The organism is Butyrivibrio proteoclasticus B316, assembly GCF_000145035.1.
GTDB lineage: Bacteria > Bacillota > Clostridia > Lachnospirales > Lachnospiraceae > Butyrivibrio > Butyrivibrio proteoclasticus.
This window is the reverse complement of sequence record NC_014387.1, coordinates 3,443,158-3,500,828: the sequence shown is the minus strand read 5'-3', so window position 1 is coordinate 3,500,828 and position 57,671 is coordinate 3,443,158. Positions and strand designations below refer to the sequence as shown.

The 57,671-nt window shown below is 39.7% G+C and carries 49 protein-coding genes and 2 tRNA genes (2 of these 51 only partly in view); 37 read left to right on the top strand and 14 right to left on the bottom strand.

Going from position 1 to position 57,671, the window contains the following annotated elements:
• On the top strand, positions 1-818 hold the 3' portion of the coding sequence (gene proS / locus BPR_RS14800; RefSeq protein WP_013282296.1) for a proline--tRNA ligase. It extends 616 nt beyond the left edge of the window; only the last 818 of its 1,434 coding nucleotides appear in the window; its start codon lies off the left edge, out of view; the stop codon is at positions 816-818.
• Positions 819-927: 109 nt separating this feature from the next.
• Here the strand turns inward: proS and BPR_RS14795 are convergent, their stop codons facing one another.
• Entirely contained in the window at positions 928-2,610 is a 1,683-nt protein-coding gene (locus BPR_RS14795) for a GGDEF domain-containing protein (RefSeq protein WP_013282295.1), read from the bottom strand.
• Positions 2,603-4,324: a GGDEF domain-containing protein gene (locus BPR_RS14790; RefSeq protein WP_013282294.1), complete on the bottom strand. Its 1,722-nt coding sequence runs from the start codon at positions 4,322-4,324 to the stop codon at positions 2,603-2,605. The genes BPR_RS14795 and BPR_RS14790 overlap by 8 nt, the downstream gene beginning before the upstream one ends.
• 99 nt (positions 4,325-4,423) lie before the next feature.
• Here BPR_RS14790 and BPR_RS14785 point away from each other — a divergent pair, with 99 nt between their 5' ends.
• From BPR_RS14785 to BPR_RS20055, 18 genes are all read left to right on the top strand, one after another.
• A complete protein-coding gene (locus tag BPR_RS14785; protein WP_013282293.1) occupies positions 4,424-5,767 on the top strand; it encodes a CCA tRNA nucleotidyltransferase in 1,344 nt (447 codons plus the stop codon).
• Between the two features lie 11 nt (positions 5,768-5,778).
• The gene (locus tag BPR_RS14780) at positions 5,779-7,494 is read left to right on the top strand and encodes a PEGA domain-containing protein (protein WP_167531175.1); all 1,716 of its coding nucleotides are present in this window, start codon (positions 5,779-5,781) and stop codon (positions 7,492-7,494) included.
• Between the two features lies 1 nt (position 7,495).
• Positions 7,496-7,735: an RNA-binding S4 domain-containing protein gene (locus tag BPR_RS14775; RefSeq protein ID WP_013282291.1), complete on the top strand. Its 240-nt coding sequence runs from the start codon at positions 7,496-7,498 to the stop codon at positions 7,733-7,735.
• A gap of 72 nt (positions 7,736-7,807) precedes the next feature.
• Positions 7,808-8,119: a septum formation initiator family protein gene (locus BPR_RS14770; RefSeq protein ID WP_013282290.1), complete on the top strand. Its 312-nt coding sequence runs from the start codon at positions 7,808-7,810 to the stop codon at positions 8,117-8,119.
• Between the two features lie 69 nt (positions 8,120-8,188).
• Positions 8,189-9,616, top strand: a complete 1,428-nt coding sequence (tilS, locus tag BPR_RS14765; protein WP_013282289.1) for a tRNA lysidine(34) synthetase TilS — start codon at positions 8,189-8,191, stop codon at positions 9,614-9,616.
• Positions 9,609-10,133 (top strand): hypoxanthine phosphoribosyltransferase, encoded by a 525-nt coding sequence (gene hpt / locus BPR_RS14760; RefSeq protein WP_013282288.1) that lies wholly within the window; start codon positions 9,609-9,611, stop codon positions 10,131-10,133. Before tilS ends, hpt begins: the two co-directional genes overlap by 8 nt.
• A gap of 74 nt (positions 10,134-10,207) precedes the next feature.
• On the top strand, positions 10,208-12,025 hold the full coding sequence (gene ftsH, locus BPR_RS14755; protein WP_042258128.1) for an ATP-dependent zinc metalloprotease FtsH: 1,818 nt from the start codon (positions 10,208-10,210) through the stop codon (positions 12,023-12,025).
• 207 nt (positions 12,026-12,232) lie between these two features.
• The gene (locus tag BPR_RS14750; protein ID WP_013282286.1) at positions 12,233-14,323 is read left to right on the top strand and encodes an alpha-glycosidase; all 2,091 of its coding nucleotides are present in this window, start codon (positions 12,233-12,235) and stop codon (positions 14,321-14,323) included.
• A gap of 89 nt (positions 14,324-14,412) precedes the next feature.
• Positions 14,413-15,276: a class II fructose-1,6-bisphosphate aldolase gene (fba, locus tag BPR_RS14745; RefSeq protein ID WP_013282285.1), complete on the top strand. Its 864-nt coding sequence runs from the start codon at positions 14,413-14,415 to the stop codon at positions 15,274-15,276.
• 88 nt (positions 15,277-15,364) lie between these two features.
• Positions 15,365-15,868: a GreA/GreB family elongation factor gene (locus tag BPR_RS14740; protein ID WP_013282284.1), complete on the top strand. Its 504-nt coding sequence runs from the start codon at positions 15,365-15,367 to the stop codon at positions 15,866-15,868.
• Positions 15,869-15,895: 27 nt separating this feature from the next.
• The gene (locus tag BPR_RS14735) at positions 15,896-16,402 is read left to right on the top strand and encodes a flavin reductase (RefSeq protein ID WP_013282283.1); all 507 of its coding nucleotides are present in this window, start codon (positions 15,896-15,898) and stop codon (positions 16,400-16,402) included.
• Positions 16,403-16,433: 31 nt separating this feature from the next.
• Positions 16,434-17,765: an ABC transporter substrate-binding protein gene (locus BPR_RS14730; RefSeq protein ID WP_013282282.1), complete on the top strand. Its 1,332-nt coding sequence runs from the start codon at positions 16,434-16,436 to the stop codon at positions 17,763-17,765.
• Between the two features lie 12 nt (positions 17,766-17,777).
• Positions 17,778-20,873 carry an ATP-binding protein gene (locus BPR_RS14725; RefSeq protein ID WP_013282281.1) on the top strand — a complete coding sequence of 1,032 codons (3,096 nt, stop codon included), beginning with the start codon at positions 17,778-17,780 and terminating at the stop codon, positions 20,871-20,873.
• Positions 20,874-20,928: 55 nt separating this feature from the next.
• Positions 20,929-22,125: an FprA family A-type flavoprotein gene (locus tag BPR_RS14720; protein ID WP_013282280.1), complete on the top strand. Its 1,197-nt coding sequence runs from the start codon at positions 20,929-20,931 to the stop codon at positions 22,123-22,125.
• A 24-nt stretch (positions 22,126-22,149) separates the two neighbouring features.
• Positions 22,150-23,805, top strand: coding sequence for a DUF5722 domain-containing protein (locus tag BPR_RS14715; RefSeq protein ID WP_013282279.1), 1,656 nt, complete (start codon positions 22,150-22,152; stop codon positions 23,803-23,805).
• A complete protein-coding gene (locus BPR_RS14710) occupies positions 23,798-25,000 on the top strand; it encodes an AAA family ATPase (RefSeq protein ID WP_013282278.1) in 1,203 nt (400 codons plus the stop codon). Before BPR_RS14715 ends, BPR_RS14710 begins: the two co-directional genes overlap by 8 nt.
• Positions 25,001-25,086: 86 nt before the next feature.
• Positions 25,087-25,160, top strand: a tRNA-Pro gene (locus tag BPR_RS14705).
• An 89-nt stretch (positions 25,161-25,249) separates the two neighbouring features.
• On the top strand, positions 25,250-25,786 hold the full coding sequence (locus tag BPR_RS20055) for a GNAT family N-acetyltransferase (RefSeq protein WP_052301836.1): 537 nt from the start codon (positions 25,250-25,252) through the stop codon (positions 25,784-25,786).
• 262 nt (positions 25,787-26,048) lie between these two features.
• On the opposite strand, the gene BPR_RS14695 is transcribed toward BPR_RS20055, so the two are convergent.
• Genes BPR_RS14695 through BPR_RS21095 form a run of 4 tightly spaced genes read right to left on the bottom strand, consistent with a single transcriptional unit; the run spans position 26,049 to position 27,881 of the window.
• The gene (locus BPR_RS14695) at positions 26,049-26,294 is read right to left on the bottom strand and encodes a hypothetical protein (protein ID WP_042257193.1); all 246 of its coding nucleotides are present in this window, start codon (positions 26,292-26,294) and stop codon (positions 26,049-26,051) included.
• On the bottom strand, positions 26,294-26,707 hold the full coding sequence (locus BPR_RS14690; RefSeq protein WP_026662485.1) for a DUF6608 family protein: 414 nt from the start codon (positions 26,705-26,707) through the stop codon (positions 26,294-26,296). Before BPR_RS14690 ends, BPR_RS14695 begins: the two co-directional genes overlap by 1 nt.
• Complete coding sequence (locus BPR_RS14685) at positions 26,694-27,158, bottom strand: LytTR family DNA-binding domain-containing protein (RefSeq protein ID WP_013282276.1); 465 nt, start codon at positions 27,156-27,158, stop codon at positions 26,694-26,696. The genes BPR_RS14690 and BPR_RS14685 overlap by 14 nt, the downstream gene beginning before the upstream one ends.
• 9 nt (positions 27,159-27,167) lie before the next feature.
• Positions 27,168-27,881, bottom strand: a complete 714-nt coding sequence (locus BPR_RS21095) for a hypothetical protein (protein WP_013282275.1) — start codon at positions 27,879-27,881, stop codon at positions 27,168-27,170.
• 269 nt (positions 27,882-28,150) lie between these two features.
• Here BPR_RS21095 and BPR_RS14675 point away from each other — a divergent pair, with 269 nt between their 5' ends.
• The 6 genes from BPR_RS14675 to BPR_RS20045 all read left to right on the top strand — a co-directional run bounded on the left by BPR_RS14675 (position 28,151) and on the right by BPR_RS20045 (position 35,741).
• On the top strand, positions 28,151-29,446 hold the full coding sequence (locus BPR_RS14675; RefSeq protein WP_013282274.1) for an erythromycin esterase family protein: 1,296 nt from the start codon (positions 28,151-28,153) through the stop codon (positions 29,444-29,446).
• Positions 29,447-29,543: 97 nt separating this feature from the next.
• A complete protein-coding gene (locus tag BPR_RS14670; protein WP_042258119.1) occupies positions 29,544-30,221 on the top strand; it encodes a response regulator transcription factor in 678 nt (225 codons plus the stop codon).
• On the top strand, positions 30,208-31,155 hold the full coding sequence (locus tag BPR_RS14665; protein ID WP_242662172.1) for a sensor histidine kinase: 948 nt from the start codon (positions 30,208-30,210) through the stop codon (positions 31,153-31,155). Before BPR_RS14670 ends, BPR_RS14665 begins: the two co-directional genes overlap by 14 nt.
• A gap of 201 nt (positions 31,156-31,356) precedes the next feature.
• Positions 31,357-32,127, top strand: coding sequence for an ABC transporter ATP-binding protein (locus BPR_RS14660; RefSeq protein WP_013282271.1), 771 nt, complete (start codon positions 31,357-31,359; stop codon positions 32,125-32,127).
• Positions 32,117-34,129, top strand: a complete 2,013-nt coding sequence (locus BPR_RS14655; RefSeq protein ID WP_013282270.1) for an FtsX-like permease family protein — start codon at positions 32,117-32,119, stop codon at positions 34,127-34,129. Before BPR_RS14660 ends, BPR_RS14655 begins: the two co-directional genes overlap by 11 nt.
• A gap of 82 nt (positions 34,130-34,211) precedes the next feature.
• Entirely contained in the window at positions 34,212-35,741 is a 1,530-nt protein-coding gene (locus BPR_RS20045; RefSeq protein ID WP_013282269.1) for a PP2C family protein-serine/threonine phosphatase, read from the top strand.
• 80 nt (positions 35,742-35,821) lie between these two features.
• Here the strand turns inward: BPR_RS20045 and BPR_RS14645 are convergent, their stop codons facing one another.
• From BPR_RS14645 to BPR_RS20040, 3 genes are read right to left on the bottom strand one after another with little or no spacing between them, the layout of a single operon-like run.
• Positions 35,822-37,369 carry a glycosyltransferase family protein gene (locus BPR_RS14645; RefSeq protein WP_013282268.1) on the bottom strand — a complete coding sequence of 516 codons (1,548 nt, stop codon included), beginning with the start codon at positions 37,367-37,369 and terminating at the stop codon, positions 35,822-35,824.
• Positions 37,366-38,892 (bottom strand): glycosyltransferase family 39 protein, encoded by a 1,527-nt coding sequence (locus tag BPR_RS14640; protein WP_013282267.1) that lies wholly within the window; start codon positions 38,890-38,892, stop codon positions 37,366-37,368. Before BPR_RS14640 ends, BPR_RS14645 begins: the two co-directional genes overlap by 4 nt.
• 2 nt (positions 38,893-38,894) lie before the next feature.
• On the bottom strand, positions 38,895-40,433 hold the full coding sequence (locus tag BPR_RS20040; protein ID WP_052301835.1) for a GGDEF domain-containing protein: 1,539 nt from the start codon (positions 40,431-40,433) through the stop codon (positions 38,895-38,897).
• A gap of 204 nt (positions 40,434-40,637) precedes the next feature.
• Between BPR_RS20040 and BPR_RS14630 the strand changes: the two genes are divergently transcribed.
• Both BPR_RS14630 and BPR_RS14625 read left to right on the top strand, forming a co-directional pair.
• Positions 40,638-42,494, top strand: coding sequence for a glycoside hydrolase family 36 protein (locus BPR_RS14630; RefSeq protein ID WP_013282265.1), 1,857 nt, complete (start codon positions 40,638-40,640; stop codon positions 42,492-42,494).
• Between the two features lie 118 nt (positions 42,495-42,612).
• A tRNA-Gly gene (locus BPR_RS14625) sits at positions 42,613-42,685 on the top strand.
• A 40-nt stretch (positions 42,686-42,725) separates the two neighbouring features.
• Here the strand turns inward: BPR_RS14625 and BPR_RS20035 are convergent.
• A complete protein-coding gene (locus BPR_RS20035; RefSeq protein WP_013282264.1) occupies positions 42,726-43,850 on the bottom strand; it encodes a helix-turn-helix domain-containing protein in 1,125 nt (374 codons plus the stop codon).
• 240 nt (positions 43,851-44,090) lie between these two features.
• On the opposite strand from BPR_RS20035, the gene BPR_RS14615 reads away from it, so the two are divergent.
• Positions 44,091-45,185 carry a helix-turn-helix transcriptional regulator gene (locus BPR_RS14615; protein WP_013282263.1) on the top strand — a complete coding sequence of 365 codons (1,095 nt, stop codon included), beginning with the start codon at positions 44,091-44,093 and terminating at the stop codon, positions 45,183-45,185.
• Between the two features lie 411 nt (positions 45,186-45,596).
• On the opposite strand, the gene BPR_RS14610 is transcribed toward BPR_RS14615, so the two are convergent.
• Both BPR_RS14610 and BPR_RS14605 read right to left on the bottom strand, forming a co-directional pair.
• Entirely contained in the window at positions 45,597-45,887 is a 291-nt protein-coding gene (locus BPR_RS14610) for a transcriptional regulator (protein WP_013282262.1), read from the bottom strand.
• Positions 45,865-46,557, bottom strand: a complete 693-nt coding sequence (locus BPR_RS14605; RefSeq protein WP_013282261.1) for a hypothetical protein — start codon at positions 46,555-46,557, stop codon at positions 45,865-45,867. Before BPR_RS14605 ends, BPR_RS14610 begins: the two co-directional genes overlap by 23 nt.
• Before the next feature lie 139 nt (positions 46,558-46,696).
• On the opposite strand from BPR_RS14605, the gene BPR_RS14600 reads away from it, so the two are divergent.
• Positions 46,697-47,068 carry a GNAT family N-acetyltransferase gene (locus BPR_RS14600; RefSeq protein WP_013282260.1) on the top strand — a complete coding sequence of 124 codons (372 nt, stop codon included), beginning with the start codon at positions 46,697-46,699 and terminating at the stop codon, positions 47,066-47,068.
• Positions 47,069-47,209: 141 nt separating this feature from the next.
• Here BPR_RS14600 and BPR_RS14595 read toward each other — a convergent pair whose 3' ends face one another.
• Positions 47,210-48,163 carry an Abi family protein gene (locus BPR_RS14595; protein WP_013282259.1) on the bottom strand — a complete coding sequence of 318 codons (954 nt, stop codon included), beginning with the start codon at positions 48,161-48,163 and terminating at the stop codon, positions 47,210-47,212.
• Between the two features lie 406 nt (positions 48,164-48,569).
• Here BPR_RS14595 and BPR_RS14590 point away from each other — a divergent pair, with 406 nt between their 5' ends.
• Positions 48,570-49,403 carry a helix-turn-helix domain-containing protein gene (locus BPR_RS14590; RefSeq protein WP_013282258.1) on the top strand — a complete coding sequence of 278 codons (834 nt, stop codon included), beginning with the start codon at positions 48,570-48,572 and terminating at the stop codon, positions 49,401-49,403.
• A gap of 97 nt (positions 49,404-49,500) precedes the next feature.
• Here the strand turns inward: BPR_RS14590 and BPR_RS14585 are convergent, their stop codons facing one another.
• A complete protein-coding gene (locus BPR_RS14585; protein WP_013282257.1) occupies positions 49,501-50,721 on the bottom strand; it encodes a MerR family transcriptional regulator in 1,221 nt (406 codons plus the stop codon).
• Positions 50,722-50,850: 129 nt separating this feature from the next.
• Here BPR_RS14585 and BPR_RS14580 point away from each other — a divergent pair, with 129 nt between their 5' ends.
• From BPR_RS14580 to BPR_RS14550, 7 genes are all read left to right on the top strand, one after another.
• Positions 50,851-51,489, top strand: coding sequence for an HD domain-containing protein (locus tag BPR_RS14580; protein ID WP_013282256.1), 639 nt, complete (start codon positions 50,851-50,853; stop codon positions 51,487-51,489).
• Between the two features lie 84 nt (positions 51,490-51,573).
• Positions 51,574-52,116: an NUDIX hydrolase gene (locus tag BPR_RS14575; RefSeq protein ID WP_013282255.1), complete on the top strand. Its 543-nt coding sequence runs from the start codon at positions 51,574-51,576 to the stop codon at positions 52,114-52,116.
• A gap of 278 nt (positions 52,117-52,394) precedes the next feature.
• Positions 52,395-53,687, top strand: a complete 1,293-nt coding sequence (locus tag BPR_RS14570) for a GNAT family N-acetyltransferase (protein ID WP_042257188.1) — start codon at positions 52,395-52,397, stop codon at positions 53,685-53,687.
• Between the two features lie 150 nt (positions 53,688-53,837).
• Positions 53,838-54,584, top strand: coding sequence for an alpha/beta hydrolase (locus tag BPR_RS14565; RefSeq protein WP_013282252.1), 747 nt, complete (start codon positions 53,838-53,840; stop codon positions 54,582-54,584).
• A gap of 293 nt (positions 54,585-54,877) precedes the next feature.
• Positions 54,878-56,350, top strand: a complete 1,473-nt coding sequence (abc-f, locus tag BPR_RS14560; RefSeq protein WP_013282251.1) for a ribosomal protection-like ABC-F family protein — start codon at positions 54,878-54,880, stop codon at positions 56,348-56,350.
• Between the two features lie 59 nt (positions 56,351-56,409).
• Positions 56,410-57,123 carry a response regulator transcription factor gene (locus BPR_RS14555; protein ID WP_408606968.1) on the top strand — a complete coding sequence of 238 codons (714 nt, stop codon included), beginning with the start codon at positions 56,410-56,412 and terminating at the stop codon, positions 57,121-57,123.
• An 18-nt stretch (positions 57,124-57,141) separates the two neighbouring features.
• A protein-coding gene (locus BPR_RS14550) for a sensor histidine kinase (RefSeq protein ID WP_013282249.1) crosses the window boundary here: on the top strand, positions 57,142-57,671 show its 5' portion. It continues 469 nt past the right edge of the window; only the first 530 of its 999 coding nucleotides appear in the window; the start codon lies at positions 57,142-57,144; its stop codon lies off the right edge, out of view.

Genomic DNA, 57,671 nt, shown 5'->3' with positions numbered 1-57,671 from the left:
AAGAAAAATTTGCTGGAGCAGAAGCTACATATACAGTTGAGGCTCTTATGCATGACGGACGTGCTCTTCAGAGCGCAACCAGCCATAACTTTGGTGATGGTTTTGCTAAGGCATTTGGAATTCAGTATGCAGGCAAGGATAATCAGCTTCACTATGTAAACCAGACTTCATGGGGACTTACAACTCGTACAATCGGTGCTATGATCATGGTACATGGCGATAATTCAGGACTTGTTGTACCTCCTAAGATCGCTCCTATCCAGGTTGTTGTTATTCCTATTCAGCAGAAGAAGGAAGGCGTTCTTGAGGCTGCAAACAAGATCGCTGAGAGCCTTGCAGGTTTCAGAGTTAAGGTGGATTCAACAGACAGAACTCCAGGATTTAAGTTTGCTGAGCAGGAAATGAGAGGAATCCCTGTTCGTGTTGAAATCGGACCTAAGGATCTCGAGGCTGGCAAGTGCGTTCTTTGCCGTCGTGATACAAGAGAAAAGATCGAATGTGCTATTGATGAAGTTCCAGCTAAGATGGCAGAGCTTCTTGATCAGATCCAGAAGGATATGTTTAACAGAGCTAAGGCACATCTCGAGGCACATACATTTGCAGCTCACAACAAGGAAGAGTTTGCTGAGGCATTCAAGGAGACTAAGGGCTTTGTTAAGGCCATGTGGTGCGGATGCCGCGAGTGCGAAGATAAGATCAAGGAAGATTACAATGTTACCAGCCGTTGTATTCCATTTGAGCAGGAACAGCTTTCTGACACATGCGTCGTTTGCGGAAAGCCTGCAACCAAGATGGTTTATTGGGGAAGAGCATATTAATTAATATTGAGCTAATAAAAAAGAGCTGTGAAGAAGTCATGCTATCAATATGACTATTCACAGTTCTTTTTCTATTCGAATATAACAGTATTATACTAATAGCATAATACTATCTTGTCGTCAGATGACTATAATATTTTCTCTTATACTCATACATTCTTTGATCTGCAAGCATATAGACAGTGTGGGTGTCGTGCTCAGGAGCCTCCGAACTGTAGGCATAACCGTAAGAAACGCTGTGATTGGCTTCCGGATCTTCTTCATCAAGCTTTAACAACTTGGCATCAAGCGTCATTAACATTCCGTCGAGAACATCTTTTTCAATACTGGTAAAGAGAACCAGAAACTCATCACCACCGACTCTGAAATATTCTCCGGTTCCTTCAAATACTTCTTTGAGGGCGGCAGAAAAAGATTTAAGAAGTCTGTCACCTGCCGGATGACCGGAGTTGTCATTGACCTCTTTGAGCCCGTTTAGATCAAGACTTAGAATACAGTAATCACTGGTAGTATCAGCGAGTTCCAAAAGCCTTTTGTCGCAGCTTACTCTGTTTGGAATATCTGTAAGGTTGTCAATATAAGCAATTTGAGTAAGTGAAGCATACTCTTTTCTCTGAGCAAACATTCTTGTCATAAAGATGAAATGATTGAGAAGCTGACAAATGACGAAGAAAAGGGCTCCCAGGGAAACTAGCATGCTTAGCACTGAGGCCTGTCTGTAATCAACAAAAAGCTTTAGTGCGCTTGTGATTTCATAAATCAGCAAAGTGGTTACGATAGTACACAACCCAAGCATCAAAATGAAACGGGACAAATTCTTGGATTTGTAATGCAGGTCCTTGTAAACATAAATAATAAGCATAACAAGGCCAATTGCAGACATGAAATAGTAAGGCACCTGAAAATGATGTATATGAACAATGTTAAGCAGATGCAATACTATGAAAAGTATGGCAAAAGCAGAACTACAAGCGCATAGAAACAAAACTACCGAGTTTTTCTGCCGTTTGTGAAGAATATGAAGAAATATATATAAAAGAGGAGCAAGGAGGTACAGGGCGGAAAACTCTACAAAAGTTGCAAAAGAGGGAGAAACATAAAAATCAGCCACATCATAAAAGTTTAGCATCCAGAATCCGAGAATAGTACTTAAAACAGAACATATTACCTGTGTTGATATTCCGGATGATTTTAAGTAGAAGACTAGTGAGATTATCAGGAATACAATACCAAACACTATCAGAAAAATGGAAGTAAATGCAGGAATCAGAGCTGAATGCAGAACTATCCTGTACAGATCATCAAAGTTACCAAGAAGAGGAGTAAGAATATCTGAACGTGTGTTGTTTTCAGTAATATAAAGTTTGATAGATAGTTTTTTTCCTGCAAAATCTAATGGCAGATTAACGAAGTTAAATCCTATTCCCAGAAAATCAATACCGGAAACTTTATCAGTATTATTGTCATGAATTAGCTTATTATCAAGATATATTTCGTAGGCACTAAATTGAGTTTTGAAAACTATTGCAGGAAAAGGGGCATCAATATTTGAAAGGGGGATAACACGGTTCAGAGTTAAGGTGTCGCCCTTTTCCAGAATGGGCCCTATATCTTTGCCTAGCTGTTCGAGATCGGTATTTACATATTGTTCATTTCTATACTGGACTGTCCAACCATCTTCAAGTGGAATCCAGGGATATTCAGGCTTATAAGTGAAAACATAATTAAGACAACCAGCCAGAATTGTGAAAAGGATGATAGAAACAAGCAGGAAGTATGATCTTTTACGCATTTTGTGTCACCTCCTGTCCAGATTCGCGATGCTCCTTTTTCATTTCATACATTCTGCTGTCGGCCAGCATGTAGACTTCACTTGCAGAACCGTTTGGAACTTCGTAGCTATAGGCATAACCATAAGAGGCACTGTATTGGAAGACTTGTTCTTTATGATTCCAATCGCTGATTATGGTGTAAAGTTCATGGATTCGTTTGGTAAGATTGAGAGTGCGATCCTCCAAAAGAATTACTATAAATTCATCTCCACCCATTCTGCCAACAAGGTTCGCATCCCAGAAACAGTCGGACAAAATAGTCGCAAAACCTGTAAGAAGGCGGTCACCTTCGTGATGGCCAAGGGTATCATTCACAAATTTAAGTTTATTAAGATCAAGACTTATAATGGCATACAAACCATGTTCCTCAGATATCATTTGCATCAACTGCTCACATCGCGCCCTGTTGGAGAGACCTGTCAATGAATCGGTGTAGGCAAGGTCAATGATCTTACTCTGCATGGATGCAATATTTGCGCTGAAAATATTGTAATAAAGATAACTGATCATCAGGCAGATAACGAATATGAGTGCACCAATGGTGGCTCCGACAAGTGTTGCATTGGTTTCGCCTCCGCCTGCTCCATATTTGTATAGATTATACCGTAACATATCAACAATTGAGAGAGTCATAAAAGCTAAAAGACCGAATACAAATATATTATCTGTTGAATATATATTTCTGATATTGTTCTTTTTGTTGTTGGTGTAATCTCTAAAGATAAGAATAACGGATATAATAAATTCAATTACGGAAACAGTGTGAAGAACCGCTGTAAAGTCTGAAAATCTTGCATAGTGAGACAGATGCGTGCCTATGGAGATCATGAAAAGAATAATATCCAGCACAAATAAAGAGGCAAAAAGCTTTTTGACTATACCGGTATAAACACACATCAGGTATCCCATGATCAGAGTGGGAATACAATAAAGAGCGGTATATTCCAATATCGTATTAAGAAGGCTGTTATCCAGCAATAGATCAAAAATTCTATAAAAGGCCATTATATATATGCCAAGCATCATAGATATAAGCCCGCTGAAAAAAATTCGTAAATCATTGTTGTGATAGAAAAACAAATACGGGGATAAAATGACTAATAAGATTCCAAAAACAAACAAGAAACCACCGACTATAATTGCAATTGCACCATTATGAAGATCCTGAGTCAGAATATCGTCTCTTGTGCCAATGTATATTTTGGGCAAGCCAGAAAAGGCTCCGTTTCTACTGCTGATAAGTTCTATGGTCAGAAGTTTACCGGCATAGGTATTTCCAAGAGAAATATAGTGATTCTTTTTGGGAACAATTTGCTGGGCATCATAATACTTTTGACCGTAGGAATATATAAGATTGTTATCAAGATAAACATGAACTATGGAGTGGATTGAAGAGAAAGAAAGGCATAGGTTATCAAAGCCAGCATCTTCTAAGACTCTTGTGATGGTGACTTTTTCAAGCTCGTTTATTATACCAATATTAGTTTGTGATACTTGCTCGCTATAAATAAGCTGTCCCTTGCTATCGATTGTCCAGTTATTCTCCAAAACGGTTACAGAATCAAGAGGAAGGACTATTCGCTTTGAAAAGATCCATGACAAAATGGCAAAAAGAACAATAAGCAATAGGGAAAAAACAAGTATTGCCTGCTTTATATATTTTTGATATTTCATACAAATATCCTCATTATTACATATATAAGTATACTTCTTATAGTAGAAAAATCATAGTGGATTATTCACAATATGGGAGCAATAGGCTATTATTTAGATATGAAGATTAAATTACCGGATAATGCAAAAACAATTTTAGACACGATACACGAGGCTGGATTTGAGGCCTACGTGGTCGGAGGATGCGTCAGAGATGCTGTTCTTGGACGAGTCCCCGGAGACTGGGATATTACCACCAATGCTTTGCCACAGGATATTAAAAAGCTTTTTAGAAGAACTATAGATACAGGAATCGAGCATGGTACCGTCACAGTCATGATGGGAAAAGAAGGGTATGAAGTAACGACCTATCGAATTGACGGTAAATACGAGGACAACAGACATCCAAGTGAAGTTACATTTACCAAAAACCTGACAGAAGATATGAAACGCAGGGATTTTACTATAAATGCAATGGCGTATAACGAGGAAGAGGGACTGATAGACAGATTTGGCGGACTTGAGGACATAGAAAAAGGCCTGATCCGATGTGTTGGAGATCCATACGAGAGATTTTCCGAGGACGCCCTCAGGATCATGCGTGCTATCAGATTTTCTGCTCAGCTTGGCTATACAATAGAAGATAAGACCTGTGAAGCAATAAAAGAGCTGTCAGGGACTCTTGAAAAAATCAGTGCGGAGAGAATACAGGTAGAGCTTGTGAAGCTTCTTTTATCTGACCATCCGGATAAAATCAGACAAGCCTATGAGCTTGGTATTACAAGGGTTATCCTTCCTGAATTTGATGCTTGTATGGAAACGGAGCAGAATAATATACATCATGCGTATTCCGTTGGCGAACATATTATACAGACACTGCTAAATATAAGAGCTGACAGGGTTTTGAGGCTTACAATGCTAATGCATGATATGGCAAAACCTGTTACAATGACAGTAGATGAAGAAGGAGTAAGTCATTTCAAGGGCCATGATATCAAGGGCGTTGAAATGGCCAGAAATATATTCCGAAGACTTAAGTTTGACAGAGATACCATGGATAAGGCGTGTAACCTTATCAGGTACCATGATTACAGATTCCCGGCCACTGCGCGCAATGTAAGGCGTGCCATGAACAAGGTGGGAGCTGATGCTTTTCCTCTCTTTTTGGAAGTCAGGTATGCAGATACTATGGCCCAGAGTGAATACAAGAGAGAAGAGAAGCTAAGGCAAATTGAAGAAACACGACTTCTTTATGAAGAAATTAAGGCCAAAAATGAGTGTGTGACACTTGGAAGCCTTGCTGTTAATGGAAGAGATCTGATCAGCCTGGGAGTAGCCCCGGGCAAAAAAATAGGAGAAGTACTGGAGAAGATGCTGATGGATGTCATTGATGATCCTGAGCATAATACCAGAGAATATTTGCTAGAGCCGGAGCGCCTAAGTATTTTTTTGAAGGATCAATGAGGGGTAAGATCGTGAAAAAAACTAATCCGAGTTTGAAGGTACTGTTATCTCTTTTACTGGTAGGGATATTGGCTGTTCTGTCGCCTGTCACGTGCGTGGCAAGTGATGGAAACAGCGGGAAAATAAATATATCCCTGCTTGGAAGGTATGATTCTGCGGATGTGGCGGCAATCAGAGCTGTGGATGTCGATAATAAGGAAATCAGATTCAGAAATCATTCCACGGGCAAGACCTACACTCTTAGCTACGACAATACCAGTATGATGTTTGACATCTACGGAAGAGCCCTTTCACCAAGGCTTTTGGAGGTAGGGCAGATTGTCGAAGTGACTTTTTTAAAGAGTACCAAGCATATAACTACGCTTGATGTGTCCCGTGAGGCCTGGACTATTGCATCTACAAGAGATCATGATCTTGTCAGAAACGATGGTACAGCTGTTGTTAAAGGTGATGTTTACAAGATCGATCCAAGAACGCTTATAATAGCTGAGGATCAGCTTGCACTTGCTGAAGATATCCTGTCTACTGATACTGTGACAGTAAGCGGTATTGGAAAAGATATCTATAGCGTTGTTGTGCAGAGTGGACACGGATACGTTAGTCTTTCATCGGAAACTGTTGAGAACCAGAGCCTTGTAGGGGCCTGGCTGGAACTTGACAATGAAGTAATACACAAAATTTCCCCTAATATGCTGCTCAGTGCACCGGAGGGGGACTATAACCTGCAGATCCTTGGAAATGGAGCTAATTACCAGTCTGAAGTCAGCATAAACAGAAATCAGGAGACTGTAATAGATACCAGCAATGTGACTATTTCAAGACCTAAAGAGGGACTTGTTACCTTTGATATTGATCCGGATACTGCGGACGTTTTTGTGGATGGAACCAGAATGCTGACAGGAGTTCCGCAGACTATACAATACGGCTATCATAACCTTAAGATAATAGCAGATGGTTATGTTACCCAGACCAAATACCTCAAGGTTGGGACACCAAAATCTGTTATCAGCATCACTTTGGAAAAAGAGGAATCGGCTGAAGAGGCAAGTAGTGCGACAGCAAGTATTTCACTTCCCCACAAGGAATCATCAGATGCCAGCTCCAAGGCATCAACCAAGGAAAAAGATAAAAACAAGAGCTCAAGTGCTTCGTCATCAGCATCCAGAGTGATCAGTTCCAATTCATCGGGAAAGAGCACCGTAGATACGGGCAACAAGGTAATAGAAGGCTATAGAATATATATTGATGAGCCAAATGGCGCAGAGCTTTATTTTGATGGTAATTACATCGGACTTATTCCATGCAGTATTGCAAAGATATCAGGAAATCACGAAATAATTATCAAAAAGGCCGGCTATGAGACCAAAAGTTACAGAATAAACATAGACAGACAGGAAACTAATCTGAAATATGAATTCCCGCCTATGATCAAGATAAAGGATGATAAAGCGGCTGAAGACAATTCATCTGATTCTGCATCCAAGGCATCAACGCAGGCACCTTCAGAGAGTTCAACTGAGAGTTCTTCGGCACCTTCAGAGGCTTCGTCTGAGGATTCTACAGGAGCTTCAACTGAAAGTTCATCCCAGGGAGCAAGTGATCAGGATGGAACATCCAAAGATTCCGGCGATTCATCAGGCGGCGCTTCGTCAGATGATCACGGATCAGATAGTAGCTCAGAAGTAAGCGATGCGGCGAGTACCGCGTCGGCATCATCAGGAGATTAAAATGCGATTAGATAAATATTTAAAAGTGACAAGACTTATTAAAAGAAGGACAGTTGCCAATGAGGCCTGCGACGCAGGAAGAGTAACGATAAACGGCCGTCCTGCCAAGGCTTCAGCAGAGGTTAAGGTTGGAGATAAGATTACAATTGGATTTGGAAACAAGGACGTAAGTGTTGAAGTGCTTGATGTTCAGGAAACTATCCACAAAGAAGATGTGTCTCAGCTCTATCGTTATATTTGACATAGGTTTAATCGCTGTATTATTATATTTTTAAGGTAATATCATATTTTTCTTATTTTTGAGGGGTGTAACATGGCAAGCAGAGCACGCTATAAGCGTCGTCGCTTCCAGAATGCGGCAGGCATAATCTGGGCTAGCATCGTTGTGCTTATTCTGGTTTCCGTAGTTTCTATTAAGAGTATCGGACTTATGAAAAAGGCAGATGATTATCAGACCAGAGAGCAGGCACTTGTTGCTCAAATTGAGCAGGAAGAAGAGAGAAGTGCCGAGATAGCCGAATTTGAGAAGTACACGCACACGCGTAAATACATAGAGGATACAGCGAGAGATAAGCTTGGATTAGTATATCCGGGAGAGATTATCTTCAAGAACGATAACAATTAATCGTAAACATAGCGCAGGCAACAATACGAGGATCGTATGGGGTCTGCGCTTTGATTTTTACAGGGTGATATGAATAAATTCGAGAACAAAGTCTACGATTTTATTAGAGCAAATAATATGATAGACCCCGGCAGTACTGTACTGGCGGGTTTTTCAGGAGGCGCGGATTCCACAGCACTCATGCTCACGCTTTGTAGTCTTTCTAAAGTTCTGAATATAAAGCTTGTTGCAGTACATGTTAATCACGGCATCAGGGAAGAAGCCATAGAGGATGAAACCTTTGTAAAAAACTTCTGTGAAGAACATGATATTGAGTGCGTTGTTTATAAAAAAGATATTCCAAAGCTCTCCAAAAAGTGGAAGATGACTGAGGAGGAAGCCGGAAGACGTGCCAGATACGAAGCATTTACTGAGACTGCCAAAAAACATGGAACAAGCATCATTGCAGTAGCACACCATCAGAATGATGTGGCAGAAACTCTTTTGATGAACCTTATTAGAGGAAGTGGATTACATGGAGCCGGTGCTATAAGACCTGTAAGAGGTAATATCATTCGCCCGTTTCTGTGTGTGGACAGGGCTGAGATTGAGAAATATCTCAAAGGAAAGAGACAGCTCTTTTGCCATGATAAGACTAATGATGAAAATATACACACAAGGAATATAATCAGAAACATCCTGATTCCCAAGATGGAGAAGGAGGTAAACAAGAAAGCGGTTGCGCACCTGTGCAGAGCAGCAATCGAGTTTGCCAAGGCTGATGGCTATATTCAGGATGAGGCTGAGAAAGTTTATCACCGTGTAGCAACAGAAAAAGAGGGAAATGTTGTTATAAATCTTACTGATTACAGGCAGGAAGATGACGCCATAAAATCAGGAGTTATCCTAAGGAGTCTCGAGAGCCTCACTCCCAGCAGGAAAGACATTACGTCAGCTCATATAGACTCAATACTTATATTGGCAGAAGGAACTTCCGGAACGCAGACAGTAGATCTTCCATATAATCTGGAAGCGGTAAGATCTTACGACAAGCTTACAATAGGAATAAAGGACACAAAAAATTCATCGTATTCGGAAAAAGAGTTTGAAATACCGTCAAATCTGGATGTGGGAGATGAATTAGAATTCGAAATTCCAAATTTAGGTATAGCACATATCAGAGTATTGCAATATAATGGTGGGAAACTATTTCCGTCGGCTGCGTATACTAAATGGTTCGATTATGATAGAATACAAAGGGCTGTTTTCAGGCGGAGAAAGCCGGAAGACTACATACTTTTGGAGCAGGAACAAACTCTTCATAAGAAGAAAATTGGCAAGCTTATGACAGATGAGAAAGTTCCTATAACAATTCGAGATGAAGTATATCTTTTGACGGATGGTAGTAATGTTTTGTGGGTTCCCGGAGTTAGAATGAGTGGAGCTTACAAGATAAACAATAAAACGGGCAGAATATTAGAAATTAATATTGATAATGGAGGTTTTTTTAATGGCTGAATCAGTACGTGTACTACTCAAGGAAGAGGAAGTAGATAAGAGAATCCAGGAGCTTGGAGAGCAGATTTCAAGAGACTATCAGGGCAAGTCAGTTCATCTTGTATGTGTACTTAAAGGTGGAGTATTTTTCATGTGTGAGCTTGCAAAGCGCATTACAGTTCCTGTAACTATGGACTTTATGTCAGCTTCAAGTTACGGAAGTTCCACTAAATCAAGTGGTGTTGTTAAGATCGTCAAGGATCTTGATGAGCCGCTCAAGGACAGAGATGTTCTTATTGTAGAGGATATCGTTGATTCAGGAAGAACACTTTCATATCTTATTAAGATGCTTGGTGACAGAGGACCAGCCAGCATTAAGCTGTGCACACTCCTTGACAAGCCGGAGAGAAGAGTTACAGATGTTAAGGTTGATTATACAGGATTTGAAATCCCGGACGAGTTCGTTGTAGGATACGGTCTTGACTATGATCAGAGATATCGTAACCTTCCATATATTGGAGTAGTTGAATTTAACTAATTAATAGCTTCATAAAGGGGGCAACGGGGAATTTGAATAAGTCCAGAAATTTTAATTCTATTATTGTCATTGCAATGATACTCCTGGCATTTGTAGTGGTGATCCAGTATAGCAGTAATCTGTTTTCATCAAGTTCAGATGTCTATAATGTGTCTACTCTTCAAAGTGACATGGAACAAGGCAGTATTAATAACGTTGTGATAATGCCTAATGCTGAGACGCCGACTGGTGCTGTCAAAGTTTCTTTTAATAATGGCAAGAATGATGTGGTTTTTTATTCCACAGATGTCACAGTGGTTGAATCACTTGTCAATGACAAGGGTATAAGACTGGAAGTTAAGGATATTCCTTCAGAGAATGTTCTGATAAATGGTATTATTCCTATAATAGTAGGCCTGGTAGTTCTCGTGTTCATGTATTCGATGATGATGGGAATTCAGGCCGGAGGCGGTGGCAACTCCAAGATGCTCAATTTTGGCAAGAGCAGAGCCAAGATGTCTACAGGTGAGGAGAATAACATCAAACTTGATGATGTCGCCGGTCTCAAAGAGGAAAAAGAGCAGCTTGCTGAGATTATAGAATTTTTGAAAGATCCGGGAAAATTTACCAAGGTTGGAGCAAGAATTCCTAAGGGAGTTCTTCTTGAAGGCGCTCCCGGTACAGGTAAGACTCTTCTTGCCAAGGCAGTTGCAGGAGAAGCCGGAGTTCCGTTTTTTATAATTTCAGGTTCGGATTTTGTAGAGATGTTTGTTGGTGTCGGCGCATCAAGAGTTAGAGATCTTTTTGCTGATGCCAAGAAGAATGCTCCATGTATAATCTTTATTGATGAGATTGATGCTGTAGCAAGAAGACGTGGAACCGGTATGGGCGGTGGACATGACGAGAGAGAGCAGACACTCAACCAGATGCTTGTTGAGATGGATGGTTTTGGTACTAATGAAGGAATCATCGTTATGGCAGCAACTAACAGAGTAGATATCCTTGATCCGGCTATCATGAGACCCGGCAGATTTGATCGTAAGATCACTGTTGCCAGACCTGATGTTGGAGGAAGAGAGGAAATCCTCAAGGTTCATGCGCGTAACAAGCCTCTTTCTGAAGATGTTGATCTTAAAAAGGTTGCTCAGACCACAGCCGGGTTTACAGGTGCTGATCTTGAGAACCTTTTAAATGAGTCTGCTATTAACGCAGCTATGGATAACAGACAGTTCATCAAACAGGATGATGTTGAGAAGGCCTTTATTCAGGTTGGTATTGGAACAGAGAAGAGAAGCCGCATCATTTCTGATAAAGAAAAGAAGATCACCGCTTACCACGAGGCAGGACATGCTATATTGTTCCATGTGCTTCCGGAAGTCGGACCGGTCCACACTATTTCTATCATTCCTACAGGTCTTGGGGCAGCTGGTTATACTATGCCTCTTCCTGAAAAAGATGAAATGTTTATCACCAAGAAGAGAATGCTCGAGGATATCATGGTATCTCTTGGTGGCAGAATTGCAGAAGAGATTATTTTCGGTGATATTACAACCGGTGCTTCAAGTGATATCAAGAAGGCAACCCAGGAAGCCAGAAATATGGTTACCAAGTATGGTATGTCAGAGAATCTTGGTGTAATAAATTATGATGAGAATGAGGAAGATGTATTTATTGGATACGATATTTCTCATTCCAAGAAACATAGCGAATTCATGGCCGGGGAAATCGATAAGGAAGTTAAGATGATTATCGATAAATGCTATGCAAAAGCTAAAGAGATCATATTGCAGTACGAGTCTGTCCTTCATAGCAGTGCTAATCTGCTGATTGAAAAAGAGAAGATTGGCAGAGAGGAATTTGAAGCTCTATTTGAAGGTATGGATATCACTACGGATGTGGAAATAGAAATCTGATTGTACAAAGTGCACAAAATCACATAGCTGTTTTTGACAAATTTGTGAAGTATTAGTCTTTACTAGGGTTTGGGTGGATGTTAGTATAATATGCGTAACCCCCCAATACATTATATAGTTTTTTGCTATACCCCATAAGAAAGAAATACCTTCTCTAAAAAGACAGCTTTTGAGCTGTCTTTTTTGCATGTAATAATAGGAAAGAGTATGAATACAAAAGCTTTATTTCATGACATGACGCTGGACTACTTACGACCAGCAGAACCTGATAAGAATAGAAAAACACAGGTGAGATTCAGAAGCTCCAAGAGTGACAATGTAGAAGTTACTCTTGTTTGGGGAAATGAGAGATTCATCATGCGACGCACGGAGTCCGATGGTGAGTTTGACTTCTATGATGTTGGAGTTAAGACAGGAAACGGAGTAGTTCCTTATTATTTCGAAATAAAATCTGAGGACGGAAGCCTTTTTTACTATGATAAAAGAGGCTGCGGACAGACAGTTCTGGATAGTATGAAGTTCAGGATCTTTCCGGGATTTTCTACTCCGGACTGGGCCAAAGGCGCAGTAATGTACCAGATTTTTGTGGATAGATTCTGTAACGGTGACAGATCTAATGATGTTCAGACCGGTGAATACTATTATAACGGACATAAGAGCGTGAAGGTTGATGACTGGAATCAGTATCCGGATGTTAACTGGGATTTTGGAGAATTCTATGGAGGAGACCTTCAGGGAGTTCTGAACAAGCTCGATTATCTTAAGGAGCTTGGAATAGACGCAATTTACTTTAATCCAATATTCGTATCTCCTTCATCTCACAAGTATGATACACAGGATTATGATCATATTGATCCTCATTTTGGAGTTATATTAGAGGATGGCGGTGATCTTAATCAGGATGGACAGGATAATTCCAGATCAACCAAGTATATCAGACGTGTAACCAATAAGAAGAACTTAGAAGCCAGTGATGCTCTGTTTGCCAAGGTGGTTGAGGAAGCGCATAAGAGAGGAATCAGAGTTATTCTCGATGGTGTATTTAATCACTGCGGTTCATTTAACAAATGGCTTGATAAAGAGCGAATTTATGAAGGCGAGAGTGATTATGAGAAGGGTGCTTATGTTTCAGAGACAAGTCCTTATCACAATTTCTTCTCCTTTAATGGAGGAAACTGGCCTTACAATTCAAATTACGACGGCTGGTGGGGATATGATACTCTGCCCAAGCTGAACTATGAAGGCTCCAAGGAGCTTGAGGAGTATATTCTCAGCATTGGACGCAAGTGGGTATCTGCTCCTTATAATGCAGACGGCTGGAGACTTGATGTGGCTGCTGATCTTGGCCATTCCAGGGATTATAATCATTATTTCTGGAAGAGATTTAGAACTGAAGTTAAGAAAGCTAATCCGGATGCGATCATTCTGGCAGAACATTATGGGCCTGCTGGAGAATGGCTACAGGGAGAAGAGTGGGATACGGTCATGAATTATGATGCTTTCATGGAACCACTTTCCTGGTTCCTGACCGGTATGGAGAAACACTCAGATGAATTCCAGCCATCAAGAGTCGGAAATGCCAGGGAATTCTTTGATACCATGGCTTATTGTGGCGGAGAGAATTTCAGTATGTCTTCTCTATACACAGCGATGAATGAGCTTTCTAATCATGACCATTCAAGATTCCTTACAAGAACTTCACAGAAGGTTGGAAGGAGTAGCAATCTTATGCCCCAGTCAGCAGATACAGGCATTAACAAGGGTGTCATGAGAGAAGCTGTCATGATCCAGATGACATGGCCCGGAGCTCCTACAATCTACTATGGAGATGAAGCCGGAGTTTGCGGATTTACAGATCCTGATAATAGAAGAACCTATCCTTGGGGACATGAAGATCACGAGATGATCAATTTCCACAAGGATATGATAGCAATACACAAGTCCTGTCCTGAAATAGTAAGTGGTTCTATTAGAGAACTTCTGGCAGAGCATAATTTCATTGCGTATGGAAGATTTAACAGGACAGCAGCTGTAATAGTTGCTATTAACAATAATGATTTTGAAGTAACCAAGGAAATCGAGATATGGCCTACAGGTATTCCTCGCGATGCCAATCTGAAAGCACTTATTACTTCAGATAATACCGGTTATAATACAGGCAGCTCAACAGTCAGGGCCAAGAACGGAGTAATAACACTTACTCTTTCACGCAGGTCAGGAACAGTACTCAGGTACAACAGTTTCGAACCAGTATCTGACGACGAGTTCTGGGCAGATAACTACTTTGACTTTGGCTGATGCTTGTGAAATGATTAACTTTATTTTTTCCGACAAGAAGTATATAATGGATTTAACCATCAATACTACATAAACAAGGGAGAAAAACAATGTTAGTATCCGCAAGAGACATGCTTGTAAAAGCAAAAGAAGGCCACTATGCAGTAGGCCAGTTCAACATTAACAACCTGGAGTGGACTAAGTCAGTACTTCTTACAGCACAGGAACTTCAGTCCCCAGTTATCCTCGGTGTTTCTGAGGGCGCTGGTAAATATATGACAGGTTTCACAACAGTAGCAGCTATGGTAAAGGCTATGGACGAGAGCCTTGGAATCACTGTTCCTGTTGCACTTCACCTTGACCACGGTACATACGAAGGATGCTACAAGTGCATCAAGGCTGGTTTCACATCTATCATGTTCGATGGATCACACTACAACATCGAAGAGAACGTTGCTAAGACATCAGAGCTTGTAAACGTTTCTCATCAGCTTGGTCTTTCAATCGAGGCTGAGGTTGGTTCAATCGGCGGCGAGGAAGACGGCGTTGTTGGTATGGGTGAGTGTGCTGATCCTGAAGAGTGCAAGAGAATCGCTGATCTCGGCGTAGATATGCTTGCAGCAGGTATTGGTAACATCCATGGTAAGTATCCAGAGGGATGGCCAGGACTTAGATTCGACGTTCTTGACGCTATCCAGCAGAAGACAGGAACTATGCCTCTCGTACTTCACGGCGGCACAGGAATTCCTGCAGATATGATCAAGAAGGCAATCACACTTGGTGTATCCAAGATTAACGTTAATACAGAGTGCCAGCTTTCATTTGCTGATGCAACACGTAAGTATGTTGAGGCTGGTAAGGATCTTGAAGGTAAGGGATTTGACCCTCGTAAGCTTCTTGCTCCTGGTGCTGAGGCAATCAAGGCAACTGTTAAAGAGAAGATGGAACTCTTTGGATCAGTTGGCAAGGCTTGATGCAATTGATTTTAGAATTACGATGGGGCGAGGCCGTAAGGCTTCGCCCTTTGCTGTTATAAAATAATAATTACCATGGGGGACTTAAATGAACAACGAACTAACCAGAAAAGATATTGAGGACATGGAGGCAGAGATAGAACACCGCAAGGTTGTAGTCAGAAAAGAGCTTCTTGAGCATGTTAAAGAGGCTCGTGCACAGGGTGATCTGTCCGAGAATTTTGAGTATTATGCTGCCAAAAAGGCGAAGAATCAAAATGAGAGCAGGATCAGGTTCCTGGAGAGAATGATCAAAACTGCTAAGGTTATCGACGATAACACTACAGAAGATCAGGTTGGAATGAATAAATCAGTAACTGTACGTATCGAGGAAGATGGCAGTGAGGAGACCTATAAAATAGTTACAACAATGAGACAGAACTCATTAAAAGGCCTTATCAGTGTTGAATCTCCACTGGGTAAACAATTACTTGGACATAGAGTAGGTGACCGTGTTAATATAAAAGTAAGCGATAATTATAGTTATGAAATAACGATAACCAAAATTGAAAACACAGGTCTCACAGAGGACGATAAGATTAGAGACTTCTGATGTTTTCCAATTATTTCGGAGGTAAACATGAGAGTATTTCAACCTGTAGATATCGAAGATGTTGAAAATGGTTCCTATGTTTTTGACGGTCGTAAATTTCTGGTAACTGCCGGAGATGGAACCAAAGTCAATACAACAGCTGCATCAAACGGCGGTGTCGGTCAGATGTGGGGACGACATGTGACATTCGTCTGTGTCAGAGAGAATCGATACACCAAGGATCTGATTGATGCATCAGGAGAATACTCAATTAGTTTTCTTGATAATACGGAATTTCGCGGTGCGATCAAGTATCTGCAGGCTGTATCCGGTAAAGATGAGGATAAGCTCAAGGGAGCACGCCTTAATGTGTGCTATCATGAGGGAGTTCCGTTTATAGAAGAATCCAGTAATGTGCTGATCTGTAAGGTCTTGTACAGAAAAGTAATTGGAACAGATGGCTTTGTGGATAAAGACCTTCCGGAGGAGTTCTATAAAGATCAGAATAGTCATGTAATATACGTTGGGGAGATAACTAAGGTATTGGTAAGGTAGTGTTTCTTAAAAATGTGCTTATGAGGGGCATATGAAAACAAGAATTAGGAATATCTTTTCCTGCGTATTGAGCTCGATTTTATTGTCAGTAGGCGTGTTATCTGGCTGCGGAGAGTCAGTTCCACGCTCTGATGAGTTTGCGCAAATTTTAGAGGACTATGATAATAGTGGCTCTGAAGAATGGGATTTTTATGATCCTATGACAACAATCCAGATTTCAGGCTGGCTTGACGAATCCTGCGTCAAGAATCTAATGGCATTTCTTGCCAATGAATATCCTAATTACAATTTTAAATACAGATATATTTCCAAGGATAGCTATGAGTACATAATAGATTCCGAGTTATCTTCTAAAACTGCGACCGATGTAGTTATGATGACGCCAAGTATGGCAAAAAAACATGCAAAAAACAGGTATATTGAGGATGTTTCTGCCTACTGCGATAACTTTACTGATAAGGGAAAAGAAGCATTTATGTATGGAAACAGAGAGTACGCAGTTCCAAGTACAAGTGATTTCCAATGCATTTTTTATAATAAAGAAATTATGCAGAAAAGTAACCAAAAGCTTCCGCTTTCTTTTGATGGATTCCTTGATCTGTGTGATCATTTGCAAAATGAAATGGGTATTAAGCCGCTGTCTGCCGGGTTAAAAGACTCAGATAAGGTAGCGGATACAGCGCTTGCTCTCTTGGCATCAGGGTACCTTGCTACTGACGAAGGGAAGAAATTTGGGAGTAAAATCGCCTACGGACAAACGACTTTTCTCATGGAAATCAGACCTTATATGTATAAATGGCAGAATATGTGCATTCATAAAGTATATACAAGAAGTATGTGTATTATGGATGACACAGCTGCAATAGAAGAGTTTGCCTCAGGAAAGAGCTTTATGTATATGGGAGGTCTGTCAGATTATAACAGGATAAAAGAAGCAAATCCGGATATTAAGCTTGGAACTATGGCACTTTCAAGTGAAACAATTGGAAGAGCTGTGCTTATAGGCGGCTGTAACTGCGGCTTTGCAGTCAACTCTTTTACCCCAAATAAGCAAATGGCAATGGATGTTGTCGGTAAAATAGCGACGGTTGACGGACAACGCGCGTTATGGTCAGACAGACAGGGAAGTCAGACATATCTTAAAAATGTGGTCTTTGATAATCCTGAAGAATTTGATGAAATCAGGTCTCTTACAAGTACTGACAGAGTGGTAATGCCTTGGAATGAGTGGGGAAGTCATAGTAGTCAGATATACGAAGTATTTGGACGGGAATTACAGAAGGTTGTACTGGGAGAGCAATCGGTAGAAGTTGCATTTTGGGTTATTGATGACGAAGTTAAGCAGATCCTGCGAGAGGATTAAGAGGGCTAATTTATGGGCGCTAAGACAAAAGGGCAGTGGAGACACAGCATTAAAACTCAGCTCAGAGTAATACTGGCAGTACTGATCGTAGTGCCTATCGTTATTCTGGGAATATATATGTATGTTGTAGCCAGGAGAAATCTGATCCAGCAGACGCAAATTGCAATGCAGGGAAATACCGAAGTTATAGCAAACGGACTTGAGAGTAACTGTAAAAGAACTACAGATATTATTAAGTTTTTTACTTATGAGGAGGATTTGCGTAAAGCGCTGGAACGTGCAGAAAACGACCCTTATACACTTTCCGCAGAACTTAGCAAAAACATTGAGCCCATTATCTGGTATTACATGAGCAGTGATACCAATATTGAATCGATAAACATATATTCTGACCTGATTCCGGAGGATCATATTGGTGATTTCATGCACAAGCCTGAAACTGAGGATGAGATGACAAGATATGACCTGTGCAGAAATGAGTATAGCACCATGTGGGTAACGGATGGAAAGGGAGGAGTCTATGTGATCAAGGCTCTTCTGGATCTTGGAACTTCATCTAAACTTGTGGGAACAGTGGAATTAAAGGTCAGAAACAGCTCTTTTTTCTCGGCAATAAACAATTCGGGCTATCTTGATAATGGAATACTTGTTGTTGATGGAAAAGGAAACATAGTTATCCACAAAGGTATTGAGGATAGGAAGCTTGATACAGATATATGTAAGGTTGCCATAGACTATGGTGTCGATTTCATGGACAATGGATTTGTTGAAGGAAAAGAGTATTTTCTGTCTTCTTCAAATAAATTTGAAAATTCATGGAAGCTCTTTTATTACGTTGACAGGTCTGAGATCACGGCTGATGTTGTATCTATACTGATATCAGATATAGTTATCGCGCTGATTCTGTTTGCCCTGGCCTTTGTTGTTGCTTCTGTTTATGCAGAGAGATTTAGCCGCAGGATTAACGTGCTGAACGATATGGCGGGCGAAGTAAGAAATGGAAATTTCAACATTCAGGATGAAGATAAATCCAGAGACGAAATCGGACAGTTGTCGACAGCTATGGCTGGAATGGCAGGGCAGCTCCGAGAGATGGTGGATGAGATAAATGAGCGTAATGTAAAGGACCTCCAATCCAAGGACAACGATATTCACTACAGAGAATGGCTGTTTGACTTCGTGGTTGAACGTAATAATGATATTTTGGCGGTTGTGGATGGCGACAGCTATATTCCGAGCTTTGTGACGTCTAATGTAGAAGATGTGCTGGGAATTCCGCTCACAGATATTCAGGAAGATATAAGAAACCTTGATAAGGCACATGACCAGGAGAAAACTGACGGAATAAATATAGAAGCAGTATTTAACAAATGTAAAGAGACCGGTGAGGCATTTATACAGGATGAAATTAAACTTGAGAACATCAAAACCGGTGAGCATCTGTATTATAGAGGCATCACGGTCACAACTTTTGATGATGGCGGACAGAGAACTGCGATAGCTCTCTATGACAGAACTCAGGAGATCAGGAGAAATCATCAGCTTCAGGAAGCCCTTAATGCAGCTGAGACTGCCAATAAGGCCAAGACTAGTTTTTTGGCAAATATGTCTCATGACTTCAGGACTCCTATGAATGCGATCACCGGCTTTAATCTTCTGATCGACAAGCATGCAGAAGAGCCTGATAAGGTAAAAGAGTATACGCACAAGATAAGTCTTGCATCTCAAAATCTTTTGTCCATGCTAAATGACGTTCTGGATATGAGTAAGATTGAGAGTGGTAAGACTACGCTCGATATTAAGGAAGTGCCGATAGGTCTTTTGCTGGAGGAAATAAATTCTGTTATCAGTTTCCAGGCTAAGAATAAGAATCAGGAATATATTGTTAAGATTGAAGACATGCAGCATGACATATTTATGGGTGATAAGCAGAGAATCAATGAAATCCTCATGAATATTCTGGGCAATGCGATCAAATATACACCTGAGGGTGGTAGAATTGAGTTTACTATAAATGAGTCACCATCTTCATCTGAGGGCTTTCAGAATGTTACCTTTACTATCAAGGATAATGGTATAGGTATGAAGCCCGAGTACAAGGACAAGATATTTGATGCATTTTCCAGAGAAGAAAAGGGAGCAACCAAGACTATTCAGGGTACTGGCCTTGGAATGGCGATCACAAAGAGCCTTGTAGAACTCATGGGCGGAACTATCAGAGTTGATTCAGAAGAAGGAAAGGGAAGTACCTTTATTGTTAATCTGAGGCTCAAGGCTGTAGAAGCTGATGTTGGATTCTGGAAGGCCAATGGAATAACAACTATGCTTGTTGTTAATAGCGATATGGAAGCTGATGAGAAACACAGAAAAGCTTATGAAAAAGACAATATTGATACAACCTGTGCATATAGCGGCACAGAGGCTCTTAAGTGTATTGACAAGCTGGCGACTGAGAATAAGCATTTTGATTTTATCCTGATTGATGAGACAATTGAAGATACCACAGTTGAAGAGCTTGTTAAGAATATAAGGGCAAGAGATAGTAAGAACAACAGCCTTATATTTGCCGTTACAGATAATTATGAAATGAATGCAGATGCTCTTAGGGCAGCAGGATGTAATGATATCCTCCAAAAGCCGGTATTTGTAACTACTCTCAAGAAGGCAATTGAAGATATCACCAAGAGAAAAGTGGAAAAAGAGCAGGAGCAGACCAATCCACTTGAAGGAATGCATTTCCTTGCTGCGGAAGACAATGATATAAATGCTGATATTCTGATAGAACTCATGGATATGTTCGGAGCAACTGTAACAAGAGGCTGTAACGGACAGGAAGTAGTAGAAATGTTCAAAAACGCCAAGGAAGGCGATTATGATATGATACTTATGGACGTTCAAATGCCGGTGATGAACGGATATGAAGCGGCAGCAGCTATCAGAAGTATCCCGACTGAATGGGCTCAGAGAATACCTATTATTGCAATGACGGCAAATGCCTATGCAGATGACGTTCAGCTTGCTTTTGATGCAGGAATGAATGCGCATGTGACTAAGCCTATAGATATCAAGGTTGTTGAGAAGACAATACTACAGTTTAAGAACAAATAAAGATTTATTTTATTCTTAGAATATGAGAAAATAGGTTATTAATGGAGGGTAAAACGTGAACGGTGTAAAAAAAGTAACAGATGGAATATTTTGGATTGGTGGAAGCGACAGAAGACTTGAGCGCTTTGAAAATATTTTCCCAATCCCGGAAGGCGTTTCTTATAACAGCTATTTTATAGATGATGATAAAACAGCCGTATTCGATACAGCAGATATAACAATATCTGACCAGTATCTTGAGAATCTCAAGGATTGTCTTGACGGAAGAAAACTTGATTATCTGGTGGTATTACACATGGAGCCTGATCACTGCTCGCTTATTAGTACTGTGACAGGTCTTTTCCCTGAGGTTACAGTGGTTGGTAATGCCAAGACATTCCAGATCATGGAGCAGTTCTTCCCGGAGGCAGCAGGTTTTAATAAGCTTGAAGTCAAGGAAGGGGACAGTCTGTCTACTGGAAACCACAACTTTAAGTTTGTGACAGCTCCTATGGTGCACTGGCCTGAGGTTTTGTTTGCTTATGATGATACTTCCAAGGCGCTTTTGTGTGCTGATGCTTTTGGCACCTTTGGAGCACTTGATGGCGGCCTTTTTGCAGATGAATATGATTTTGAGAAAGTGTTCCTTAATTCTGCAAGACGCTATTATGCAAATATCGTAGGTAAGTATGGAATGCAGGTTCAGGCAGTTCTTAAAAAGGCACAGGGACTTGATATCCAGATGCTGTTACCACTTCATGGACCGGTATGGAGAAAAGATATAGCCTGGTTTATCGACAAGTATCAGAAGTGGAGTACTTACGAACCTGAGACAGAGGATATTGTTGTTATCTACGGAAGTTTGTATGGTCACACCGCAAGTGCAGCTGAAGCTGTGGCTGCGAGCATCAGAAATAAGACTAAAGCCGGTGTTAAGGTTTATGATGTATCAGGCACTGACGTGTCATATCTAATAGGGGAGGTATGGCGCTGCAAGAATATAGTGATCATGTGCCCGACATATAACAATGGTATTTATCCGCCAATGGAAAGCTTTATTGCAGATATGGCTGCCCTTGGAGTACAGAACAGGTCTTTTGCGCTAGCACAGAATGGCACATGGGCCCCTGTAACAGTCAAACTCATGACTGAAAAACTTCAGACACTTAAAAACGTGACAATTCTCGAAGAGAGTCTTACAATAAAAAGTGCACTTCATAAAAAAGATACTGACAGCCTTGAGGCATTTACAGATGCTATAGTCAAGGCATAAAAAGATGATTTTTGGAGGTTAAGTGTGAAAAAGAGTGTAAATATGTTCAAAAAGCTTGTTGCTGTAGTTGCTATGGCAGCAACAGTTTCATGTGGTGTTATGGCATCTCATGTTGTAACTGATAATGCAGGTGTTGTTGCAGAGGCAGCAGGAAGACCTGTGAGCATTAATTCCTGTGTGATACAGGGAGGAACAGTTGTAGCTAATGTTTCCTGCAAGTCAGTTCCGGCATCTGATGATGGCAAATTCTATCTATACGCTGATGAAGTATATCAGGATGGTACAACAGGAAAAATAGTTGCTACTACAGAGAGAGGAACAAGTGCCACATTTTCTTTTCCTCTTGGATATAATTCAGGTGAATCTAATCTTTCCAAGAAATTTCTGGTTGCAGTAAAGAGTGGCGGATCAATGATCCAGGTAAGTGATGAGCACTATATCACAAACCCTGAGGGAAATGCCTACAAGACAGTAGCCAGAAATGATCACGGCATCAAGGGAATTCTTCCTACAAATGCAGATGCAGCTACATTCAAGGATTTAGGTGTTGCCCAGATGGTTTACAACCTCTACATGGGAGACATTGTTTGTGACGCATCAGTTCCGGGAGCTATCCTCTTTAATTACAATGGAACCGATTATTATTTCAATCCGGCTACACTTGGTCAGTATGATGCTTTTGTTCGCTGGTGTCATGTAAGTGGATTCCAGCTCACAATGACAATTCTCAACAATAAGACAGAAGCCGGAGCAGACCTTATCCACCCTCTTTCAAGAGATTCACACGTTTGTCCAGGTTATGCCATGAATACCAAGGAAGATGGCGGTACACAGCACCTCAAGGCAATCGCAGCTTTCCTTGCAAACAGATATTCAGGCGGCGCTTACGGAACAATTGATAACTGGGTAATTGGTAACGAAGTAAATGCCAGAACAGAGTGGTATTACATGAGTTCAACAAATCTTGAACTCAATGTAAGCGAATATGTTAAGGCATTCCGAATTTTCTACAATGAGATCAAGGCTGTTAATGCCAACGCCAAGATTTATAATTCAATCGATCAGGAATGGCAGAGAAAATCAAATCCCGGATGTTCACTTGCCAAGGACTTCCTCGACAGATTCAACTACTACATGGCAAGAGAAGGTAATGTTGATTGGGGACTTTCAGTTCACCCATACAATGCACCTTTGTTCGACCCATATGCTTGGAAACAGCAGGCTCAGTACGTTAGCAACAATGTAACAAGTAAGTATATTACAATAGAGAACCTTTATGTTCTGACAGATTATATGTGTCAGTCTTCATTCCTTGCTCCATCAGGCAAGGTTCGTGATATAGCACTTTCAGAGATTGGCTATACATCTGAATTTGGTGAAGAATATCAGGCAGCATCTATAGCTTACGCTTACACAATGGCTGCTACTAATCCATATATCAAGTCATTCATCCTCTTTAGAGAGACTGATGATGCACATGAGATGGAGAGCCACATAGCTCAGGGCCTCAAGAATCTTGATGGATCTCACAAAATGTCTTACGATTTCTATAAGGCAATGGGAACCGCTCAGCAGGAGACTTACAAAGCTAAGGCATCAGCAGTGATCGGTGCAGATATCAATTCACTGGTTGCTAACAGAACATTCCTTACTAGAAACGGCTGGTTTTTAAATGACTAACTTAGATAAAGAATTAGAAACACTTAATAAGATTACAAATATGCAGAAGAACCTTCTTGGAAGCATCTATGGAGATTTCTTCTCGACAGGAAACAGCGGATCATCTGTAGGGACAAATGGTAGCAGCGCTTCAGGTTCAAATGGTAATGCATCAGGAAATACCAATACAACCAAGGATCCTGAGAAAATAGAACAGGAAAAGAAAATAGGAGAAGCTGCAGACTCCCTTGGAAATGCAATCGACAATGCAAATGCAGCTCTTGGAGAAGCCAAGAATCTCCTTGCTTCCGGCCCTGATATCAAGACTGCTACAGAAACAGAAGAAAAGCCTGAGGAGCCTGAAGAGGATCCAATGGAGTCTCTTGATAAGCTCATTGGACTTGCAGGTATCAAGGATGACGTCAAAGAGCTTGCAGCCTTCGTCAAGGTACAGAAAGCCAGACAGGATCAGGGACTTAAGTCAGTTCCGGTATCACTTCACCTTGTATTTACAGGTAATCCGGGAACAGGTAAGACAACAGTTGCCAGAATTATTGCCAGAATATACAAGCAGATAGGAGTATTGTCTAAAGGTCAGCTCGTTGAAGTGGACAGATCCGGCCTTGTAGCAGGATATGTAGGACAGACAGCTATTAAGACTTCCGAGCAGATCAAGAAAGCTAAGGGCGGAGTTCTCTTTATTGATGAGGCATATGCTCTTTCCCAGAAGGATGATGCATTCGGCCAGGAAGCCATCGATACTATCCTCAAGGCAATGGAAGATAACAGAGATGACTTTGTTGTTATCGTAGCAGGCTACACAGAGCCTATGAAGAAATTCATCGAGTCTAATCCTGGACTTAAGTCAAGGTTCAACAAGTACATTGAGTTCCCGGACTATAATATCGACGAACTCGAAGAAATCTTCTATATGAACTGCGACAAGTATGATTACAAGGTTGATGAGGATGTTAAGCACCAGATCAGAGCCCTTATCACAGCCAAGAAGATTGAGAATATTGATAACTTTGCAAATGCAAGAGAAGTCAGAAACCTCTTCGAAGAGATCATCACCAATCAGGCAAGGAGGATTTCTACTATCGAGAATCCTACAGGCAATGATATGATGACAATCCTTCGTGAGGATCTCGAAGACCTGTCTATCATTGCAGATAACAAGAATAGTGATAGTGATGATGCTCCATCGCAAGCTTGAGCTTGTAAAGTTACAAAAATACTGATATAATCGATAATGCTTGCGGAACATCAGCAAGCATTATCATTTTCATTATTGTTTACTATCGAGGCGTGGCTCAGTTTGGTAGAGCGCTGCGTTCGGGACGCAGAGGTCGCAAGTTCGAATCTTGTCGCCTCGACTTAGTAATAAAGCGGGTTTGAGGATTTCTCAGACCCGCTTTATTACTAAATACAAGGGGAGGATAAGGATGAGGAGGAATTGTACGAATTGGTAAGTAATAAGATAGATATTAAATTAGCAGATATTGATTTCATTAGACCTTCCATTGAATATGCAAAAGAGATTGGCGATTACAGACAGGAATTTCTTGATAACGGAGATCATATGGATGGATGCGGTCCGCTTAGAAAACATGAGAATCCAGAGGAATACATAGAAATCTGTGAGCAAAAGAGAAATCCTGATACCGCAGAGGTTGCAGGAGGACGAGCGGAGCAGTTTTTACTTGTGAGAAGATCAGATAACAGGCTGGTTGCAATGGCGCAGTACAGATTTGGCGTTGATCCAAAATTTTGCATAGGATACTCAGTACGCCCTTCTGAGAGAGGAAAGGGTTATGCAAAGATGGCATTACAGAATCTGCTCGTGTGGCTTAAGGATAAAGGCCAGGTGAGCACCTCAATTGCTTGCGAACCATCCAATGAGGCAAGTAAAAAGGTTATCCTTAGTTGCGGTGGAAGGCTGATAGATACATGTACCTATAAAGGGATTGATCTGATGGTTTTTGAGATACCAATTGAATGAGGTAAGACTTTGATAAAACGTGTTACAGAATTAAACGAATACAATGTCTTTCTTGCCGTAGCAGAAGAACCAAAATTTTTATAATGCTTGAAAAAGCCTGGGCTAATTGAGATGTCTCAACTAACCCGGGCTTTATAATATTCACTTGATATATATTGGCGATTTATAATGTGATTAAGCGTTATAAATCGCCAGATTATATTATTGATATAATGTTTTGGCGATTTATACGACAAAAGAGAGATATTAAGACTATTGGAATTCACGGACTGATACATGTCATGAATTTATGACGATCTAGGAACTGTTCAGCCTTACTTATCAAGGTATCTTTACGTCTTGGAAAGTCTCCGGTAGAAACTACAGTAACTTCAATGCCATCATTTTCTTTTATAAACAGAGTAAGACTTTCTGAATAATCAGAACTTGAAGTAAAGAAACAGTCATATTTGTAAAAACTTAAGACTGCGGCATTATCGGCAAAGAATGAGTGTAGCACAATGATCATCAGCTCAATTTCTGGAATACTTCATTTGCCTTTTTAATTTCCAAAAAGAAGCTTATGTAATAAACTACAGCGCCAATAACATAGGGAATAGTTACAGAGACAAACATGTCATGGTAAGCGGAAGGAGAAGTCTCTGTAAAACGCCCCAATATCCATATGCCCAAAAAGACGAAGCCAATAAGCACCAGGTACTGTCCGATAACCACAGGAATAAAAGGAAAACGCTGCAGATAATAATGGAGGGATAAAATAAAAGTCGCAAGAATAGATATTCCAAGGCATATAAAAATGTTTTCTGTGTAGTTTTTATCTAAATAGCCTGTAACCTTTTCCAGGATGAGTTTTCCACACACTATGAGTGTGAAGGTTACACAGACAATGGATATAAAATTGTTTTTGTTAATTAGCTTCATTTTTTTTCTCCTGAATGTGCTTAAGTGCCTGATAGAATTCTGCTCTGTAGCCTCTGTTCATAACGATGCACTCGTCGTTTTTGAGATATATAAGAGTCCTCATGTTTAGGTCGCCCTGAAGGCGCTTTATTTTGTACAGATTGACGATGCAGGACTTGCTGATACGCACAAAGCCAGCTTCTTTATGGTCATCAATGATATTTTGAAGTGTCTCTTTTACCTCAAGACAGGTGTTACTGGTGTAGCCAAAGGTCTTGCGGTCTACAGTTTCAAAATAAAAAATGGAAGAAAGAGGAACTGTCACCCTCTTCCCATCAGAGATTCCTTCTATGTATTTAAGTGCAGGCCGCAGTCTTTCGAGTACTGCGGCCGTTTCACCATCTATCTCATCGTAATGTAATTCCAGATAATTTTCTTCCAGATTTTCCTCTTTGGTCTTAAGAAACTTCATTTTAACCCCTTATAAAATAAACATAATGCAGAGGAATAAGTAGGAAAGTTTAATATTTCTGTTTGTAAGCAGATACGCGCCACCGAATACAAAACCGCCGATAGCAGTAGAGATTCCATCTACCATATTTCCTTTTGTGAGCCAGTGGCCAAGTCCCCAGGTAAGTGCTACTACAATTCCTCCATAGGGAATCTTATCATTTTTGAACCACTTTTCAAATGCATACTGACCAAAAACAATGACAAGAAGTACTAGGAAAACTTCGAAAAGATAGTAAATATACTGGAATGTGAAAAGAACTGTACCCTTATGTGCAAACTCTTTAAGAACCTTGCTTCCGCCCCAGTCAATCCATGTAGAAATCAGTACAAGTACTGTTCCTGTGATTAGAAGGATCCACTGGAAAAGAGACATCTCTTTTGCACCCTGTAAAAGACTTTTTTGTTTAAAATTCTTGATAAGGTCGATATCTGATTTGCGAGCACAGTCTTTGACAATATACATTCCGCCAAGTCCCCATACGATGCAGGTCAGTGTCCAGTGAAGAATATTCTGCCATGGTGCATAACTCTTCCAATCACTGTATCCGTATATGTTGTATTCAATTACATAAGTAAGTAAAAGCTCAAAGCCGATAACTCCAAAAGCCCCTAAGGAGTAGCTAAGGAAATCAAGTCCCTGGAAAAATCTGTTTCTTTTCTTTGTAAGTGTCTGTGTATTCATGGTAAAAGCTCCTTTTTGTAGTGGTTTCTCTTGATGTATATACCTTACTAAGTTCGGAGCCTTGCTACAATATTTTAGATGCTAAGTTGCAATCAGCAGTGCTTAAGTTGCAATCCCTTACAAAAATGTAAGGTAACAAGAAGGAAATGTAAGCCAAATAAAAGGCAGGGCATTTCCTTTTTTGTTACCATTTCATTGTCGGAAAAAGTTAAGTCAACATAATACGTGCGGAAATAAATTCCTGATGACACGATGAAAAGGAGTATGAAATGAAAGTGTTAAAAAAGATTGGAAAAGTATTATTGATTATTGTATTAGTGATCAGCACATTGCTGGTTGTAGGACTAAATTATAAGACAGTCCTTGCAATGCACAAAAATAAAACGGTAGTTGAAAACGCAGTAGCTGTATCGGAAATTGACATACCTGACAGCGTGCAGATTGTAGGTCTTGGCGAGGCAACCCACGGAAGTGCGGAATTTCAGGAGTCCAAGCTTGATGTATTCAAAATGCTAGTGGAAAAAGAGGGATATAGTGCGTTCTGCCTTGAAGCAGACTTCGGGGATTGCCTTAGAGCCAATGAATTTGTTCAGGGCGGCGAAGGTGATGCCAGAGAAGTTGCTAATAATTTGAGTTTTAATCTTTACCACACCCAGCAGATGGCAGATCTTCTTGATTGGATGAGAGAGTATAACGCTTCTGTTTCAGAAGATAAGAAGATAAGATTTTACGGCTTTGACATGCAGAATCCGGAAAAGAGCGTAGAGTACCTATATGACTACATGAAGAAAAACAACATTACAGTCAAAGAGACTTCAGAAATTGAATACTTTATTGATGAGAACAGAACTGAGTCTATGACTGAAGATGGTGTTAAAAAGGTTAAAGAAGAGCTTGAAGATATCAAAAAAGAGGTAATTGCTGCGGCTACAAATGATCAGGACTTAGATGTCAATTTCGCTACTAAAGCTGCCGATAATATTGCTACATGTGTTGACTATGTGTTTGCTGATAAGGCTACATTAGCAGCAAGAGATAGGGCAATGGCTGACAACGTATCATGGATTCTTGATCTTGAAAAGAAAATCGGATCAGGTAAGATCATGCTGGCAGCCCATGATGGACATATTTCCAAAAAGCCACATTTTAGTTTAGCGCAGGCAGTAACTATGGGAGGTCTACTTAAAGAAAAATATGGTGATGCATACTACAGTCTTGGTACAGACTTTTTCAAAGGAAAAACAAATGCAAGAGTAGAAAGTATGACTTCTGATGAGTATAAGAGAAAAGACTTTTTCTTTACTACAGCTGATCCTATAGCTTATCAGGCCAAGTACATGGAATATAAGAGATTTTACCTGGACTTTGAGAGCATTTCATCTGAGGATAACAAGGAACTTTATGACCTGGTTCATTCGGATGTAACTATGGGAACTTTTGGAGAAGCAGTATCAGATATGTATTATCTGGTGCATTATGCTTACAGAATTGAGATGGCACCAGCTGATCTTTATGATGGAATGATCTATTACTATAGCGTTTGCGCAACTTCACCGCAGTACTAAGTGTGCGAAAATGGACGGAGTCAGTGGTCCATTATGCTCGACAACAAACACTTTTCGAATTAGAATCGAAGGAGACTAGATGGTGAAAGGCGTGAATATGAGAAAAGTATTTATTGTTGAGGATGATGAAATAATAGCAGGGCAGGTTGCCAAGCACCTTGAAACCTGGCAGATGAAGCCATTTAAGGCTCAGGACTTTCAGAATATCATTGGGGAATTTGAGAAAGCGCAGCCTGATATAGTTCTTATGGATTTAAAACTTCCTGCCTATAACGGATTTTACTGGTGTAGCGAGATCAGGAAGATATCTCAGGTTCCCATTGTGTTCCTGTCATCAGCGGATGACAATATGAATATAGTAATGGCCATGAATATGGGAGCTGATGACTTTATCGCCAAGCCCTTTGACCTGCAGGTTCTGACAGCCAAGATACAGGCGATCCTTCGCAGGAGTTATGGAGAGAGCATTGCAGTTCATGAGCTTGAGGTAAAAAATGTGAGGCTAAACCTTGACGATACTTCCGCAAGCGTAGGGGACAACAGGCTTGATCTTACCAAGAATGAATACCTGATTCTCAAAACCCTGATGGAGCAGCAGGGAAAAGTGGTTTCCAGAGAAACAATCATGGAGAGACTCTGGGGAGCAGATGAGTTTGTTGACGATAACACACTAACTGTCAACGTTACCAGAATCCGCAAAAAGCTCGATGCAGCAGGAGCTGAGGATTTCATAGCAACCAAGAGAGGAATGGGATACATTGTTGGGGAAGAATAAATTCTGGGAAAAGAGTAAAGTGCTCATAGTTACCAATGCATTACAGGCAGCGGTGCTCATAATTGCAGGCGTTTTATACAACATAGAAAGCGAATTTCTGTTTTATGAAATTAGCTTTCTTTTTCTGCTTACAGCTGTAGCCATTGTAATAAACTATAGACAAAATAAGGAAGAAATTTCTGAAACTACAGAGAAAAAGACAGAAGAACTGAGAGATACCAGATGGGAACAGATGCGGGAAAAAGAGGACTTTTTTGCCTTGTGGGCCCATCAGATAAAGACTCCTATCGCTGCTCTTAAGCTCCTTTTCCAGGACGAAGAGCCTTCTATCGGAGATTGTAAAAGAGAGCTTTTTAAGATTGAAAACTATGTCAGCATGGCCCTTAATTATCTGCGATTTGATGATATGTCAGGAGATTTGGTCCTCGAGAGATGCCAGCTTGAGCCCCTTATCAAACAGGTGGTAAAAAAGTTTTCAACAATCTTTATTTATCAGCATCTTACTGTGGAATTTAAAGACCTTGATAAAGAGATATTAACAGACGAGAAGTGGTTTTCTTTTGTGCTGGAGCAGGTTTTATCTAATGCTCTCAAATATACTAAGACAGGCGGAATTAAGATTTTTTCGCGAGACATAGATAATTTAGATGCACATCAGGAAATCTTTTCCCGGAATGGAATAGAAATTGTAATAAGAGACACTGGTGTTGGCATTAAGAGCGAAGACCTTCCAAGAGTATTTGAAAAGGGCTATACCGGCTACAATGGCAGAATAGATAAAAAGGCCAGTGGACTTGGACTCTACATGTGCAAGGGAGTCTGCGACAAGCTTGGCCACAAGATCCGTATTGAATCTGAGGTGGGGCGTGGAACTGACGTTATCATCACAGTTCTGCGAGAGAAGATATCTGCCAGTGACGTAAAGAGATATTGATAGAATTCTTTTTAAAAGTGCCTTAACCTTACAAAAATGTAAGTCAGCATAGAGGAAATGTAAGCCAAATAAAAGGCAACGCATTTCCTTTTTTGATAACCTTATATTGTCGAGAGACGAGATACAAGAAAAACATAAAAATGGGACAGAAAAAATGGACTGCAAACCCCGTCCACAAGGTCCAAAATAGCGGAGGAAGAAATGTCAGTTTTAGAAGTAAATCACGTAAAAAAAGTATATAAAACAAGAATGGGTACTGAGTCAGTTACTGCCCTTAAGGATGTTCATTTTAGTGTTGAAAAAGGCGAGTTTGTAGCAATCATGGGAGAGTCCGGAAGCGGCAAGACAACTCTTTTAAATATCCTTGCAAGCCTTGACATTCCAACAGCAGGTAAGGTCCTGGTAAATGGCAAAGACTTCTCATCACTTAAGGATGGAGAAAGAGCTATCATGAGAAGAAACAATCTTGGATTTATCTTCCAGGATTTCAACCTTCTTGATAACTTTACGATTGAGGATAACATCAAGCTCCCGCTTGTTCTTGCAGGCGAAGACTATAAGACAATGGATGAAAAAGTTGCGCCACTAGTTAAAACACTTGGCATTGAAGCTCTTCTTCATAAGTATCCATACGAGGTTTCAGGTGGACAGAAGCAGAGAACAGCAGTAGCAAGAGCACTTATCACAAAGCCTCAGATCCTCCTTGCAGATGAGCCTACAGGAGCGCTTGATTCCAAGGCAGCAACAAATCTCATGCATCAGCTAAGAGATATCCACAAGAGCGGACAGACAATCCTTATGGTTACTCATAGTAATGTGGCTGCAAGCTACGCAGACAGAGTAATGTTCATAAGAGATGGTGAAGTTTTCCACCAGATATACAGAGGCCAGATGTCCAGAAGCGAGATGCTTGATAAAATCTGCGATTCAGTAACAGTACTCATGAGGGGAGGAGAAGACGGTGAACAGTAATCTTCTTAGCAGACTTGCCTTCAACGGTCTTAAAAATAACAAAAAGACAATATTGCCGTACGTTTTAGTAAGTTCTATAACGGTAATGGTTTTCCACATTTTGATGTCACTTATTTACAGCAGATTTCTTGTAAGTAATGGACATCCAATGTTCTACGGAGCAGACTATATCGTACTGTTCCTGCACTTTGGAAGTATTGCAGTAGCAATTTTCTCAGTAATATTTCTCATGTATGGCAACAGATTTGTCCAGAAGTCAGGTAAAAAAGAAATCGGATTATATGGTGTTTTAGGGCTTAGCAAGAAAAATGTCAGCAGAATTCTCCTGATACAAAGCAGCGTTCAGGCATTATCTTCTATGGCATTTGGAATCCTTGCAAGCGTATTTGTGAATAAACTTGTAGTTCTTTTCCTGTATAAGCTGGTTCATCAGCCTGTTGTAAAGGGAATGGAGTTCTCATTAAAGGCAACAATAATTACAGTCATATTCTTTGGATTTATTTTTATCAGCCTCTTTGTTTTCAATCTTTTGGAAGTACGCCTTGGAAATCCAATTGATCTTTTAAAGAGTGAGAATCTGGGAGAAAAAGAGCCAAAGACAAAATGGGCCCTTCTTGTGATCGGAGTAGTAACTCTTTTTGCAGGCTATTATATAGCGGTTAATATTGAAAACACATTTTCTGCTATCAGTTCACTTTTTACAGCAATTGTCCTTGTAACTATAGGAACATATGCACTGTTCATCGCAGGAACAATTTTTGTTCTCAAGATGCTCAAGAAGAATAAAAAATATTATTACCAGACAAGGCACTTTATCAGCCTTTCAAACCTTATTTTCAGAATGAAGCACAACGCTGCGGGCCTTGCATCTATATGTATATTATCCACAGCCGTAATTCTTCTGATGGTGTGTTCAAGTTCACTTGTAATGCTGGGCGAGCAGAATATAAACAGCATGTTCAGACGTGACATCGTTACCTGGTGTAAAAATGATGGAAGTCATACTGCCGAAAGCCTTGAAGAAACTTTAGATGAAGCTCTTTTGGCGGGAAATGTAGAAGGAACTGAAAAAATAGTAAGACTCTACCATGAAGATTTGTGCTTTGCAGGTGGAGAGGGGCTTACACCATTAACAAGAATGACTGCGGATTTTTCACAAATGAGAGTCGTATATATGATCACGGCCGAACAGTATAATGCTTACACCGGTGAAAATATAAGCCTTGGCGAATGCGAGATTCTCCGCTACAGCTCTGCAGATAAGGTAAAAAATGGTACCCTTTCATTATTTGGTAAGAACTATCAGGTTAAAGAGAAAATCGGAAACGGTTGTCTTGTTGAGACCTTTGATCCATCAATGGGACTATTTGCAAAAGAGATAATTGTTGTTTCAGATGAAAATGAAATTGCCTCTCTGATAGAAGCCAAGAACATATGTCTAAATGGAGAAAAGGCCTTACTTGATGGATACGATGGTTGCTATCTTGGGTTTAATGTTCCAAAGGATGCCGACCAGAGTAATGTAGATATCGTCAGAAATGAACTGTCTTCAAAACTTGGAAATGCAGAAATCAGCTACAAGGCTGAAGAAAAGAAAGTTTTTTACAGTATCTACGGCGGAACATTTTTTGTGGGAATTTTCCTTGCAGCTCTTTTCCTCATCGCAACCGTGATGATCATCTTCTACAAGCAGATGTCAGAAGGTATAGAGGATAAAAAGAGATTTGAAATTCTCTCAAATGCTGGCTTATCGGACAAAGAAGCAAAAGGTGTTATCAGAAACCAGGTAATGATAATGTTCTTCCTTCCCGCGATATGCGCAATTATCCACATTATTTTTGCAAGCAGGATATTAAGACTTTTCCTTGCAATGATCCTATACGTTGACACATTTACATTCAATCTTGCGATTGCAATAGTAAGTCTGGTATTCCTAGGTGCTTACGCTTTGGTATATTTGATCACATCCAGACAATACTATGAAATCGTATATGGAAAATAACATAATTTAGATTTCCTTTAGAATTGCAGGCCCCCGTCTTTGGTATAATGATTACAGATTGATTATAACGAGGCGGGGGAAAATGGAGTTTATCGGTAAAAAACAGAAAAGGCAGATAATAATCGTAAGTATTATTTATCTGACCATGATCTTTCTATGTGTACAGTTCTTGTATCTTAAAGGAATTCATAATCTTCTTCCAATCTATGTTTTTAATATTTCCGGGGATATTTTTGGAATGGCAGTGGGATATCTGGTTTTTGCCTGCTGCATTATTGATGTTCAGAAAAATGGTTCAGACCTTAAATATTTGTTGTATCTGCTTAATGCAGCATATGTAGGCCTTTTTGCAGATGCGATAGCATGGCTTGTAGACGGCGATCCCAACCTGATACCAATAAATATGATAGATAATACTATATATTATATGTGTGCTCCGGCAGAAGCTTACTGCTTTTGGCTGTACACCATGAATTATCTTGGTATAAATAAGGGAATAATACAGAAGGCGGGAAAAGTACTCAGAGTAGGCTTTTTCATAGCAATAGGCCTTAGAATTATCAATCTATTCACTGGTATATATTTTACTATTGGTCCTGATGGAGTTTATCATAGATCACCATTGTACCCGATTTCACTTATATTTGCTTTTCTGACGCTTATATCAGCACTGATTGCAGTGTGGATTGAAAAAAAACATCTGCAGTTGTATCAGGTAGTTGTATTTTTTATTTATGCATTTGCACCGCTTATAGTCGGAGTCATGACACTGGCTGTATATGGCTTATCGCTAAGTGCCGGCGTGATAATGCTGGTAATTCTACTCATGTATGGCGTCCTGAACGTGGCGCAGGGAAGAGATAAAGTTGTTGCAGACAGAGACCTTACTCTTGCATCTGCTATCCAGGAAAACGTTCTTCCCAAAACATTTCCGTATCTTCCTGAGAGAAAAGAGTTTGATCTGTTCGCAACGATGACCCCGGCAAAAGAGGTGGGTGGTGACTTTTATGACTTCTTTATGCTGGATGATGATCACCTTACGCTGGTCATGGCAGATGTATCTGGAAAAGGAATCCCTGCGGCTCTTTTCATGATGGTTTCAAGGACTCTCATTAGAAACAGGATGCTCATGGGAGAGAGCCCCGGAAAAGCTCTTGAGAGTGTCAATGAGCAGCTTTGTGAAGGAAACAAGGCAGAGCTTTTTGTAACTGTCTGGCTGGCAGTCATATCTCTTTCAACGGGAGAAGGAATTGCTGTAAATGCAGGACATGAACACCCGGTTCTTCGCAGAAAGGACGGGGAATACGAAATTGTAGCCTACAAACACTCCCCGGCGGTAGCAACTATAGAAGGAATAAGGTTTAGAGAGCATGAGTTTAAGTTAAATCCGGGAGATAGCTTGTTTGTGTACACTGATGGCGTTCCGGAAGCGACCAACGAGGACAATGAGCTCTTTGGAACAACTAGAATGTTAGAAGCGCTCAATGCCAACCCGGATGCACGACCGGAGGCTTTGCTTGAAGACATTAAGGCATCGATAGATAAATTTGTCGGGGATGCCAAGCAGTTTGATGACATTACAATGCTGGGAATGCACTATTTTGGACCATGAGAATAAACACAGAAGGCGTTTCGATGTTGGATCGAAGCGCCCTTCTTTATGATATAGATATGTTGATATATGTCTTAATCTTACTTGCGATAGATTGTGTAAGTTTCTGTGGATGCAATTTCTGTCATGTTATCTTTTACATAAGAAATCATCTCAGGACTGTAGCCATATAATACAGGCCATTCCGGAATTTCATTGCCCGGATCAGTAAATTCAGGTCCTGTGATAACGTAATCTGCGCCTTCAAGTGTGTAAACCTCATTAGGGGCATAGTCGTAGTAGAATTTGATGACGTATTTCTGGAAATCATCTGTATAGAAAATATTGTCTATAGCATGAGGGTCATCTAATTCTGCAAGTGCTATGGCTATTTCGTTCTCTCTTGTGGCAAGGGGGCTCTTGTAAAAAGAACTAAAACATGAGGCTGCAGTTACAATAATTGCAGCAAATGCCAGCGAAAGACTTAGGATGTTTTGCGCTTTTTCTTGTGTTAGTTTAAGCACAAAAACATATAGGCAATACACAATGCCAATAAACAGAAACACCGCCCAGAAACTGAGAACTCTGAGGTAAGGATGAACGCTTTGAACCACGAGCATCAGTGGAACGATCACAAGGCCGCAGCTGATAAAGAGATGCAAAAAGAAGCCTTGCCTTGATCTGATATTGATAATTGTCATAACGATAGAAATGACTGTAACAATAATAAGCAGAATAAATAATAGTAGTCCGCATCTGTTATAGTAGTTACCAAACAGAGAAACGAAGTAATCAGGCATAGTCTTAATACAAGTAAGCCTGTCGATGCTCTGAATATAAGGTGTTGCCAGCATGTAGTCTATTCCTGTTTTGGCAGCAGCAAAAGGAGCTTTCAGAATTATTCTGACCTGAGAGATGCCATAAAACATGCTCTCGGGATTCTTGCTGAGAAGATTTGCTCCTATAGCAAGCCATATCAGAAGATACAGGAAAGTTGTGGCTATGGCAGCAATTATGCCGGAAAAGACAAGGTGCCAGAGGTCCTTGAATCTCTTTTGAACAAGAAGATATAATCCTCCGGTCACACATACCGGAACTACCCAGTAAATCGAGCTTGGAACAATATACAGGCCAAGAGTCAGAGCAGCGGCAAAAAGTACATAGTTACGCATAAAGCATTGCCCGATAGATACCTTGTAAACAGCAAGTATTGCTACAAGAAGGCATGTTGTTGCAAGAGTATAGCCCCTTCCCTGAAAGGCGAGCCTGAAAACCAAAAAAGCTCCGGCGTACAGGGCTGTGGCAGTAGTGGAGAACCACTTATTCATGAAATTAAGGCATAGCCTATATATCAGGATCAGATTACAAATAGCGGCAATGCAGGAAACGCCTCTAAGTCCGATGTAGGGATTTCCAAAGAAATCAAGAAAAGCAGACAGAACAGAGTATCCTACGTGGTTATTGGGAACAGGCCAGTGGATTGCCGCATAGATTGGGCCTCTGCTGATAAAATAGTAATAAGTATAAAGCTCATCATACCAGGGTTTATTGGCAAACATATTATAAATATAGATAATGCCCATAAATGTGATGAGTAGGATACAGGCAATATGTTCTTTGAAATAATCTACAGATAATTTTTTTGTCATTTTACGGCTCCGCTTAGTTTATATACATTTATCCAATATCGTTCAATCAGGATATTATCCATTAGCTCATTATTAATACCGAGTGTTGTCCAAGACTCTACTATTTCTTCTCTTGAATTAAAGCTTCCCCAGAAATAAACCTCTTTATCTTGAGAACTAACTAGCTTTTCTATATCAAGGTCGTGAACGTTATCAGTGATATTTCCCTGCATGTCAGGGAGAAGCTTATCTATTTCCGCTTCATACAAAAGAACCTGACAATCAGGCCTGTAGTAGGACATAACAGCGCAGACGTGATCAAAATTAGTTATTATAACGGAACCTTCAGGAATATCTGAAACTACATCATAGGAATGTGAAATGGTAGCCAGTTTATTGCCTTCTTCAGCTCTGATACCTATTATATTAAGGCCCCCTGCAAGAAGCATAGGCAGGATCAAAAGAAGCAGTGCCTTGCGGTTTGCAGCTCTATCCGCCATTATGGCTACAAGGAGCCAGACTCCGCCGAGAGTTGGAATCAGGTATCTATATACAAATATCGGTGTACCCATTGCAGAGAGGATAAATCCGCTTAGTACTACAATGATAACCGGCATCAGACAACAGATTGCTATTATAAGGTCATCTCTTTTACCATGTCTGATAAAAAGAACTGTCAGAACAAGAAGCGCTATGATCAGGAGACCTGCTGAAATTTCCGGCATTTTGCCAAAGTATACAACCGGAAGAGTAATGAACTTGATGCACCCTGCGATACTACGAAGGGTAAGAGGCTGAATCCAGTATTTACCGGAAATATTTGTAATCTGAGCCCTAAGGACCGGAAGCCATGGCAGGTATAAAATGACAGATAACAGGGCAGATACCAGAAGTTTTAGGATGTGTCTTTTTTTCTCAGTCCCTTTTTGGATGATCAGCGAGAGGAAAACAGCGATGTAGGAGCCAATGATGGCTATACAAGCATAGTACTGGGTATATGCTGTAAGAATTCCGGTGATGAAAAATAGAATCCAAGAGAGATTATTTTTTTTATCAATGTTGGTTAGAATGTGTAAAGAAATCAGGACCTCAGTGGTGATGAGCAGTAGTGCCAGCGAGTACATCCTGATTTCAAAATAATAGGATGGAAGCTGGGGCATTATTGTAATGAGCAGCATAAAAAGGCCAGAGGTCAGTTGGCCAAATTGCTTGCGAATATAGGTTATGCTAATGATGAATAGAAATAGCCAGGGAATCAGTGAAGCTATTTTACAAACTACAATGAAATACTTCCGGCCTGAAATAAGGCACAGGATAGAAGATATGACTTTTAGGTAAAAATAATAAAAAGGAGGGTGAACATCTCTTGCAGTAAACGCTGCAATTTCACCGAAACTACGATTGGCAAAGGACAAGGAAAAGACCTCATCATACCAGATGTCATTACCTGTAGCAAATCTGATCAGATATATAAAAACAAATAAAGATGTTAAGCCAAGTACCACCCCTATAGTACTCTTTATCTTATCCCCATTAAAACTCATAATTAATTATCCTGTTTCTTCCTTCGGTCGTGTCCGGTCTGCCTGTAGTATTGTTCCTTATTTTCATACATTCGTCTGTCAGAAATGCGTTCAAGCTCATCTACTGTGGCATCAGGGAATTCCTTATGACTTGCGCAGCCGATAGAAATTGAAATGGAATCTGTATATTGCCCGCTCCAGGATCTGGCCATGGCAGCTATTTCAGAAATCAAGTCTGAGTAGTTATCTGTATGAAGTATGGCGATGAATTCATCGCCGCCGGTACGATACACTTTACCGGTTTGCCCAATGCAGACATGAAGACAGTCAGCGGCACCTCTGATAAGCTCGTCGCCGGCCGCATGTCCTTTAGTATCATTGGTTATTTTAAGCCCATTTACGTCTGCAGACAATAGTGTAAAGTCATCATCAAGGCCGTTCTTTCTGTATATCGCAATGTCATCATCATAGCTTCTGCGGTTATATAAATGGGTGAGCTCGTCGGTCATGGCGATTCTGATGAGTCGTTCTTCTTTCTTTTTGTCATTTTCTATATTCTGCACGGTAAAGATTATAGTAATCGGAATTCCATCTTCATTTTTATCAACGGTAATATACTGGGCGCGGAACCAACCTGTTGTGATATTGATGAATTCTGCGGAGATAGATTTTTTATCAAGAAGTCTTTCGCGGAGAGTAGTCAGATTAGTAAATTCCCAGAAAGAATCCATTTGTTCGGGAGCAATATGGTTTTTCATGCCGGTGACCATACTGGTGTGATCACAACCATCGAAATGAAGAAAACTTTTGGTGGTGTTGGTATCTGTGAGGGACTTTTCGGTCATCGTTCTGAAATTAAGAAGGTTAACCCTGTCATAGATGCCTGCCATACTCGAAAGGGTATCAATAGATTCTGTAACCTGCTGCTCGTTGTCGCTGATAGTTTTGTACATTTCATAAAACTCCCGGATATATCTGTGGGAGGTTTTCAGAAGGCCAAATCCGACTATTGCCATTATGATGATCTCTATTGTGTTTCCACCGACAACATTTGCAAAAAACTGCACAGAGCTGACGTAGTCTGAGCGCTGATCTGCAAAGAAAGGCGCAGTTATCCAAGTGGTCAACAGCATCATAAAATAGGTAATAAAGAGAGAAAAGTAATAGATTTTAAAGCTGCAGAAAAGGAGCGACAACATTGGCACCAAAAACCAAGTGATCCTGAGGTATACATGGGAATAGGCCATATACAGCAATAAGACATCAAGAATAAACAAGGCATATATGCTGGTATATTCGGACTCAGGGAAATGTTTTGTAATCAATATATGACTTAAAGCGAGGATGAGAACAAAAATAGATATAAAGAGGCAGGCTAAATAAGATACATTTTTGAATATGCCTATAGCAACACCTAAGGCCAGAGAAGGTCCTGTGAGGACACAGAACAACAAAGTCCTGTTGAGATATTGGTTTATCTTGATCCTGTTTTCTATAAGGAAATCTTCGTAGTTGGCAGGAGCGGATATATTCTTTTTGGGAAGTTTGAAATGTATTGCCATATGTATTCCCCGCGTTACCTGGTGCGTACAATTAAATGATACTTCATATTTTATTTTATCATGCGGCAAAACGTATAATTATTATCGAAAGGTAAAACTTCTATAAACTGCGTGAAAAGCGGATAAAATAGGTGTTGTCATGAGGAAGGACTGGTACTTATAATTCTTGTTGTAGGTGAAAAAAGTTAATGACTGGGGGACAATATGAAATCAACTGCAGAAGTAAAAATAGCAGGAGAGAGATATGCGGATAATTATACTTGCGGGCTGACAATGCTTGGAAGCGGCTCAATGGACGGCTTTGAGCTAAAGTCTGAAAACGAGAATGAGTCAGAATACAGAAGACCTGATGGACTGAGACTGAAAGTTAGGAATACATATTGCGCCGAAGCGGATGCTACAGAAGTAGTTACAACTATCCAAAATGATGGCAGCAGGACTTTGACTATGGAGATGCTTACATCAGTGCTGGTCAGAGAAATTAAGGCTGATCGTATCCACAGACTTCTGTCTTTTTGGAGCGCAGAAGGGAAGCATAAAGTAGATACTATAAAAGAACTCGATATGGAACACTCCTGGAGTAACCATGGTGTACGTGTGCTTAAGTTTGGAAATCTGGGTTCTATGCCGGTCAGACAGTTTTTTCCATTTGTAGCAGTGGAGGATTCTAAGAACGGAGTATTTACGGGAGTACAGTTATACGCACCATCTTCATGGCAGATAGAAGTGCTTGTCAAAGAAGGAGATACTGTTTCAATCGCTGGAGGAATTGCTGACAGAGACTATGGGCATTGGACCAAAAAACTAATGCCCGGAGAGTGCTTTGAAGCTCCTAAGGCTCTCATAGCAACAGGCAAATCTCTGGAAGATGTCTGCGATAAGCTTGTTAAAGCGCAGAAACCGGATATTAGCCCTGTGGACGACCGGATGGGAATTGTTTTTAATGAATATTGTGCAACCTGGGGAAATCCAACCATCGACAATCTCAAGAAGCTTGCTGATAAAATTGCCGGAAAGGGAATCCAGTATCTGGTAATGGATTCCGGATGGTATGGCAAATGCGGTTATTGGTGGGACTGGCGCGGAGACTGGACAGTTAATAAAGAGAGATTCCCTAATGGCCTTAAAGAGCTGACTGACTATATCCGCGGAAAGGGTATGATTCCGGGAATCTGGTTCGAGCTTGAGAACACTTCGCAAGAGGCACAGACTTTCTATGAGGAGGATCATCTTGTTAAAAAGGACGGAGTTCCTCTTACAGTGGGAAATGTCCATTTCCTTGATATGGAAGACCCTTGGGTAATAGAGCATTTGACAAAATATGTTATTGGTAACCTCAAGGATAATGATTTTGGTTATATCAAAATAGATTATAACGATACAATGGGTATGGGATGTGATGGCCCTGAAGGAATGGGGGAAAACCTCAGGAAAAAGGTTATTGTGACTCAGAACTTTTTCAGAAAAATGAAAAAAGAATTACCGGATCTTGTTATTGAGAACTGCTCAAGCGGAGGACATCGCCTGGAACCATCATTTATGGAACTTGCTTCAATGGCGAGTTTTTCTGATGCGCATGAGTGCTTGTCACTTCCCATTATTGCGGCGAATATGCACAGGGTAATAAAGCCGTCTCAGAGCCAGATATGGGCAGTCATGAGAGCGGGGGATAGTGATGAGAGAATATGGTATTCAATCTGTTCAACATTCCTTGGAAGAATGGGACTTTCCGGTGATGTTTATGATCTAAACGACCATCAGTGGGAACTTCTAAGCCAGGGAATGGACTTTTACCGCAGGGTATCAGATATTATCAGAGACGGTAAAACTACTGTTATTTCTGCAGATACAGATAGCTACAATGAACCGACAGGAGCCCAATTTGTTATGCGAGTATTAGGAGATAAGGCACTGATCGTATATCATAGATTTGCTGATTCCGTTGATATGAAAGAGTTTGCCGGGAAACTGGGAATCAATGTGGATAACTATAAATTATTGGATAAATATGGCATAGCAGATAAGGATTTTTCAGCACAGGCACTTTTGATCCAGATTTAAATGACATAGCGAAATTAGGTCAACAACATTTTTGAAATTTTTTCAAAAATGTTGTTGACAAATATAAAACACTAGTGTAATATTTACTTTGCTGTCGCGAAAGCGACTTTACATATATGCGATAGTAGCTTAGTTGGTAAAGCGCCACCTTGCCAAGGTGGAGACCGCGGGTTCGAGCCCCGTCTATCGCTCTTTTTATTGGGACATCCGGTTGGATGTCCTTTTTTACATTTATATCATAATATTATTCTCACCAACGCGTTTACATAATTTGATAAACTCCTCATCGTCGCCAAAAAAAGATTTCATTTCATTAAGCCGATAAGACAGCATCTCCGTCTCAGTTCCAACAAAGAATTTATCATTATTTGACAGGTCGCTGTTAACCAGATCACAGAACGGCGAAGTGAACTGATAAGTCTTTTCTTTATCCAAAGAATCATATTCTGACGCCATCTTTTCCGCTTTCAAGAGATACTCAAGCGCCTTCTCTTTCTGATCCATCATACAGTACAATTCCGCGATCCTTCTGTAATTCCAGCCAAGCTTTCTTGAGTATTCCAGGTAATTGCCGTCCGAAATAATTGTTTTAAGAATAGTGTTTGCAGCTTGAACATACTCCAGTTTCTCTATAGGCGCCATTGATAGTGTAAAGCCAAATTCCTTCCGGAAGGCAATTTTGACAAGAGTATCGGAAATATAGTCAGCCATTTCCAAAACATTCATTTGAAGCTGTTTCTTTTTATCTTCGCCGGAAAGAATTTCAGCAAGTAAAAGATCCTTTGAATGTTTAAGATCAGTCATTTTATTTGCAATCATTATAGCTTCTGCGGAATTACCGGATTTCATGTAATAGCTGGATAAAAGAGATAATGCCCTCGAGCGATCTGTCTCATTTTTGCTTTCTTCAACTACTCTCCGGCACAAAGAGAAGATTTGCTCTGAAAAATTCCCGTTGACATAGGCTGACATTTGTTCACTGTTTCCGCCATCAAAAAGTTCCATAACTTCAGCCAGATTAGAACAAAAGTGCATGTCCCGTGGAAAGAGCTTTCTCGCCTTTAGCATTACTTCATACGCTTCATCGAGATTACCCTCTTTTCGGTAATCCCAATATGCTGCCTCAAGTTCACTCTTTTCTGCCTCAGATTCTTCATCCTGAAGTCCGAACAAGTAATCAGTTGAAACGCCAAAAAACCTTGCAATTGCAGGAATAAGGCTGATGTCAGGTGTCGAAATACCATTTTCCCATCGGCTGATACTTTGAAAAGATACATTTAGTTCCTCAGCAAGTTTTTCCTGCGTGAGATTTTCTGCAATTCGAAGTTCTTTTATCTTTGATCCAAGATTATTCATTGTCGTCTCTTTCTATTATTGCAATAATGTGATTTTCAGCTGTACTGATAGTGTAGCAAAGAAAAAACATAGATTACATATCAATGTAAGAGAAAGAGAATTCTCATTATCTGATAGGCTTTTTCTTATCTCTCACTATGGTTGTTTTATACACAACTAATGAGTAATTGAGAGCACAGTATTTCTATGCAATAATTATTCCAGAAGCTTCGAAAACTACGAAAGAATTGAGGAATAATAATGATAAAACTAAACGAGAACATAAAGAGATACCGCCAGCAAAAATGCATGACACAATCTCAGCTTGCAGATGTTTTTAACGTTTCCGAACAGGCTATTAGCAGATGGGAAAATGGTAATACATATCCGGATATTACATTACTACCTGCTATTGCAGATTATTTCCATGTAACAATTGACGAACTCATGGGCATGGAAAGCTATAAGGATGAACGCGAGATAGAAAAAGTCTTTGAACAATGCAGGGAAAATGATAGAAAAGGACATGTCCACAAAAGTGTAAAACTCCTTAAAGAGGCAGCCAAAAAGTATCCTACCAATTTCACCATTCTGATGCATCTAGTGAAGGAATTAAATTTTGAATACACTGATGATAACGCTAAGGAGCATGATAATTGTGAAATGGTAATAGACATAGCTTCAAGGGTTTTAAATGAATGCACTGATAGACAGATTTGTAACAGTGTGATCAACGAGAAGATAATTGCACTTAGAAAACTCGGATGCATAGATGAAGCTATCGAAATATCAAAGGAACAGCCGACTATATGGGAAACCAGTAGTTTCAGGCTTATAGAACTTTTATCGGGAGAAGAATTAAAAATACATTGCAAAAACACTGTTATGCAATTTGTCCTGGCAACATATTCCACAATGGTTAAACTGGCAGATCTTGACTTTGCCAATGATAACATGACCATTCAGGAAAGAATAGATGTCGTAAAAAAGATTCTTGAGCTTCTTGATCTGATCTATGAGGATAATTATGGATACGAAAGCAGGCTTGTAGCGTGGATGCATCGTGCAATTGCAGCAATGGAAGTCCTTGAAGGCAATACTGAAGCAACACTTGAGCATCTTGAACAGGCAGCAAAATACTCTATTATTCATGATACCCTTCCTGATAGATTTACATTGGATTCTACACTTCTGTCCGGAATTGAATGTAAGGATCATTACAGAAATTTTGATTGGACAGAGTGTACTGAATTTAATGAGAAACTCAGGCAGGGACGTTACGATATAGTAAGAAATACAGACAGATTCAAGGCTGTAGAAAAGGAAATTACACCATATGTTGTTACTAAAAACTAAACAATAAGAGAAGTAAAATGCTAAATCATATAATCAAGGTATAAAGAAGTACATCAGGCGATTCCCAGCCATGAGCGGGAGCTTATACATCAGGTGATTCCCCACCAATAAGTGGAAGCTATAACATCAATAGGCGGTTTTGCCGCCTATTATTTTTTTGGAGCTTTTGATGGTTGATTCATTAATTAAAAAGAGGACCAGATTTCTCCGATCCTCTCAAGTATGTGTCCGCAAACACATACCCCAATTCGTACTCGTAGTATACACCAAGATAATGCTTTATTCAATGGGTTAAAATATATGTCCTTAGCTGATGGCGCAACTCCACAACTGTTTCCAACCGCTATCCCATATCATTTGATAAAGAATCAATTTTATCCGGAGCAGTTACTTTCCAGTCATAGATTCTATTTACTTAGACTGTGTAAGAAGATTTTCAAGCATCTCAACATACTCCTTAAATTGTTTTTTCCCATATTCTGAAATTGCACATGTCGTCTGTGGCTTATTTTTTATAAAAGCCTTTTCTATTTCAACATAACCAAGTTCATTTAATTTTTTTATCTGTGCACCGAGATTACCATCTGTAGAAGATGTTATCTCTTTCAGTTCGCTAAAGCTTTTTTGACCGGTCAATAACGAAGATAAGATAGCCAATCTAAGCTTTGTCTGAAAAGCTTCAGGTATTGAGTTTATCTCCATGAATTCTTGCTCCTATCTTCAAATAAATGCCCAAAACAATCATTCCAAGTATCATTAGACACTTAACGCTTGTGCTACTAAGGGGCATTAGTGTTCCTGTTCCACCAAATGTTCCATAAGGTATTTCTTTCATACCAACGAATAATACAAAGTACATTATGCTATATATTGCTGTACACACTGTTATGGTCAACTTTTTTGTAAGAATTCCAGTCATAAACAAAGCAAAAATAACTGGAAGAACCTCTATTAACTCTTTACATCGCCATAATGTAATCAGTTTGTCATCATTGCCATTTGGCAATAATCTCATATATAAAAAAGAAAGAACATAGGAGCCAATCAAGACTATTCCCCATATTTTTATCATTCCCTCACTGATTTCATTGTTTGTTGCTTTTATTCTTTTGTAGAAACAAACAAATAACACAATATATCCGGCAAACCGCAACAAATGTGTTCCTTGTCCTAATGCCTGTACAAGCCAGTTACCATAACCTGCAGTGTTCCTGATGTAATATGCCAGTTGTTCCATAATCCACGCAATTCCATTGACTAATCCTATCCCAATAAAGAACATAGCCACTTTTGCAAAATCCTTCTGTGTCTTTTCTATCACAGCCTTTATTAAGGATATATCATCTAATGCATTTTCAATTGTTTTCTCCATAATCCGCTCCTTTTTGGCAAATTTACAGTATTTTTATGTAGTCCGATGATATTCAGCAACAAATACCATACTCTATATTATAGAGTACTCTATAATATGTCAAGCTGATCTTTTCACGGAATACAAAATTTAATGTCAATTGACGAATACGAGTCCCGCTGCCGAGAGCTACGAGCGCATCCTTCAGAAATATGACTTTGTAGGAACTACATATTACTTCATTGTTTCAGATGGAACTATTGTTGGTGGAATCAGGATCATTGATAAAAAAGACGGTAGCAGGAAACGCATCTCTCCATTATGGATCATGCCCGAATTTAGAAACAAAGGCTATGCTCAGCAGGCTATACTTGCTGCAGAACAACTTTATGGGAGTGATAACTGGAAGCTTGACACTATTCTTCAGGAAGAAGACAACATCCATCTTTATGAAAAACTTGGCTACATAAGAACCGGAAAGATTGAAAAGATAAGCGATGTAATGGATATTATATACTTTGAAAAGAATTGAGTTAGTAATTTACGATTTTGGACATAAAAAAAGGAACCCGACGCATCAGGTTCTTCCAGGTGTAATCCGAAGATGTTCACCGCAATTCTTAACTAAATATACCACTATCAGGCTTTCTTTGCAAAAAGAAAACGCGACCGTTTATAGAATAACGATCTGATCATACAGTTTTTTCCAATCAACAGGCAAAATACCCATTTTGTAAATGTCAATCTTGCTACTGCTAACCAGTTTATTTAGTTCATTGCCGAGGCTTTCTCCATCTTTGTAAGACAGAACTTTCTTTAACGCATACAACCTAGAATACAAGTTGGTATTATTAGGCAATAAACTGGTGGAATCTCTTTTATCAAGAATAACTACTGATGAAGTCATTCCAATTACCATTGAGTGATGTGCACAGTAATTTCTGAGGTTTCGAATTGCATCAAGCCATGTATCCATCTGTTTTGTGACTTCTTTTTTATAATTGTTTCCTGAGTATGCATAATCAAGGACTTCTTTTCTTAAGTCACCACGCAAATAAGAATACATCATAACAATGGTTCCCATTTCGAAATATGTAAAAGCTGCCCATACCGGAAGGACATTATTATGTCTTGATCCGCCCTTTCGGTACTCTTTTAATTCTGGGTGCTTTACGACATCTTTCCTAAGTGTTTCTTCCTGATCAGTTAATCCGGGAAAGAAGCGAGTATTGAAGAACCTTATATTTTTGTTTCGTGTGTTTTTATCCTTTTCACTCTTGGTAGGAGTGTAATATTGTTTATCTAAATAGAATGCAGCATCTCCGGTTTTGATAGATATAGCATTACTTACGTTGCTCTTGAAGTATATCTCTGCTTTCATGCAGTATTTGAAAAGTAACTGTCTTAACTGTAAATCAAAATTGTATGTAGCAAAATAGACAGAGGTATTAGATTTGCTGCCTAAGACTCCAACTTTAGACAATAAGAACTTTCCGTATCTGCTTGCTCTAAAATATCCTGCATACGCAAGAAATTCTCTTATTTTTTTGCGTTGACGAAAGTTCACATATCTTTTCATCATGATTACTTGCTGCTCTAAATCTATGGGAAGCTCAGTATTGGGCATCTATTTACTCCTTTAGGTAAAAAAAAAGAATGGATATACCATTCTTAATCCCGCTAATGGAATATTTGGATTCAGGCATTACCCTTGCCTTCCTACGGTCTAATTAAAAGATAACACTATTTCATCCAATTTTCAATAAAATCTTTCTAACTATGTTGTGTGTATAAGTGTGTGATAAGCCTATGCGGACGGCTGGAAAACCGGAATGGTACTAGTGCTACTGTGAAGGGTACTAGGGAACGGAGTCAAGAGGCGACTTACAATCAGTAAATGATTGTAAGCCGTTTTTTAGTCGGGTATAATCTAAATTATCCTCTCAACCAACGGTTGTTTCGATAACTCAACCAATGGTTCGTGTTCAAATTCCACAAATAGAAATAAGCTATGCATGAAGGAGGCATATTTAATGGATCAGATTAAGACAGGAAAATTCATTGCCGGTTTGAGAAAAGAGAAAGGTTTAACTCAGGCACAGATTGCTGAAATGTTAAACATAACCGACAGAGCAATTTCCAAATGGGAGACTGGTAAAAACATGCCGGATTCATCTATTATGCTTGAGCTTTGCGGAATTTTGGGAATTACGGTAAACGAACTATTAAGTGGAGAGAGGATTGAAATGAAAGATTTTGAGAACAAAGCTAATGAAAACCTATTGGAATTAAAACGTAATGAAGAAAGACGCTATAAACTTAGCACAGTGTTATCAATAATATACACGACGTTGTTGCTTGTAGGTATTGTAGTCTGTGTTATTTGTAACTATGCAATATCAAGAAAACTGACATGGTCACTGATTCCTGTCGCAACAATCTTTTATGCATGGGCAATAACTATTCCTATGATTTACCACGGCAAAAAAGGTATTCGAGAATCATTGTTATCATTAAGTATATTCACATTACCATTCCTATATATACTGAGTCTGCTTGTGAATTCTAAGGCCGTGTTCAGCATTGGTGCAGTTATGGCAGTTGTAGTCTTAGCTTATGTATGGCTCGGATTTGTTCTGTTCATACGATTTCAAGATCGTAAGCTCTTTGCTGTAGGAGCACTGTTTTTGATTTTTATCGTTTTTGGAATACTCATTAATGTTGTTTTGTCCAAGATGCTAGACATACCTGTCTTTGACATTTGGGATGTCCTGTCAGTATCAATTTTTCTGATTGGAGGACTTGGGCTAATTTGTGGCGACATTTGCATGAATAAAGCAAAGAGAAAATCCAGTGAAAGTAACTGATTGCAGGAGCCTTACTGCAAGTCCTGCTGCATGCTAGTGAACAAAAAAGAACCCGACACGCCTCTCATTATGATGCGGACCACGTCGGGTCATTTTTTTATTTAGTTGCGGTAAATATTCCAGCATCCTTGGTGATGTGGAATTCGTGACTTACCTTTTTCATGATATAATTCTTAAATTCTGCATATCTGTTCAGAAGATAGTGGTTCTGATTGCCGTGGCATGAAAAGATATAATCTATTAACGGGCCGGCGTCAGTAATGACTATTTCATCCTGGTATTTCTTCAGCTCCACTTCTCCAAATACGCTGCGCAATATGTCAGCACCATTTTCCAGTCCAAATATTTTGTATAAGTCATTGCTGGAAAGCACTATTCTATCATCAAACTCTTTTACCAGTTCTCTGATCTCTTTCATGTGGTTGCTACTATATGTGCTACAGACAAGTCTTCCGCCGGGCTTTAGTACTCTACTTATTTCCTGACAGGCAAGATGGACATCTTCACAATAAAAGAGGACGTGACCCGCAATTACTAAATCAAAGGAATTATCTTCAAATGGTATAGCATTAAGATCAAATGCTTTGTAAGAAAAAGAGAAATCCCGTAGTTCGTTTGAATATTCTGATACCGCGTTTTCTATATTCTGTCTTGCATCATGCAGTATACCTGCAGAGATATCTGAAAGAGTTATTTGTATATCTGTATAATTGCGCTTGGACAATTCGCTTATATTCTCTGCCCATAATGCTCCATTACCGCAACCAAGCTCAAGAATATCCATCCCGGAAGAGATATCACATTCCTGCAATACCCAATTAAACCATCTTTGTTTATTTGTTGAATATTTGTTATGAAGATCTATCCTGGCAGAGATGTTGCTTGCATTTTGATATTGGCTCTTTAAGTTGTTCTCCATTGAAGTCATGTGGATCAGATCCAGCATCTGCTTCCAATCAGGAGCAGCAGAGCTTTCCAAAGCTTTGATGGTTGCATTTACACCTTCTTCAACATTTTTCATTTCATCAATTCGTTCTGAAAGCAGTTTTTTCTGCATCTTAAGGGCATTCAGAATGAAATGATTATCAGCCTGACCATTTGGTATTTCTTTTATCTCATCCAGAGAAAATCCCAGGTACTTTAAAAGCAATATCTGTTGCAAAATTGCAAAATCGTAATCAGTGTAAAATCTTGCACCTGATTCGGTTGTATAAGATGGCGCAAGTAGCCCCTTCTGGTCATAAAACCTTATAGTTCTTATGGATACGTGAGCCATTTTGGCAAATTGCCCGGATGAATAGTAGCCTTTTTTATTCATAAAAGTTTTCTCCGATACAGTAAAAATAGTGCTTGAAGGTTACGTAGCGTTACCTTTTATAATCCGAGTATAACATAGTTATAAGTTCAGTGCGCGCCTGAATATATTCAAGACAAGGAGGTAAAACAGATGTTCCCAAGTGTCAAAGAAGCTCTGGAAGAGCTAGAAATAGCAAGAAACTTAAATCCCGGACCATGGGTGGATCACTCCAAAAATGTTGGCATGGCAGCTCGTAATATTGCTGAAAAGATACCTGATATGGATTCAGAGAAAGCTTATATATTCGGGCTTTTGCATGATATCGGAAGAAGATGTAAATTCGGTTTTGTTGATATTCCTACGCACGTATATGAAGGGTACAAGTACTGCATGGAAAAAGGCTGGGATGAAGTAGCAAGAATATGCATGACACATTCTTATCTTCGCATGCAGGATGAGTTTAGCTGCGAGCCGGAAACGGAGCATGAGAAGGCTATCAAAGATTACATAATGAATTGTGGTAAACCGGATGATTACGACAAACTGATCCAGCTCTGCGATTCTCTTGCCACAGATTATGGATTTGTAATACTGGAAAAACGATTTGTTGATGTTACAAGACGATACGGGATTATGGAAGGCTACATTAAAGGTTGGGAGATTGCCTTCAAAATAAAAGAAGATTTTGAAGAGCGTATGGGATGTTCTATATATGATGTTCTTCCGAATATAGGCAGAACTACACTTCTCTGCCCTAAGCCCTGGAAACCACCGGTAAACAGTAACTGAAATAGAGATTTCGAATGTGATAAATTGTGGAATTTGTGAAAAAACTAGATAATCCATAGGATAAAGTAAATCGGAAAGGACAATATGGAAAATAAAATTATGCCTGAAAGGCTTAATAGAAAAGTAATATATGAAAGTGATTTTGTATGTTTGTACGCTGATAAGGTAAAACTTCCAAGTGGCTATATCATTGAAAAGTACCATCAGGTGCATTATCCAAAAGAAGCTGTTTGTGTGACGATTTTTAATGAAAAAGATGAAGTGCTGCTTATTCGCCACAGAAGATATACTGTTGGAAGACTTGAATGGGAAATCCCAGCCGGTAAAATCGAAGAAGGCGAAAGCCCTGAAGAAGCTGCTAGAAGAGAATGTATTGAAGAAACCGGCTGTTCTTTGAAAGACGTAAGTTTTCTTTGTTCTCAAAATCCTGCAAATGGTATGTCAGACTGTATATGCCACTGCTTTGCGGCCAGAGTAGATATGGAAGGCTCACTATACGATACTGACGAAGTTGCATACAAAAAATGGCTTCCGAAAGAACAAGTACTTGAGATGCTAAAAAATAATGAAACCAAAGACGGAGTCGCTATGTTGTGCTTATTGTATGCATTTCAGTTTTTTAAATAATATGTATTGACACCATTTTGTCTGTAAATTATACTAACAACTAATAATTTTCAGAAAGCGGAGAACCGCCATGTTAAATATCAGACTTATCAATTCAACTACACCTACATTTAATCAGCCCGTGAATAATAATCAGGGGTCTATTGGTGTTATGTATGATGAGGAAAGCGGTAATGCATAGTTATGAAAATGCAGATCAGATAAGAGATTAAGCCTCATCAGACTTACAAAAAAGTTTGATGAGGTTTTTTTATATTCAAAACCAGGAGGAGAAGATTATGGAACTAATTAGGGTACAGGATTCAGACTATAGAAAGACTTACGAGCTTTATATGTCTTTTCCCGAAAATGAAAATGGCTATATGAACAACGTTTATGGCTATGATTATGACGAATTTTTAGGATGGATTGAGAAGAAGCGAAACTGGTCGCTGGGAAAAGAGCTTCCGGAGGGATTTGTACCTGATACAACTTATGTTTTGGTTGATGGAGATGTTTATGTTGGAGTTTTCAATCTGCGTCATTGTTTAAATGATTTTCTCAGGGAAGGTCCTGGTCACATTGGCTATTGCATATCAAAAAAGTACAGGGGAAGAGGGTATGCCACAAAGGGGCTTGAGCTAACTTTGGAAAAAGCAAGACAGATGTGTATCCATGAAGTATATATGTCTGTGAATAAGGATAATCCTGCGAGCCTGCGTGTCCAAATTAAAAATGGAGCATACATTCACCATGAAAATGACACAGAGTATTTTACCAGGATAGATCAGATAACAGAGGGTGCTTCAAGAGAAGAAATTGTAACCAAATTTTATTCCCAGTATGAAGAAGACGGGCGTCTTGAAAGGTCAGTTCATGGAAGGCTGGAATATGCAACAACTATGAATTATATCCATAGATTTGCTGATAAAAATTCTAAGGTGCTTGAAATTGGTGCCGGGACCGGAAGATATTCCATAGCCCTTGCTAAGGAAGGGATGAACGTAACAGCAGTTGAGCTGGTTGAGAAGAATCTTGAGGTGCTAAGAGAGCACAGTAAAGAACTGCCTAACCTTCATTCTATCCAAGGAGACGCCACAAATCTTCAATTTTTGGCTAGTGATACCTTTGATGTAACTCTTGTTTTTGGACCACTGTACCATTTGTACGGATCAGATGAAGTGAACAGAGCGATAGATGAGGCTATTAGAGTAACAAAACCTGGTGGTGTTATTATGATTGCGTTCATATCAGTTTACGCAATCATGTATTCTAACTACTTCTATGGAAACTGGGCTTTGGGCCAGGAGGAAAATTTTACAAAAGACTATAAAATCAAACACTTTAAAGAACAGCTTTTTACTGGTTATGACATTACTGAGTTTGAACAGCTCTTTAAGGAAAAAGATGTTTTCTGGATAACCACAACGGGCGTAGACGGACTTTTGGAACCAATAGAACATAGAGTTGATTTTGAAGTTTCTGATGAAGATTTCAACAAGTTATTCGAGTGGTATCTGCAATTCTCTGAAAAGAGGGAACTCTTGGGCAATACAAACCATCTTCTATATATTTGCAAAAAAAGAAACTAAGTGACGGAGTCATAGGACCATTCCAGCAATAATAGAGTAGACCTGCGTATGATTGAAGATATATGATAAAAGCTACTATTATATATGGATAGACCTAAGGAATCCACCGCAAGCGGTACCCTTTAGGCTTATAGTTGGAGGGAAAAGAGAATGTATATTGATTGTGACGGTATAAAATTAAATGCTTATCTTGATATGCCAAAGAATAATCCAGAGAAATGCCCATTGTGCATCATCATTCATGGCTTTACAGGACATAGTGAAGAAAGACATATTGTTGCGGTTCAGGAAACACTTAATGAAATCGGGGTAGCAACACTTCGCGCAGACATGTACGGACATGGAAAGAGCGACGGAAAGTTTGAGGATCACACGCTTTTTAAGTGGCTCACAAATATTCTTGCAGTAGTTGACTATGCCAAGAAGCTTGACTTTGTTACAGACATCTACATGGCAGGACACTCTCAGGGCGGACTCTCTGTAATGCTTGCTGCAGCAATGGAAAGAGATATTATCAAGGCGCTTATTCCATTATCACCTGCTGCAATGATCCCTGAAATTGCCAGAACCGGAGAACTCCTCGGACTTAAATTTGATCCTGAGAATATTCCCGATGAACTTGATGCCTGGGATGGAAGAAAGCTTAAGGGCAATTACGTCAGAGTTGCCCAGACTATCAGGGTTGAGGATTTTGTGGATAAATATACAAAACCAGTACTTATAGTTCACGGAGATCAGGATGAAGCCGTTCCTTATGAAGCTTCCGTGGCATTTTCCAAACAGTACAAGAACTGTAAACTGGTAACTATCCCCGGAGATACTCACTGTTATGATCACCATCTTGAGCTTGTCACTGAAGCGGTAAAAGAATTTATGCTTGAGCAGATTGCTAAATAATTCTATGTATGCTACTATTCAATTTAGAAAAAGAAAGGGCGATTTTTCGCAAAGGTGACTGAATGATTATTAGATAATTTGATTTAGGTGAACATGTTGATATGGCTGCTGCTCATGCGGCGGCTTAATGTGTACGCTTAAATTGGATTATCATGCATTCAGAGCCTATTTCATTCATATATAGGTCTATTTGTGTGAGTCTATTTTGCGTACGCAGGGTAGACTCATTTTATTGGAAAAAATGGATTTTCTTTCAATAAATATTTCTGACTGATAGACAAGGGGGCTTATATATGACTAGAAGATTACTAATACAAGCAGAGAATATAGTTCATTCCTATGGAGAACAGACAGTACTTGATTTTGACAGATTCTATTTGTACGAAGGTGAGAAAGTTGGACTAGTTGGAATGAACGGCGCAGGCAAGAGCACACTGCTAAGAATTTTGGCAGGAGAGTTGGAACCTACAGCCGGGACTATTTCAAGTAAATGCATTCCATTTTATTTTGAACAATTTGGATCGGACACCTCATATGTTGAAACTGACTATACAGAAGCTGGGAAAATGGGAGTAGCCGACCGTATCTGGCAGGAAAAGGTCAGTGGCGGAGAGGATACCAGGATAAGGCTTGCTCAGCTCTTTTCAAGCCCGCATGCAGTGGCATTTCTGGACGAACCCACTTCAAATCTGGATTTCGAAGGCGTGGAAATGCTCAAAAAGAGACTAAAAGAAATAGATACACTTGTCATGATCAGCCATGACAGATCTGTCCTAAACGATTTATGTGACAGGATCGTTGAAATATCTTTTGGAGAACTGCATAGTTACAGCGGCAATTATGATGAATATGTAGTTCAGAAAGAAGAACTAATTAAAACACAGCAGGCTGAATATGATAATTATCAGGCTGAGAAAAAGAGGCTTCAAAGAGTTTATATAGAGAAAAAAGCCAAGGCAAAAACGGTCGATAAGAAGCCAAAGAATATTACAGCAAGCGAGGCAAAAGCAATTTCGCTTTGTGGCAATAGAAAGCCCGAGGACAAGGCACGGGGAATAGAAAGAAGTGCTGCAAATGTCCTTAAGCGAATTGAACACATGGAGGTAAAAGAAAAACCAAAAGATGAGCCGACTTTAAGACCGGATTTCAGGCTTACAAATCCGCCCAGGAATCCTATTGTTATTCGCGGAGAGCATATTTCTTTTGCCTATGACGATCATGTAGTCTTTGACGATGCGGACTTTATGATAAAGAATGGAAGTAAGGTGGCATTACTGGGTAGCAATGGAGCAGGTAAGACTACTTTGCTTGAACTTATAAGCAAACGGGAAAGTGTATATGTGGTTCCGGGAGTCAAGATAGGATATGCCAAGCAGAATATGTCACAGATTGAACTTGATAAAACTGTTCTTGAAAATGTTTGCAGAGTCAGCATTCAGAGTGAGAGCCTTTCCAGAATAATACTTGCACGTCTTTTGCTATCTGAAAGAGATATGCACAAAAAGGCATCAGAGCTTTCCGGTGGTGAGAGGATGAAGCTGTCTTTTGCCATGCTCTTTGTATCTGATGTAAATCTGCTTATATTGGATGAACCAACGAACTATCTTGATATCCCATCTGTTGAGGCTTTAGAAAAAATGCTGAAAGAGTATGAAGGAACACTTGTGTTTACTTCTCATGATAAAGTTTTTGTGGACAGGATCGCAACAGAGAGGCTTTATCTAGGTGACGGGAAGATTAGAGAATGTGACAAAACTGTAATGTAAAAGCTTCATGGATGTACTATGATGATATTTATAGAGCTATAGAATGATTTGAGGAATACATTATGAGGCTATTCTTGTTAGAAGATGATGATGCCATTGGAATGGGGCTTAAATATTCATTGGAAAAAGAAAATTATGAGGTGGTTCATGTCAGAACCAAGAATGAAGCTCTTGAAACATTTAGCGAAAAGAGCTATGACCTCTGCATATTGGACATAAATCTTCCGGACGGAAATGGCTACGATGTCTGCAGATATATCAAGGAAAAAGAGGATGTGCCCGTAATTTTCTTAACTGCCAGTGACGCAGAAGTCAACGTAGTTATGGGGCTTGAGATGGGAGCTGATGACTACGTGTGTAAGCCTTTTAGGATAAATGAGCTTCTGGCCAGGATAAAGACAGTACTGCGCAGAAGCGGACGCGGGAGAGATGGCAGTATTTCTGAGACAGAAGGCATTCTTGAAATCCAAAATGTCCGCATACACTTAAGTGAAGCCAAGGTTGGAATAGTTGATGAAACTACAGGGAAAGAAACAACAGCCGACCTTACAGCCCTTGAGTACAGGCTTCTTCTGGCTTTCTGTAATAACAGAGGAAACGTAATGTCTAGAAATCAGCTTCTTGAAGATATGTGGGATGTTAACGGAGACTTTGTCAATGATAATACTCTGACAGTCTATATCAAGAGACTACGAGATAAGATAGAAAAAGATCCTGCAAATCCTCAGATCATAAGAACTGTGCGTGGGCTTGGGTATATTGTGGATAAGTGAGTCGATGGGGAGATAAATATGTTTAAAAACAGAGATTTAAGGATAATGATATTTTTGGCAGCTGCACTTACTGCAGTAGCTTCAGTATGCGGATATGCGCTATGTGGCATATCCGCATTTCTTCTATTACTGCTACTTGGCGTGGCCATAACAAGCGGATTTATCTACATAACAAAAAGAAGATATGAAGACATCAGTGCCCTTAATCTTTACCTTGAAAAGGTGCTTGCAGGTGGAGAGGCCCCTAATATCCTGGATCAGGAGGAAGGGGAGCTTTCCATATTAAAAACCAATATCTATAAGGCTACATCAACTCTGTGCCACCAAAAAGAACTTTTGTCAAAAGATAAAGTGGCCATGGCCAATGCTATTGCAGATATCAGCCACCAGCTCAAAACTCCACTTACATCTATGATAGTAATGAATGACCTTCTCATGACAGAAGAGGATAGTCAAAAGAAAAATGAATTCCTCAAAACACAGTCAAATCAGCTTGATAGGATGAACTGGCTCATACAGACTCTTTTAAAATTATCCAAGATAGATGC

Coding starts and splice junctions, on each gene's coding strand:
- BPR_RS14795 (WP_013282295.1), bottom strand. CDS start 2,610: ATGCGTAAAAGATCATACTTCCTGCTTGTTTCTATCATCCTTTTCACA.
- BPR_RS14790 (WP_013282294.1), bottom strand. CDS start 4,324: ATGAAATATCAAAAATATATAAAGCAGGCAATACTTGTTTTTTCCCTA.
- BPR_RS14785 (WP_013282293.1), top strand. CDS start 4,424: ATGAAGATTAAATTACCGGATAATGCAAAAACAATTTTAGACACGATA.
- BPR_RS14775 (WP_013282291.1), top strand. CDS start 7,496: ATGCGATTAGATAAATATTTAAAAGTGACAAGACTTATTAAAAGAAGG.
- BPR_RS14770 (WP_013282290.1), top strand. CDS start 7,808: ATGGCAAGCAGAGCACGCTATAAGCGTCGTCGCTTCCAGAATGCGGCA.
- tilS (WP_013282289.1), top strand. CDS start 8,189: ATGAATAAATTCGAGAACAAAGTCTACGATTTTATTAGAGCAAATAAT.
- hpt (WP_013282288.1), top strand. CDS start 9,609: ATGGCTGAATCAGTACGTGTACTACTCAAGGAAGAGGAAGTAGATAAG.
- ftsH (WP_042258128.1), top strand. CDS start 10,208: ATGATACTCCTGGCATTTGTAGTGGTGATCCAGTATAGCAGTAATCTG.
- BPR_RS14750 (WP_013282286.1), top strand. CDS start 12,233: ATGAATACAAAAGCTTTATTTCATGACATGACGCTGGACTACTTACGA.
- fba (WP_013282285.1), top strand. CDS start 14,413: ATGTTAGTATCCGCAAGAGACATGCTTGTAAAAGCAAAAGAAGGCCAC.
- BPR_RS14740 (WP_013282284.1), top strand. CDS start 15,365: ATGAACAACGAACTAACCAGAAAAGATATTGAGGACATGGAGGCAGAG.
- BPR_RS14735 (WP_013282283.1), top strand. CDS start 15,896: ATGAGAGTATTTCAACCTGTAGATATCGAAGATGTTGAAAATGGTTCC.
- BPR_RS14730 (WP_013282282.1), top strand. CDS start 16,434: ATGAAAACAAGAATTAGGAATATCTTTTCCTGCGTATTGAGCTCGATT.
- BPR_RS14725 (WP_013282281.1), top strand. CDS start 17,778: ATGGGCGCTAAGACAAAAGGGCAGTGGAGACACAGCATTAAAACTCAG.
- BPR_RS14710 (WP_013282278.1), top strand. CDS start 23,798: ATGACTAACTTAGATAAAGAATTAGAAACACTTAATAAGATTACAAAT.
- BPR_RS14695 (WP_042257193.1), bottom strand. CDS start 26,294: ATGATCATTGTGCTACACTCATTCTTTGCCGATAATGCCGCAGTCTTA.
- BPR_RS14690 (WP_026662485.1), bottom strand. CDS start 26,707: ATGAAGCTAATTAACAAAAACAATTTTATATCCATTGTCTGTGTAACC.
- BPR_RS14685 (WP_013282276.1), bottom strand. CDS start 27,158: ATGAAGTTTCTTAAGACCAAAGAGGAAAATCTGGAAGAAAATTATCTG.
- BPR_RS21095 (WP_013282275.1), bottom strand. CDS start 27,881: ATGAATACACAGACACTTACAAAGAAAAGAAACAGATTTTTCCAGGGA.
- BPR_RS14675 (WP_013282274.1), top strand. CDS start 28,151: ATGAAAGTGTTAAAAAAGATTGGAAAAGTATTATTGATTATTGTATTA.
- BPR_RS14670 (WP_042258119.1), top strand. CDS start 29,544: ATGAGAAAAGTATTTATTGTTGAGGATGATGAAATAATAGCAGGGCAG.
- BPR_RS14660 (WP_013282271.1), top strand. CDS start 31,357: ATGTCAGTTTTAGAAGTAAATCACGTAAAAAAAGTATATAAAACAAGA.
- BPR_RS20045 (WP_013282269.1), top strand. CDS start 34,212: ATGGAGTTTATCGGTAAAAAACAGAAAAGGCAGATAATAATCGTAAGT.
- BPR_RS14645 (WP_013282268.1), bottom strand. CDS start 37,369: ATGACAAAAAAATTATCTGTAGATTATTTCAAAGAACATATTGCCTGT.
- BPR_RS14640 (WP_013282267.1), bottom strand. CDS start 38,892: ATGAGTTTTAATGGGGATAAGATAAAGAGTACTATAGGGGTGGTACTT.
- BPR_RS20040 (WP_052301835.1), bottom strand. CDS start 40,433: ATGGCAATACATTTCAAACTTCCCAAAAAGAATATATCCGCTCCTGCC.
- BPR_RS14630 (WP_013282265.1), top strand. CDS start 40,638: ATGAAATCAACTGCAGAAGTAAAAATAGCAGGAGAGAGATATGCGGAT.
- BPR_RS20035 (WP_013282264.1), bottom strand. CDS start 43,850: ATGAATAATCTTGGATCAAAGATAAAAGAACTTCGAATTGCAGAAAAT.
- BPR_RS14615 (WP_013282263.1), top strand. CDS start 44,091: ATGATAAAACTAAACGAGAACATAAAGAGATACCGCCAGCAAAAATGC.
- BPR_RS14610 (WP_013282262.1), bottom strand. CDS start 45,887: ATGGAGATAAACTCAATACCTGAAGCTTTTCAGACAAAGCTTAGATTG.
- BPR_RS14605 (WP_013282261.1), bottom strand. CDS start 46,557: ATGGAGAAAACAATTGAAAATGCATTAGATGATATATCCTTAATAAAG.
- BPR_RS14595 (WP_013282259.1), bottom strand. CDS start 48,163: ATGCCCAATACTGAGCTTCCCATAGATTTAGAGCAGCAAGTAATCATG.
- BPR_RS14590 (WP_013282258.1), top strand. CDS start 48,570: ATGGATCAGATTAAGACAGGAAAATTCATTGCCGGTTTGAGAAAAGAG.
- BPR_RS14585 (WP_013282257.1), bottom strand. CDS start 50,721: ATGAATAAAAAAGGCTACTATTCATCCGGGCAATTTGCCAAAATGGCT.
- BPR_RS14580 (WP_013282256.1), top strand. CDS start 50,851: ATGTTCCCAAGTGTCAAAGAAGCTCTGGAAGAGCTAGAAATAGCAAGA.
- BPR_RS14575 (WP_013282255.1), top strand. CDS start 51,574: ATGGAAAATAAAATTATGCCTGAAAGGCTTAATAGAAAAGTAATATAT.
- BPR_RS14570 (WP_042257188.1), top strand. CDS start 52,395: ATGGAACTAATTAGGGTACAGGATTCAGACTATAGAAAGACTTACGAG.
- BPR_RS14565 (WP_013282252.1), top strand. CDS start 53,838: ATGTATATTGATTGTGACGGTATAAAATTAAATGCTTATCTTGATATG.
- abc-f (WP_013282251.1), top strand. CDS start 54,878: ATGACTAGAAGATTACTAATACAAGCAGAGAATATAGTTCATTCCTAT.